A 57,671-nucleotide genomic window follows, 5' to 3' on the forward strand; every position below is an offset into this window, starting at 1 on the left:
AGGGGTGGTGTGTGCATCAACGTGTCGCTACGCCACGCCCTCGTGTGCAGGGCTGGACGAGTCGGGCCAGCCGGAGCAACGAACGATGGGCCATGGGCAGGATGGCTGCGCACATCTCGCGACGGTGATCGATTGTCATGATCGGGAAGTGATCGGGTACGAGTTTGCGCTCCGCAGTCGAACAAAGGAGGCGGAACGGGCGGTCGAAGCCGCCTGTCTACAGCGTTTCAGGACGTTGCGTCCTGTGGAGGCGCCGATCCTCCGCAGCGACAATGGGCTGATCTTTCAGAGTCGGCGGTTCCGGCAAGCCTGTCGCGACTATCGACTCCAACAAGAATTCATTACACCGTACACGCCGGAGCAGAACGGGATCATCGAACGGTTCTTTCGGAGTCTCAAGGAGGAATGTGTCTGGCAACACGCGTTCCAGACATGTGAGGAGGCGCGGCGGGTCATTCGGGGACTGGATGCAGTGGTACAACCAGGAACGTCCGCATCAGGCGCTGGGCTATCGAAGTCCAGTCCAATACCGAGCCCAACAATTAACCCAGGTGGCTTGATTTCAGGGGAGCACTACAAGAGATCCCAAAGTTCAGCATGATGCTTTCACTAACTGGGAAAGTCTGTATAGAAACCCATCGGCGACGAATATGGCGGGTTTGTTAAGTAAACTCGATCCAGACAAAAGTGAATTTCCCACCAGACCAACTGATGATTCCGACTCTACTTGGGATGAATGGGTAAAAGACGTTGCTCGCTCTATCGGTCGTCTCGAGTCCGAAGCCCAATCATGTTCTCCACAGAAGCAAGCTGAGCTCACCCAGTATGCCCGCGAGCATGTAAGTGGTTTGCGAACAGAGATTCGAGCGTGCCTCGATACGGTGGCTGCGCTAGTGCAGTTTCAGACTCATCCTTCCATCTTGATTGACAAAGCACGAACAGGAGATTTCGATGCCGTGGAACAACTCCTCCAAATTAATCCTTCGCTGGAAGAACAACTCTGGGTCCGGGAGTGCTTGGCAGAATTGGTACGGCAACGAGGTTTTTCTGGATCCCAGAGATGGCAGCAGGCAATTTCCGAAGGACTACAAGTTCGGAAGAACAAGCACTTGGAGATAGGCTGCATTCTTACTTTATTGTGGTTCATGTTGTGCCGTCTCACTACAGATCAACGACGAGGATATTTGAAGGCATTGGGCTTAATCGGTGTACCCAAAAAGAAAGCGCTGCGCGAATTCGAGCGTCGCTTGGAACTCAAATCTACGACGGACAAACAGGTATCTCCCAAGATTTGAAAGGATTTATGAAGGCCAAAGGAAAGTATGGAAAGTGGGAGATTGTTCGATCATTACCCGAGGGTGGTCAGGCCCATACCTTTCTTGTTCGAAATTCGGAGGATTCTGACGACACTGGCTTGTACGTGCTCAAGAGATTAAAAAATCCTGAACGTCTTGGCCGATTCTGGAGAGAGATTGAAATTGGGCTTAAGCTTGCACATCCCAATCTTATTAAGGTGATCAATTTTGATATTGTTGCGCAGAGACCCTACCTGGTCTGCCAATATTGCGAAGGAGGAGATCTTAGAAGTAGAGGGGTGGGACAAGGATTAGGCGCGATAGCCGGACTCAAATTCTTTCATTCCATCTGCCAAGGTGTCGCTTACGCACACCAGAATGGCGTCGTTCATCGTGACCTAAATCCCAAGAATGTTTTTATAGACTTAAAGAGCAATTCCCCTGTCGTTGGAGATTTTGGAATTTGTTTTCTGGACCAACAAGGCGAACGACTTACAGTGACAGAAGAAGCTGTTGGGCCCCGTCTCTACATTGCACCCGAACTTGAAGATGGGCGTGTAGAAGAAGTATCCCAACGATCAGACGTATATTCACTAGGTAAGCTCTTGTATTGGATAATCACCGGAACCGAATTTTCCCGGAAAAAATACAGAGACGCTGAATTCGACTTATCCCAGAAACTTCACGACCCTCGCATGGAACATGTCAATAGACTCCTCGATAAAATGATTACCACAGATCCGAAAGCTCGTTTTCCATCAGCAGTGGAAGTGTTGAGCGAAATTGAGGAGACAATCAAAATGCTTGAACAGGGCTTTAACGTGGTTTCGGGCAACGTAGAGCAACGTTGCCTCTACTGCGGCAAAGGTTCATATCAACTCGTGGCAAATGGCAGACCGAGTACTGGTTTTGGAGACCTTGAGACTTTTGGCATAACAGTCCGTGGAAGAGGGGAAATGATATGGAGAGTCTGTATCTGTAACAATTGCGGTAACATGCAGTTTTTCCGACCTGATCGCACTCACAACCCGCAAATATGGGACTAATCGGCACTCTCATCTTAGAGGTGCAATGGGCAACAATCCCATCATTTTGTCGGTAAATATCGGTCTTGATTTTCCTCGGGTTATCGAACATTCTTTCGCAGTTCAAAACAAGCTCAGAGAACTATATGCTTGATCTAAGCTATGTTGGGTCCTTCCAGCGTGGAACGCTGATCAGCACAGAGAATCCTCAAGAGGAAGTATGGGCCCTAATCGGAAGACTCGGAACACCTGAATATGCAGGTTCATTGCTGCCGGACAGAAAAGATGTGAATTGGGAGCAGCACACCAAGTACGCATCTGTGCGATTTCGCCAGGCGATCGAACTTAGGCGATCGAGTTCAGGAACCACGCTTCTTACAAAACCAATTCTACTTTATTACTCATTCCTAAATCTTCTAAGGGCTTTCATGGCGCTTGGGCCGGAGATAATCGGGCATCGCAAACACGGATTAATATTCAGACCAAACGACAAATTTCTATTGAACGCAGCTGAACTAAGCGAAGGTACCTTTACAGAATTCCTGACTTCTAGTGGGATTGTATGGGAAGTTAAAACAAAAATATCTTTGGAAGAAGCTCTCCACAAAATTCCAGAAATTTGCTACGAATTTAAATCTCCAGAAAGAGGGGAATCAGACGTATGGCCTGCAACAGTTGCCGCGAAGATGGCATCTAAGACGGTTTTTCTCCATTTCGACCGAGCACTTATTGTCGAAGAAACATTTCGTACAACCTGGGAACAAGCATTACCAGGGATAAAGGATCTTTATGAGCTAGAGGGTGAGGGTCTAACTCTCCGACTCAAAGCAGAACACCAACGTAATGATTATGACCAGTTATGTGAGATGTGCGAGAAAACGATGCTGAATAGACTCGTTTTTGGGAGCGCACCGCTCTGGTATCTTCTTCGACATAAGGACGGCGAGCAAGAATTACCTAGAGCTGGATATTATTTCGTCTCTCTCTTCATTCTGGGCAGCCTCGCGCGCTATCAGCCAGAACTTTTGCACATGTCGCTTCCAGCAGGGTCAGAAATGGAATGGTTTTTTACTCGCTTTATGCAGCATGCAGAGCGATTTTTTTCCCCAGCTGATGTATAGTCTTGGCCACAAAAAGCAAGTGTATTTCACTAGACATTAGGAAAGGCCATCATAATCAGTTGTTTTTCACGTTAAGCTCTTTGGCCAAAATCCTTCCAGATTTTCACTGCAACGCCGCTTGATTTATTTGTAGTTATCGACCATCCTCTCGCAATTCCAAAAAGAAATGATTGTGAGCAAGTACCAACAGTGAGCATTGCCTTCATAATTTCACAAATTGGGAACCCAGAGTTGGATTCCGTGTGTTCTCATGCCATTGTGCCTGCATTGAAGACGTGTGGCCTAGATCCCAAGCGGGTGGATAAGCACAACACAGGAGGACTCTTAAAAAGTGAAATTATTCGGTTCATAGAGAATTCTGACATCATTGTCGCAGATCTGACGAATGAAAGACCTAACTGCTACCTTGAAGTTGGATATGCAATGGGGGTGGACAAATTTAACAACCTGATCTTAACCGCTCGGGAAGATCATTATCACGACAGTCCCAACCATCAACGCGGTGGCCCAAAGATTCACTTCGATCTGATTGGCTATGACGTCCTATTTTGGCACCCTGATCACCTTGATGAATTTAGGTCAGAACTTGAGAAGAGGATCAAAAGGAGGCTAGCAATCCTTTCTCCCTCTGTTGACGTCTTACAACCCGTTTGGGACAGCAATTGGATCGATCAGCACAGAAACGAAGCGATGCCAGGACTATTTGATGTCTTAAAAACTCCACATCCTGGTTACTGTGAAATCCAGTTTTCCTTATCGGACCCGAAACTCAATGTGATTCAACGAGTTTTGCTTGAAGCTGCCAGGGATGCTCAAATACATGCATTCGGATGGGCAATTGGTGCAGTCTTGGATAACAGCGAGAAAGGTAGGCCCCATCCCACTGTTGACGGAATTGTTGCCAAGCTCTCCTTTCCAGAACACCTGTCCTATGACTATTGGGCTCTTAGGCGCAACGGAGATTTCTTCTTATTGCAAAGCCTTTTTGAGGACGCACGCGATCCATGTTATAAGACATTATATTTCGATACCAGGATCGTTAGGGTCACAGAAGCTCTTCTGTATTGTGCCCGTCTATACTCTCGACTTGGAGTCTCGACCACAACAGATGTCCACGTTGCTCTTGTCCATAGCGGACTAAAAGATCGGACTATCAGAAGCGCTGACTCACTTCGTTTTATCGATACAAAACATTCAACCACCCAAGACAAGGTTTGGTCTGAAATTTCGACTTCCCTCACCAATATCGAATCACAGCTTGTCCAATTGGTAAAAGAGCTGACCCAGCCACTGTTTAGCATTTTTGATTATTTTGAAGTGTCTGATTCTGTTTATGCTGAAATAGTTAATGGCTTCGTCGGAAAGATTACCAGGTAAGCTTATTCAATATCAGTTGGCTTTAAACCAGCTGTTGCACCCAAGATAAACAGAGGGAAAATGTAATGTTGTGATGACCATAGAGGGAGAGGATTTTGATCATGGGAGTGGGTAATCCCGCAGCCTGCTCGACATGCAGATTAGACGAGCGTTGACAACCGATTGAACAAGCGCAAGAATCACGCACCGGTGTTCAGCCTTCGTGGCAATTCGGTCAGCATGTAGGCGCAGAACACGTGCACAGGTTAGATCTAACAATTTATGTCCGACCACCCTTCCATAAGGCCCGAAACCAAGCGCTTCGACCTTGCGGTTCAGATACGTAATTTTGAGATCGAATTATTCTGGAAAAGGTCGCTTTTCTTTTGGGGCTTTATTGCGTCTGCATTCGTTGGCTATGCGGCTCTTCGCAAAAGCAGTCCAGAGCTTGGTATTCTCATAGCGTGTTTCGGCATGGTCTGCTCTTTGGCCTGGACCCTTCTAAATCGCGGCTCAAAATACTGGCAAGAGAATTGGGAAACTAAGGTCGAGCGACTAGAGCCGGAGGTCACGGGTAAGCTCTTCGCGGAAGAGGAGGCAATCCAATTTCACAAGGGATGGTGGCTCCGTGCTAGGACATATTCGGTTAGTAAACTTGTCATCGCTTTGAGCGACTACGTCTTCCTCTTATGGTTTGTATTGGTCATAGCCGAACTTTTGCGAAAGTACGCACCTGCGTATGGCGAAAGTCTCAGGACCTATGGCCTTGCTCTATTTGTGACTTTCTCGATTATTTACACAATACTGCTGATGGTGTTTGGCCGCAAGAGTGTACGCCCATGAGAGCTAATCTCGGAGCATATTGAATGCCGATCAGCGTGATCTCGCTGCGCAGGCAAGGTTCGCGCGCTCCTGATGCTGATCATTGGCATGTATCCAACCAAAAAGGTCATCACATTGTGCTCATTTTGTGCTCAAGCCCACTCACTCTGCCCCACTCAGACCTATTCCCGCCAAAGTTTCAATCTGTCCAACTGTTGGATATGCTTGACTTGAGTGGGCCTGAGTAGGCTGGAGAACTGTGATAGAGAAGCATTCCTAAATCGCGGGTCGTACGTTCAATTCGTATCGGGGGCACCAAACCTTTCCTTTTGTTACTTTCTGGCGGTGAAAACCTGGTGGGTCACCTCACATCTTGTTGTGTGAAGCGGACTCATCTCCTCATAACAGACGATGCAAGAGACAAGATCCGCCACTCGATTTCTGTTCTGCTCCTAGACGGCAAGACGCAAGCGCGACTCAGCAAGTACATTCGAGAACGGATCATGGAGCTATGAGCAAGGACCGCCAGACAGTTGAACGGCAATGGAGTGTCAAATGGACGCTGCTTGTGCTCTGTATCCTGCTCTCCCTGAGTTGCGCGCACAAAGGAACCCACGTCGGAGCCGAACGAGCGCACGTCCAGACGGCTCCGAAAGCCATAGCTGATCGAACGGCGCCTGGATCTGAGGCCTATCTCGCGCTCGTGCAACAGCGAATCCGGGATGTCTGGAAGGCCCCGGCACTAGACTTTACGAACCATACCTATGTGACTGTCGTCCAATTTCGGCTTCATAAGAATGGATCGGTCAGCCGTGTGAAGATCGAGCAGTCATCAGGCAATGAGTCCTATGACGCGGCAGGGACACAGGCGGTGCTGAGTGCCAGCCCATTACCCACGTTTCCGCCCGATCTCTCACATGCGTATGTTGATGCCCACATCACGCTGACCGCTCCATCACATAAGGAATGACTATCCGTCCAATGAGTCTTCTCCGTAGAAGCCGATGAGCTCTGAACGCCCCAAGCGGGAAACCTGGCCCTGGAGAAACTCGCCATTTCAAGACGAGGAAACCTGGCCAAGAAATCGTATCCGGCCCTTTTACTTTGTCGTCAGCCTGAACAAGGCGTGGCGAGTTGATCTGGTTCCGCTTTCTTTTTGTTCGGCGTGCGCGGCATGCCTGCTCTCTGGTCGGGTCCCTGGGAATAGTGAGGTGAGGGCCGCAGCGTCCAGGAACGTCGCCGGTCAAGGGATCAGCTTGATCGTTGCCCTCGCTGAAATCGTAGCACGGACGGAAGGGCACCATGCAATGGGAAACGCACTGGACAAGAGGCTGGAGTCAAGACTGTGTCAGTCGAATAAGCCCCAGAGCGACGAGGAACATGGCGGCGACAAAACTTGCTGATGCCACTACGAGCAAGACTTCAGCAGCAATGCTTAGCCCCTTGAACAAGTAAGCCTTCGTTCGAATGGATGTCAGATTGGTCGGTTCAAAAAGTCTCTTGGCCTTCTTCTCGCTCATTCCGAGATGAGCACCGACCAGCACCGCCATCGATTCCTTGCCGTCGGCCTCGTGATGCTCCCATAACTCATACTGTCGTTTGTAGGAGTTGCGATACTCTGCTAAGGGGACCTGGTAGGCATGAAGGAAGCTGTAATCTAGGCCGAAATCATCCTGAAGCCGACGGACAATCTCTTGTTCGTCCCACTGATCTGATAAGGGTTCAACGTGGTCGAACCCATATCCTGTGACATATCCGGCCATGTGTGAGCCAAGATTGAACATCACTCCTCGGCCAAACCCTAGAGCCCACAGGGCTAGAAGACGACACAGGACACCTGAGGCAATTGTGGAAAGCAAAAGACCACAAAGCAGTACATAATGAGCCCCAGCAATCGTTTCAACTTTTTCCGGGTTGGCCACTGCAAGCACAAGCAACGTTGAAGCGAGCCCAACTAGCCATACCACCGCCTGCCCCAGATCTCCGTGGGCACGCTCGAATTGCTCTAGTATTTTGGGAGCTCCATCCCGATACAGTGCAGCAAGTACAAGGTGAACAGGCTGTCTGCGTACTTTCATTTCCGTTTCGAGCCCTTCGTGCTCCTAAGGCCTTGGTCTGCTCATGCATGTAGGCGTTGAACTTTCCATGAGACTCGTCTCACTCAGCCTTGAATCGACGCCTAATACTCAAAACTGTCATGACTAAAAGGATGTCAGAGAACAATCCTTGAAGAGTCAACAGCAGGCTCCCCCAGCCGGTGATTGGGACGATCAGCTTTCGTGTATCAAAGAAAACCCCAAACGGATTAGTGATCGAGTGCAGTGGAAGTAGAATAGATCGAGTACAGCGGCCTCCGTTTTCATCTAGCAGTGTGGAGTAGGCTCCAACATAAAAGTCACCTGACTGCACTAGCATTCCAGGATCAAAGTAGTAGCAGCCGATGACAGCGAGAAAGTAGGCACAGCACAACCACCAAATCGGCCTGCCCGGACTCATTCCATAGTTGGCGAATGTGCCATAAATCCAGTTTGTAAACCTCGAAAACCTATCATGTTCGTCAACTCGTTCAGCTCGAAGCTGAAGAGAGCGCATCTGATTTGCCATCAGCGCATTGTCTAGTTTCTTCAGATGGGCATAGAGGCTGCGATAGGCATGAGGGCCTTGAAATAGTCTGGTTTGGCCTGGAGAAGAAGGTAAGAAGACTTCCTTAAACGATACCGCCCCCGTAAAGGGGTTTTCGCTATCAGAAGAGGGGCATTTAATCTGAGCAATCCCTCCACCTGTTACACTCAGCCGTCCTACACTCTTAGATGGAAGTATCAGCGTGCCAATCCAACAATCATGCAGTTCCAAATTTGACTTGTTCTTGTAGGCCCTGTCTTCACCCCGCAGGTGTAAGTTCCCGATTAGACAATTAACCAAGCGTATGCGCGGCTCGTGGGTCTCAGGCCTGAGAGCACAAGACTGCACCCTTAGATTGGCGCACTCCAAGGACCTAAAAACTCCATGAACTTCTAACCTCAGTGCGTGTGTGTTCTCATTGCCTAATACCTTACTCCTGTCCTCCTCTGGGAAATCTAACTTGAGATCGCTTTTGATATAGTCGCCTTGCGGATCGATAATTACACTCTCCCAATGTGTGTGTGGTTCTGTAACCGAACTAATAAACGTACTGGCTACCTCCCCCCAATCATTCTGATAGCGGGTTTTTACAAAGTCCGAGAACTTCTCATGTTTAGAGAATCCATTAAGAGGGGGGCCTACTGCCGACTCGCACCACGCATCAAATCCAGGAGGGAACCGTTGTCCCTCCACCCATGGGAACATTCGGCTACCGATGTCAGCGAGCTTGGCTAGCATGTACCCTCATACATTAGCGAGTATGGAATGGGATGTGGATGAGGAGTCTAGCACAAAGATGGCGCCAGGAAAGCTATATGCTGGTGAATAACAGGAGTGAGGGGAATGCACAGGAAACATTGCGGAGGCCGGGTTTCGGGACTTACCGTTTCCGCCTGCGAGGCACAAGATCGAGGGGATCAGGCCTGAGAGCTATTCAAGGCCATGCCGAAGGCTGATGGGGCAAGCGGCAATAAAGTCACCGATTCCAAAAGGAACCATTGAAAGATCCAACACCCACACTGCCCAACAAGGCATAAGCAAAGACTCGATGCTCTGAAGCTCGCGGCGATTCCTTACAGACGCGACTTTTGATGATAGCCATCCACATCACGCAGGGTATCCAAGAGCGGGAACTTTGGCTTGTGGTAGCGAGCGGGAAGGAGAGCCAGTTCATGCCGTTGCCCACAATTCACGCAACGGCTCATTAGTAATTCGCCTTCGTCGATCATGGCCAGCTCCTGCACAAGCCAGCCAGCACATCGGTTACATCTCATCCAACACTCTTTCCATATACAGAAGGCAAAGCCCCTGCCACTTGTCAGAGACCTTGCCCGCTGCAGGGTGTGCGCACACGCCACACCGCCTTTACACGAATGCCGGTGAATTTGTCGGGGGCTTGTCGATGGCCGTTTTTGGAAGGCGCCGTCGTTTGGTCCTTCAGCCTCAAGTCTATCTCGCCGACAGGCTGAGCCTTAGCTACCGGCACTTGTCCGTAGTTGCTGAGCTGCATGTCAATAGCAGACCATAGAAGGGTTAGCCATTGCGCCGCCGGATACACCTCCAGTGCCTACCAGTTGTTCCTTCAGTTGACCCGTGCGCTTTATCGTCGTACTGCAACTGGCTCGTACCGACACCTCATCCCATATGGCTTTCTCGCCGAAGCTCTCTCGAAGACGCTTGCGCAGGGAACGGCGGAAAAATGTAAAATATGAAAAGTCATCTGGATCTGGAGGTCTTATGCGGTATGTGTTGCACCTGATAGTCATGGTTTTGGTCTGGGGAAACATGGAAGTGGTCCACGCGCTTGATACGGGGAGCCGAGAATCCTTGAGAGGCATTTTCGGAGTGGGATTGGTTGTGGAGGAGGTCGGCCCCGATGCCTCGGCGGATGGCCTCTCGCAAGACGCGATCCGAACAGCGGTCGAGCAGACGCTTCGCTCGAAGGGCATTCGAGTCCTTACCGAACGAACACGTTCAGGTTCAGCTCCCTATCTCTATGTCAATGTGAATACCCTCAAGGAACAGCTCGGGTTATACGTCTATGCCGTCAACGTGGATCTCAAGCAAATCGTGGGGCTATTAACGGGCAAGGGCAAGCAGGCATGGGGAGCCACCTGGTCCGCGAGTGTCATTGGGATGGCCAGAGAGGAGAATCTGAGCCAGGTTATCGCCGAGGGCGTCGAGCCTCTCGTCACGGACTTTGCCAACGATTTTCTGTCGGTCAACACACGGTTGGAGCCGGCACCGAGACGGAACCCAAATTGACAGTGCGAACGGCACGGCGTCCTCCCAATGGCACGGATATCCGTTTTGTTGGCAGTTCTATTCGTCGTCCTTACCTTCAATGTCTATGCCTGTGTCCTGCCGTTGCAGCAATCCAGCGAGATGGGCTGCGCATGAGGAACGGAAGAGCTGGTTCGGGGAACCTGTGACGCGTTTCTCGAAATTGGGCCACATTCACCATTGTCCTCTAGCCACCCCATTGCCACGTTCCAACTTGATAGTACGTTGACTGCTTCTCTCCTTCCCGAGACGCTGTGCGGAACGCTGCGAACAGGGCGCGAGTGACGATCCACTGCTGAAGCAGTGCGCCGAGTTGTGCCGACGCTGCGCAGGATCTTGTGACCAGATGGCGGCGGTCGCATAGCCGTCCAAGCCTGGGAAACAATCTAAAAGATCGGCATAGGCCGGCCGCCACTGTTGGCGGCCGGCTTCTTCAGAGGGATCATCCTTGGTCTCCTAACCGAACGACCGTGTCTCGATTTGCAATGTCCTATCGATCGAACCAATCGGCCTTTGTCCGTCAACAGTATCGCAACCCATTCACATAGTTCACTCTTCCGGTTGTGCACATAGCAAGAGTCCCATCCGCCGTCCTGCGCTCATATCGTGACTCCGGGCTCCACAGCACCAGGTCTCCCTCAAGCACACACGCGATCACGCCGATAGAGAGTCAGGCAGGATCGACAGACGGCTGATTGCAGGCCGCACACCGTGAGAACCATGGCTACTTGCCCCTCACCGAACGGACAGCATATCCTGGTCGTCGACGACGATCCCTCGATCCGCTTAATCTGTGCGACCACCCTCAGGAAGGTCGGATATCAGGTGCTGGAAGCCGAAGGCAGCTCCGAGGCCATGGCATTTTATACCAAACCGACAGCCGCCATTGATTTGCTGGTCACCGATCTGTTTCTGCCCCCGCCCGACTTCCAATTGACTTCTTCCAGGAATCAGTACCCCCGCGTCAACGGCCATGAGTTGGTCCGGCAAATCCTGTCACTCAAGCAAGAACTCCGCGTCCTCTTCATGTCGAGTCACTCGCTCGACAGCCTGGCGGCGCAAGGCATCACGATCGAACCGGATCGGTTCCTTCCCAAACCATTTACCGTCGAACAGCTGCTGAGACAGGTCACTGCCTCACTCAACGGGCCGGCCCTCGCCAATGTCCATTCCGCGTCGGCACCATCCAAAGACGTGCCGTGGTTCGGCTGAACCTTCACTGGATGGTCTTTTAGACTCCGACGGTCATGGCACAACCGCCGAAATTTGCTGTTTTCTTGTCATGCCTCACCCCCTCGGTTAGACTTTTTTCACACCACCATGGCACGAGCACGCGCAGCGGAACATCAACGGTCACGATCAAAAAACACGCTGATCGAAGAAGCCTCGCTTGGTATTACCAAGCTCCAGGAAGTTCTTGCGGCGATCAAGGATCTCAGCCAAGAAGGCTTCCCCTACAGGGATGCCGCACAAAGTAAAGCCGAGCTGCAGTTTCGCGAGTGCCTGCGTCTCGCCTTCGGGGAGCGATCTCAAGAATTCCAATCCTATCGAAACTTCAAACTTCGGACAGCGGACAAGACCGAACTCGCTCAAAGCCTCACGGTCATTAAGGGCCTCATCCAGACCCTGGAGGACCGTAAGCTGGAGCTTCAGGGACTCAAACCACCACCAAAACCCGATCCACCCATTGAGCAACATCCCGGCAATACAGCCCGCTTGGTACTGGTCTCGCCTACAACTCCAACCACTCTGCCGGGGCAGACCAGTTCGCCGATGACTGTCGCCGTGGCGATGACGACCAATGTGGGACCGGCGATGTCTCCCTTGGTTTCCACACCTCCATTACCTTCGCCTCCACCCGGGCCTCCGATCGTTGCGCCGGCACCGACATTGACTCCTACCGCTGCGCCGGCTCCAACAGCGACTCAGCCGCCCATGCCTGTTGTACCTCCCCCTCCTGTGGCGATCCCCCCTTCTTCTCCTCCTTCCACATCGGCAACCCAAGCCATATCGTCCACGAGTGCGCGCCCAGCGGAAATGCCGCAAGCGTCCCCATCTCCGGCGGCCACCACTACTCCTTCCTCGATGCAGCCGCACCCACCCATCGATCCCACGACCCCCGGAGCGAGCCTCCAGACGACGTCTCCTGAACTACCACCGACTGCTGCCCCTCCGCCGCGAGACCTCTCGTCGGACAAGCAGGCCATCGGCCTCAGTATCGCTCGAGTCGTCGAATCGACGCTCGACCAGGATCCGCTCCATCTCGTGCGAAAAGTTTGTCTTCGCTTCCACGCCGTAGTTCGCCAGCTCCGACTTCGGAAAGACTATCGCTCGACCCTGGAAGTCGACGACGACTACGACCTTCAGGACCTCTTGTGCGCGTTGCTCAAGGTGGAGTTCGACGAGGTCGCGACCGATGAATGGACTCCACCCTACACCGGAGGCGCGCCAAGGACGACGTTGCTGGTGCATCGGGATCACATCGCCGTGGTCGCGAAGAAGACCAAGCCAGGATTGACCGCGAAAGACCTCGCCGATCAGGTCACGGCAGACTCCGCCTATTATCGCGCTCAAGGGCGATGTTCCACGTTGTTTTGCTTCATCTACGATCCGGAAGGCCGTATCGGCAGCCCGAAGCGGCTGGAAACCACCCTAACCAGCGTCAGCGAGCACTGTCGGGTCGAAGTGCTTGTTGCGCCAAAGTGAGACCATGGCAAAACACAATGTAAAGAGGATTCCTTCTGATGCGTCGCCATCGAAGACCATCAAGCCGAAGCTTGAGTTGACAGGACGGAATGACTTTGCTATAACGCAGCCCACTTCCGGGGCAATTCCCTATACGATCCATGGCCCCGCTCCGGGAGACCAAGGTATGTCTGATCGGGCGTACGTGCTGATCAATGTGTTACCTGGACAGACGTCCGCCGTGGTCAAAGCACTGGGCGAAATTAAAGAGATCAAGACGATTGATCCCTGTTGGGGTAAGCCGGATATCATCGCCATAGCGGACATACCGGATCAAGACGCCTTAACCCAACTGGTCTTGAGTCGCATACATCGCATCGAAGGAGTGACGCAGACCGATACTCACCTCGTTTATCGTCTGAAGGAGGCCAGAACAAAATGATCCGAAAGGACTGTCTCGCCATCATCGCTCTCAGCGCATTTGCCTTTGGATGCTCCGGTGTTCAACACCCGGTTCAGCCGGACGTCGTCGACGTCACATTGCCTGTGCCGGCGGATCGAGTGAAGGCAGCCGTGACAAAAGTGTTGACGGAGGATGATTACGACGTGGACTGGAAGGATGGGTCTCAGGTTCAAACCGGCTACAGGGATGAACAGCCCAGTATCTGGGATTGGCTCGTGAAAGGACGGTTCGGTGTGGTCAGAAGCCGTGCAGAAGTCTCGGTCACATCGGAAACCGATCAGAGCTCCCGGCTCCGTCTGCAAGTATCCTCGGAAGGCAAGCAAACGATGTTCCAAGGGTGGGGCCCCACCGCACCTCAAGTCCCTCAAAGTGCTGAAAACAAGCTTCGCTTGATCAAGAACGAACTGAAAATCGTACAGAACACCTATACAACAGAGACCTTTTACGGACCGTACGGATTGAAGCCTTAGACAGGTTCTTTTTCCACTCCCTCAGCTTCTTCACCAAGCTCAAGGCCGAAACGCTCTGCCATACGGTAGAGCGTTCGCCTGTCTATCCCAAGAATCTTTGCAGCCTTCACCTTGTTCCCCTTTGTCTCCTTGAGCACACGAGTCAAATGGCGCTTCTCCACTTCCTCTAGGGTCAGATACACCTCATCGAGCTGATCGACTTGGGAGCCTCGTGCATCGGCTTCAGCGGTCGCACCCTGGCGAATCACTTCGGGCAAATCCTCCGGTGTCAGGAGGGGCCCATGGCTTAACGACACGGCGCGTTCGATCGCATTTTCAAGTTCTCGAACGTTGCCGGGCCATCGATACTGGCTCAAGAGCGCCATCGTTTCCGGCAGGACTCCCCGTACGGCATGCTCAGTGCCTATCGCGCACTTCTGTAAAAAATGATGCACCAGCATCGGAATGTCTTCCCGGCGCTCGACCAACGAGGGCAATGTGATCGGAACGACTTTCAACCGGTAGAACAGATCGTCTCGAAACTTTCCCTCCTTCACCAGTTGCTCAAGGTCTCGATTGGTCGCGGCGATGATTCGGACATCGACTCTCGTGGAGGTCGTGCCGCCGACCCGTCGGACTTCTTGATCCTGCATGACCCGCAGCAACTTCACCTGCAACGCCTGTCCGAGCTCGCCGATTTCGTCCAGGAACAGGGTGCCTCCGTTGGCGGATTCGAAGAGCCCCACTTTGGCCCCCACAGCGCCGGTGAAGGCCCCTTTCTCGTACCCGAACATCTCCGATTCAAGCAACGTGTCGGGCAACGCTCCGCAATTGACCGGAATGAAGGGCTTGTCCCGGCGAGGACCGTTCGTATGAATAGCCCGCGCGATGAGCTCTTTGCCGGTCCCGCTTTCCCCTTGAAGCAGCACCGTGCTCTTGCTTTCAGCCACGCGGGCGACCAATTTGTACACCTCCAACATCGCCGTGCTGCTTCCCACCAACGGAGACCACTCCCCCTTGCTCTTCAACTCTTCTCGGAACCGTGCGTTCTCTTGGAGCAATCGGCAATGATCCAGCCCGCGTTTGACCACCAGCTTGATATCTTCTTTTTTGAACGGCTTCGCCAGATAATCGTAGGCGCCCTGCTTGATCGCTTCGATCGCGCCTTCCAGAGAGCCGAACGCGGTGAGCACCACGACGGCCGTATTCGGACTCGCCCGTTTGAACTCTCGCAAGACCGTGAGCCCGTCCACCGCGCCCATTCGGATGTCCGTCAGCACCAAATCGACTCGGCCCTGGCGTCCTCGCGCGATCACCTCTTCACCGCTGGCAAAGGCCTCGACATGATACCCTTCTTTTCTGAGGGCCTCCGCCAACAGCTCTCGTGCGACGGCATCGTCATCGGCCACCAGAATCGTCGCTGGTTGCATCACGCCTCCTCTCTCCTCTGAGCAGGTTCAGGTTGCATCGCCGGTAATGTCATCGTCACGGTCGTGCCGCGCCCGATCTCACTCGTCAGGGTGAGACTCCCGCCGTGAGCCATCACCGATTCGCGGCTCAAGAATAGCCCCAAGCCGGTCCCCTTGCCAACCGCCTTGGTCGTGAAAAACGGTTCAAAGGCTTTCTTGACGTCTTCCTCCGGTATACCGCATCCGGTGTCCCGCACCTCGAGCGTGATGACCAATGGCGACATCCCGTCGGCGACCAGCCGGCCACGATCCAATTCGTCTGCCGACGCTTCACGGTTTCCTGCCGTGATGGCAACTTTCCCCTGCGCGGGAGTCGCGGCCAGTGCATTGGCGAGGACATTCACCAAGACTTGATGAATTTTTTCTTTGTCCGCCCACACCAGGGGAAGGTCCTGTGGAAGGTCGACGGTCAACGTGATTCCTTTCTCGTGGAAGGCCGGTTCCATCAGCATCGCCGAAGGGCTGACGACTTCTTCAACAGAAAGCCATCGTGGCTCGGGCTGGCGCGGTCGAGTAGAAGACAGCAAGTCCTGAATGATGCGCACCACTCTTGTCAGCTGATCATCGATGATGGCCACCCGCTTCTTCATCTCAGGCGTCACGCCGGGCTCTTCAGCCAACGCCTGGACGTGCCACGCGATCGAGTGAAGCGGCGTCCCCACCTCATGGGCCACGGACGCTACGAGCTGTCCCACCGCCGCCAGCCGTTCCGACCGGTTCAGTTGATCTTTCGCCTGGACCAGTTGGGTATTGGCTTTGAGCAGATTTTCAGTCTCTCGGGCGAGCGCCGTCCTTGCCGCCTCCTCCCGCGCCTTTCGCTCTTCCCAACTCACCCCCAAGTACGCCACCAAGAGCAACACGCCGACGACGACGCTCCGATTGATGACTGCGGCTTGAAACCGGCCCGGCTTGGTCGGTTGGAGCAAACCTGAATAGGTCGCCACGACGCAGGCCAGCACCGTCACCAATACGATGGTTCGATTCCGAAGGGTCGTCACCAACAAGATCGGCAACACATACCCGTAGGCCCCCACCACGTTGGCCGGGGCAAATTCTTCAATGACGACGATGATAAGAAAGCACGCGGCCGCGATGGCCAGCACGAGGCGATCACGATGCGTCATGGCAGTCATCGACTCGTTCCGCCTGGCCGGGGATTCCCGCCTTCTGAAGGATGTGCATCGATAACGTAGGATTCCTTCACGGAAGTACTTACACAAGAGGGCGGGTCAAACGCAACAGCGCCGCGAGTCGGTCACATCGAGCGTCTTGGACCAGGTCCTCCACCGCCAGACTCAACTTCCGACTCCAGTTCGGGTGCTGGTCCACGGTCCCCGGTAGATTGGTCTGACATCGGGTACCGATGACGTCTTCGATATTGGCTAAGACAATCCAGGCAGGAGTACGGGCCAGATACTGATGAATACTCTCCACCAATTCGGTCGTCATCGTCGGCACATGCGTCGGATCATCCGACACGCCGGAGGGAAGGAGTCCTTCCGACTTCAATGCCGCGAGAATCCCCGCTTTTTCTCGATGCCGTTCCGCCCACATTGCCTTCCGGGCATCCTCCGAAGGAAAGAGGCCCAGTGCGGATCGAGTTTCGATATCCGTGCCCTCCCAATACCCGACCAACGTCGGAAGATCGTGGGTTGTGACGACGGCAAGGGCTTGCGCGGGATACTGAACCGGGGGCTTCCATCCCCCCCAATGTTCCCGCTCAAAATAGAAAACTCGATACGACAAGACGCCGGCCGGTCCCAATCGGTCGCGCACCCAATCGGGCACGGTTCCCAAGTCTTCGCCGATCACGAGCGCCTTTGCCCGCACACTTTCCAACGCCAAGATGGCCAACAGTTCATCATCCCGGTAATGCACGTACGTCCCCATCGCCGGGGGGAGCCCCCGGGGGATCCAGAAGAGCCGAAAGAGCGCCATGACATGATCAATCCGGATCGCACCTCCATAACGGAGATTATTGCGGAGCAACTCGATAAAGTAGCGATACCCGCTTGCGCGCAGGCGTAGGGGATCGAGCGGAGAAATTCCCCAATTCTGTCCCTCAGGGGCAAACGCATCGGGAGGCGCACCACAGTCGGCCTTGAACGCCAGGACATCTTGATTCAGCCATCCATCGGCGCCATAGCGATCGCTTCCCAGAGCAAAGTCATGGTACAAGCCGATCGGCATACCGGCCTCCTGCGTCTTCTTCACCGCCTCACACAGCTGTTCTGCGGCCAACCATTGCAGATACTGGAAGAAGCGCACCCGCGGCATCTGCCGACGCCGGAACTCCTCCAGGGCGTCCGGCATCCGAGTTCGGTATGGCTCGGGCCAGTGCTCCCAGATCGTCGAAGTCGGGGATGCGGACTGCCGCCATTCCTCCAGCGCTTGAAACAATGCATACTGCGTAAGGGATTCTCCTTCCCGTTCCGCGAAGCGATGGAAGCTTCTCCCCCGATCGGTCCTTGGTTTCAAGTCAGGTTCAGCACCTTCGAAATTGTCCTGCAGAAATGTCCGATAGCAGAGCTCGAGCACCTCGCGCTTCGTCGACCGCACCGCGTCGTAATCCACCAACTCGCATCGCCGAGCCGCGTCGATCCGGGAGCGAAATGAAGGGTCGGCCAGCCGACGCCGCACATCCTGATCCGTCCGGCACTCGGAAACCTGAGTGACATCGATGTACAGGTCGTTCAAAAACAGGCGGCTAGAAGGCGAATAGGGACTAACGTGATAGGGCTTGGTATTTTTAAGAGCATGGAGCGGATTGAGTCCGATCACCGCAGCACCCAAACGTTTTCCGGCCCAGTCAACGAAGGTACCGAGATCCCGAAAATCGCCGACTCCCCAATTGTGCCGGCTCCGCAATGAATAGAGTTGCAAGGCAACACCCCACCATCGCACACCCTGTTGCAACTGATAGGGGATGTAACAGCGCTCCGGTGCGACGATGAGACAAAACGTCGATTCCGTATTCGTGCCGCCTCCCTTTGCATGGGCCTTGACAGAGTAATAGCCAAGCGGTAGCTCTGGTGGAAACGCCAACACGACACGAACAAACCGGCGTCCCTGAATGGTGCGAGTCTCTTCGATCTTGAGGTTCGGCCCATCTGCTCGCTCACAATATCTTTCTCCGTTCTCCGCATTGAGCGACCACTGAACGTGCAGCGCAGCCTCATCCGAGCTATCACAAGGCACATACAACGACCAACTACCAGGCGCTCCTCCTAATCGAAGCACATGAACCGGTTCACAACCCCGCAACCACCAACGATGATCCCACGCCTCGAGTTCCTCAACGAGGTCCTCTCGATTGGCAACCCGTAGATCCATGGCCGCCAAAATGGCCCGTCGCGTCTCGTCCGATGTCACATGGTGCGTGCCGGCGATGTCGTAGTAGTCGGCCGCAATCCCTGCCCGCTCGGCCAACATCCGCAAAAGGTCGCTGTCAGATTGGTCGTACATGCTGTGAGTCTGAGTGAAGGGTGAGATCATGTCAAGATAATGCATTCCTAGTTTTGTAGCTGAATTCGGCAGGGAAACCGCGAGGAGAGCAGCACCAGAACAATGGACGACTGGATGATCAGCGCCCTTAGCTTAACGCATGCAAGCTCCCCGTCGAACGAGCCAGATTGACACGGGCGGCATTGAGCTGAAAGAGCGCGCCGACGAGGTTTTCCCTGGCGCGGGCTACTGCGGAAAGCCCATTGGTCAGCTCAAAATGGCTGGCGGAGGTGATGACGGCATAGCGTTCTCGCGCAAGATCCAGTTCCTTCACCGCCATTTGTAGACCGGTTTGTGCGATCCGCACCTGCTCTTGCGCCGCTGCGAGTGACGCGAGCGCATCGTGCACTTCCATTTTGACCTGGTTCGTCACTGATTTCATCCGCAACGCCTCTTGTCGTACCTGACTGCGTGCCTGGGCGATGCGGCCCTCACGTTGGCCTCCGTCGAAGATCGGAACTTGAAGAATCAGCGCCATGTTGTAGGTATCGAGCGTGTTGTTCCAACGATTGCCGACAAGCCCATACTCACCCTGCGCCACTAACGACGGCAGCCGCTCTCCGGTAATGGACGAATAGGTCAACTCCGACGCTTTCACCCGCGTGTACCGCGCCTGAACCTCGGGCCTGTCCCGTAAGGCCGTTTCCACCGCCGCCTGTGCCGCCGGCATCTCATACACATCGGTCAACCAGTCAGCGGTTAAGACAGAGAAATCCCCACGGGCAGTGCAAGCAGATGAATGAGACTGAGTTGGACATGTTCGAGGTCATACCGCGCCGATATTTCCCGTTGCCGCTCCGCAGCCAACTGCGCTTCCAGTCGCGCGACATCCAATCCCGTGGCCAACCCTCCCCGCTGCCGTTGCTTCACGGTCCCGAGCAACTCGTTCATCACATGTAGATTCGCCTCATGCATGCCGATCATTGCCATGGCCTTTACCCCTTCCATGTAGGCGAGAGCCACGTCGGCCATCGTATCGAATTTTCTGGCTTCCGCCTCCTGCTCCGTCATATGCAAAGACTCGCGGGAGGCCCGCCAGCGCTGAATCAAGCTCAGACTGAACAGGTGTTGCGTTGCGCTGATCCGAGTATCGAAAATGCTGAAGGGATCGGTACGGACCGGAGCGCGGCCAAAGCCGCCTTCAACGTGAGTGTGAGAGGCGCGAGGACAATCGGTGGAGAACTAGGCTTTGCGGCTGAAGGTCCAGCCAGCGCCACGCCTGCCCCCAATACTCCCGCGGCAAACAGACAGAGCCCCGGAGGAGCCAATGAGTTGGCCATCCGATTACCGCTCCTTTAGGCTTTCTTTCACCGATTTGAACAGAGGACTGAGCAGGTATTCGATGACGCGCCGCTGTCCGATCTTGATTTCGACCATGACGACCATCCCAGGCGAAAGATTCACGGGCTGACCATCAACGAGGATCGTAGACCGTTCCATGCTGACCCTCGTCTGGTACATGAGCCCCACTTTTTCGATGGGAGCCGCATCGTCGGACACCGTCATCACATGACCCGGAATCGTGCCATACAACGTAAACGGAAACGTTTCGACCTTGATTTCGACCGGAAGCCCTTCCTTCACAAATCCCGCATCTTTATTGTCGACCTGCGCCTCAACTTCCACCGGATGATCTTGCGGTACGACAATGAGCAACTGCTGCGCCGGAGTCACGACACCGCCGACGGTATGTACCGCTAGCTGCTGCACCACGCCGTCGATCGGTGAGGTCAGCCGCTGCAAGCCGGCCTTTTGACCCGCCTTCGTGACATCGTGCGCAAGAGAGGCAGCTTTGGTTTCGAGCGCCGACAGTTCAGCCTCTTTGCTCTGCAGAAATTCCGATACCATGGCCCGGTAGTGCTTCTCAGCCTCCGCAAGCGCCGCCAGATCTTGTTGCAGTTTCTTCTTCTGCCCGGCCAGTTCCTGGGTCTTGTCGATCCGCTGTCCTTCGGCCTGCAAGAAATCCATTCTCGATACCGCTTCATCTTCAAGCAGTCGTTTGAAAGTCTCCGCGCGTTCCACCTCCATCGGCACCGTGGCTTCCAGGCGGAGAACGTTCTCTTTGGTTTGTTCGAGCGCGGCCTGGCGTTGATCGACCAGATGCTGCGCGGCCGACACCTTGGCCTGATACTCAGCCAGTTGGTCGCGCAACAACTGTTGTTGCAGTAGAACATAAGCTCGATCCGCATCGGGTGGCACTTCGAATGAGGTGTGGCCCTTGAGGAGTGCCCGCAACCTCGCCGCCTCTACTTTTGCCGCTTGATATTCATTGGACGCCCGATCCCGGTCGGCGCGATGAAGCGTGGCATCCAATTCGATCAGGGCATCGCCTTGCTTGACCGTTTGCCCATCCTGTACGTGAATGGATGCAATCACGCCGCTTTCGTATGGCTGAACGATCTTCGAGTAGCCGCTGGGGATGATCTTCCCTTGCGCTGTCGCAACGATGTCGATCCAGCCGAACGTGGCCCACAACACGGCCGCCGTAACAGCGCTTACGATCGTCCAGAGGATCGCGCGACCGATCGGTGATGGAGGGGCTTGCTGGATTTCCAGCACCGCGGGCAGAAACTCCGTCGCCTGTTCGCTGAAACCCACAGTACCGGCAGACCGCCTCGATTCGGCCCGCCAAGCCACTTTCCACACCGTCCAATGCCTGCAAAACGCCTCCAACCCCATCAGAGCGCCCTCGCTTCCTTGCCTCGTTCATACACCTGTAACCGGGCATAGACTCCATCAAGACGCAGGAGATCTTCATGCGAGCCTTCCTCAATGATCTCTCCTTTGTCGATGACATAGATACGGTGCGCGGGCCGCACGGTGCTCAGCCGGTGCGCGATGATAAACACTGTCCGCCCCTTGGCGATCTGTGCCATATTCTGTTGGATGACCGACTCGGACTCGTAATCCAGCGCGCTGGTTGCCTCATCGAAGATCAGAATGCGCGGGTTCCCGACCAACGCCCGCGCAATCGCGATCCGCTGGCGCTGTCCGCCCGAAAGCGTACATCCCTGCTCACCGATCACCGTGTCGTAGCCCTCGGCCAATTCCAGGATAAACTCGTGGGCACCGGCCAACTTCGCCGCCTGGATCACCTGCTCCATCGCCAACCCGGGATCGGCCAGCGCAATATTGCTCCGCACTGAGCCGTTGAAGAGAACGTTCTCCTGTAGCACCACTCCCACTTGCCTTCTGAGCCATGCCGGATCAACCTGGGCCACGTCCACGCCATCGACCAGAATACGTCCGTGCTCCGGCACATAGAGACGTTGCAACAGCTTGGCGATCGTGCTTTTCCCGGACCCGGAGCGTCCGACGATGCCGATCATGCGGCCCGGCTCAACGGCAAGCGACAACCGGCGGACCACCTCCGGACCGTCCGGCCGATACCGAAACGTCACCTCTTCGAATCGCACCTGTCCCGCCACGTGTGGCAGCGTTGTCCGGGTCGCATTGTACGAAGGCTCGGGCCGCGTATTGAGCACATCCCCTAACCGCTCGACTGAAATACCGACTTGTTGAAATTCCTGCCAGAGGTTCACCAACCTCAGAAGCGGCCCGGTCACCTGTGCCGAGAGCATGTTGAATGCGATCAGCTGCCCGATACTCAGGTCTCCATCGATCACGCGATAGGCCCCCAGCCAGAGCACCGCAACCGTGGTCAGCTTTTGGACGCAACTCGCGGATTGACCGGCGATCGTCATCACGCTCGTGGCCCGAAAGCTCGCCCGCACGTAGCCGGCCAGTTGTTCTTCCCATCTCCGCATAAGCGGCGGCTCGACCGCCATGGCCTTCACGGTTTGAATGCCGCTGACGATTTCCACCAAGAAGGCCTGGTTTTCCGCGCCTCGATTGAATTTCTCATGCAGACGGGCTCGAATCGCCGGCGTAATGGCAAGCGAGAGCGCAGCATAGAGCGGAAGCGAGGCCATGATCACGAGTGTCAGTGCGGAACTGTAGAACCACATGACGGTCAGGAAGACGACGGTAAAGACGACGTCCAATGCCACCGTGATCGAATGGCTGGTCAAGAATTGGCGGATCTGTTCCAGCTCCCGGACGCGGGCGATCGTATCACCGACGCGCCGGGCTTCAAAATACGCGATGGGAAGCGCGAGGATATGTCGAAAGAGTTGGCCGCCGAGGCTGACATCGATTCTATTCGTGGTATGGGCGAACAGATAGGTGCGAAGTCCCCCCAATATTGTCTCAAGAATAATGAGCGCAATCATGCCGATGGCCAATACCTGAAGCGTGGTAAACCCCTTGTGGACGAGCACCTTGTCGATGACCACTTGCGTGAAAAGCGGCGTCATCAGGGCAAAGAGCTGGAGAAAAAACGACGCCGCCAACACTTCGCCGAAGAACTGACGGTATTTGACGATGGCAGGGATAAACCAAGTGAAGTCGAACTTTAAATCTTGCACACGAACAGGGGCTCGCTTCGTAAAGAGCAGGAGTTCCCCCGTCCATGTCGCTTCGTACTGCTCACGAGAGAGGACAATCGGCCGTGCTTCCACCGGGTCTTGGATCAGTACTTTCTCTTCTTCGACCTTTGCCAGGACGACATAGCGGCCGTCGGTCCGCGTTGCCATGGCTGGCATCGGCATCCCAGCGAGTTTGTCCCACCGCGTCTTGACCAGACCGGCTTTCAGCCCCACATGCTTGGCGGCATGGAGGAGTTCGTTATGGGAAAAGACTTCACCGGACCGGGCAAACCGATGCCTCAGTTGCGACCCATCCGCCGGAAGATCATGGAACCGAGAGATGATGAGAAAACAGATTAACCCGCTGTCGACCAGTGACCCGTTTTCAGAAGCAGCGGAAGTACTAGACATCTGTTGCGGTCCTCGATTCTTCATGGGAGCCGCTGTTGTGCCGGCTCAGCAACCACGCAAGCAAGCCTTGTCATGATCGTTACGTAACGGCTCGTCGCCGATTGTATCAACGGATGGGCCTGCCCTCGCTTCTCTTAGAGGGGGGACCATCCCACTGAAGTGGTGGTTGGCTGGCAACAGAGAGTCGGCTAGCTGGGACAGTAGAACCAAGGAGTGTGATAACGCTGGTCAACATGCGCATGATTGCGCATGTGCCCGACTGACCGATACAAGAAGGGTCATGTTGGACTTCCCAGACTTTTGTGGACACATCGTTAAGCCTGGTTGGACACGCACTCGAACGGTGATCGATCGGGATATGATTATTGGGACCTGAAACCAGCTGAAGAACACTGAGTGACGAGCAACTCCGCTAATGCGCCATGCACAGTCACCTGCTATCTCGGAAGGTATTACTCCCTTCACTGCTATCCGAGGTACCGTCCATACAGAAAGGCGACAAATTGTTTCGCCCCGCGCATACGATTTTTCACGTTTTCTTCCGTGACGCCGGCTTGTCGCAGTTGTTGTTCAAACCGACTCAACGCATCCTTCAACTCCTTCCTCAGTTCTCTCTCAATCACTCGGTCCAGCACGCTTGGCATAATCTTCCTCCCCGATTGATAAACCAGTTCCAACAGCCCATGTTCCTACATGCGAAAAGTGCCCGCAATGGCCATGCGGGATTCTACAGAACTTTCAAGAGACAAACCAGTTTCAGTCCCGCTAACGGCTTTCGGCGATCGTCCAACCTCCGCGCAAACCTACGATCGACCGACATGGAACAATGTCAGACCTGGTCTCACCCTGGCTTTCGGCAAGATGGTCTTATGCATCAGAACGGTCGGGAGAGATGACACTGCTTGATCCCAACGCACCCCCATCCCTTCCTGCATCAACAGCTCCTTCAGACCTGTGGGGCCGATAACAAAGGCGACACCACCCTGCCGTAACATCTGATTCAACCCGGCCACCATCGTTTTCATGGCCGCCGACGAATTGAACGAGCCATACGGCACCCATTGATAGATCAAATCATAAGGCCCTCGGCTTCCCAGAATTTCTTCACGTGGATCCATAGTGACCATTCGGATCCGCTGCAGCCAATCCCATCGCTGTACCTCGGCACATTGCATCCAAAGCTGTTGTGCCTGTCGCTGGGCATAGGCGACGTATCGGACATTCACGGTATAGTCACGCGGTCGGTCGAAAAGCACGCAGGTGGAAATAACAGCATCTCCATTGTCAATGAGCACCCGCTCTGCCAGCGATCGCGCCCTTCCAATCTCGCGGTCTTGCTCCCCGAGATCGTCCAGGTAATCCGCGACGAAGGGTTGCGTGGCGAGTTCACTGATTTCCGTATCGTCTTCAGGATACAGCGGCACCGCCCCAAAGGCATCGGCAGGGGAGACCCTTGGCACTGCTTGTACGAATACCCGGCGCCAATCGAACGGACTGATCGGACGATTGTCAGCCGGCGACGGTCTCATTCGAAGATCGGAAGTCAAGGGCCAGGTGGATTCGGTTTCGCGGTCGGTCAAAATCAATGCACGTCCTTCGACACGGAGGCCGCGATCCAGAGGAAGCATTCGACGCCCGACCGGATTGACATAGGGAAGACCGGCCGGATCTTCGGCAAGCATAGCCTTTTGAACGATCCCGTTTCTCACGGTCACACACAACCCTTGGTAATCGTCAAAATATCGGACGGGAGGATGTTGGGCAGGTAACCATGCGATGGTATGGGATCTCGAGGGATTCATGAAAACAGCGAATGGATCCTCACCTCCCGACGGCTGAGGCGTGAAAAAGGCGCTGAATAGTTGAAACGCCGCCTCCGATGGATACGTAGGAATCCCCCGATATCGCAGTGGTCTCGGGGGCGCTTGTTCTCTATTCTGATCGTCATACAATCCTCGAATCAGCTCGAACACGGCGGAGCCCGTCCCCGGCAACAACGACTTGAACAATTCGACCACCGGGAGAAAGTCAATCTGGTCCCAATGCATGGCTCCCATGCAGGCCATGAAGCGCGCCGTTTCGAATCCTCCGTCGTCCAACACACACAAGGCATCCTTTCGCTGCCGGATGGTCGCCATGCCTGTAGGATCGATCGCCAGATCTTCGTCTCGATAAAACCACCGCACTTCCTCGATCGGCACTCGCAGCGCTCCGGAAGCGAGCGCGCGAAGATCATCCGGAGTGATCCGTCGCCAATTGACCCTCGAGGCAAGATTCAGCTTGGTTTCATTGACCAACCCACCGGGCTTGATCCCGACCCACTGTCCCCAGTCGAGTCGGACGCGCGCTCGCTTGAGAGAGACAATCCCTTCGCCGATCGACTCCCATTCGCACTCATGCAGGGGATGGCCTGCAGGATCCGTCGCGAGAACGCGACGCCCGTCGGGCCGATAAAAGATGAGGTGTCCGCTTGGAAGGGTGTCAATATATCCGCCGGTCTTGTGAAAAGACTCGGCAAGTGCACGTGTGGCAGGAAACCGAAGGTGGCCGGGAGTGTTCAGAGCAAATGCAATGGCGTCCGAAGACATTCACTCGCGGAGTTGGCCGCTCCCCAAGACGATGAATTTCGAGCAGGTGAGCTCTTCCAACCCCATGGGACCTCGTGCATGAATGCGCGAGGTGCTGATCCCGATTTCGGCGCCCAGGCCGAACTGATACCCGTCATTGAGTCGGGTGGAGGCATTCACCAGCACGGCACTGGCATCGACTTCCTTCAGAAACCGCATCGCGTGTCCGTAATCCGACGTGATGATCGCTTCCGTGTGTCGTGACCCATACCGTGCGATGTGTTCCATCGCTTCCTCCATGTTCTTCACGATTTTCACGGCGAGAATGAGATCCAGAAACTCTTTGCCGTAATCCTGCTCGCTTGCCGGCTTCGCTTCGGAAATCAGTTGGCAGGTCTTCGGACAACCGCGAATTTCGACGTTGACCGCGCCAAGACTTCGGGCCAGTTTGGGCAACAGAGTCCGTGCGACCGACTGGTGGACCAACAGGGTTTCCATGGCATTGCACGTGGACGGCCTTTGCGCTTTGGCATTGACGCACACGGCCTCCGCCATTGCGGAATCGGACTCAGCATCGACATAGATGTGGCACACACCTGCATCATGTTTCACGACCGGAATCGTCGAATGTTCCGCGATAAGCTTCATCAATGACTCGCCGCCACGCGGAATGATCAAGTCGATGGACCGATCTTGCTTGAGCAACACCGGAACGACATCACGGTCCGGACGGTCGACGAACGTGATCGCACCTGGAGGAACGCCGACTTTTTCCGATGCCTCGGCCAGAATGGCGGCGATGGCCCTATTGGAGTGAATCGCCTCACTACCGCCCCGCAACACACAGACGTTCCCTGATTTAAGGCAGAGAGCGGCAGAATCCGCCGTCACATTGGGACGCGACTCATAAATGATTCCGATCACTCCAATGGGAACTCGCACGCGCCCGACCTGCATTCCGTTCGGCCTGGTCCACATCGCGGACATCATGCCGACAGGGTCGGGTAACTTCGCCACTTCCCGAATCCCAGCGGCCATCTCGCCAATTCGCTTCTCGGTCAATCGCAAACGATCGGCCATCGCCTTCTTTGCGGTCGTCGTTCCGAACGCCTTGAGATCTTGCTCATTGGCCGCAAGGAGCTCGTCCGATTTGGACTCAAGCGCCTCCGCCATCGTAAGGAGTGCGTGATCCTTGGCCGCTGTCGAAAGAGACGCCAAGTTCCTCGAGGCCTGTTTGGCCTTGGAGACGAGCTCTGAAACATACTCCAACACAGGCAACGGCTTGGACTCGTCGATATTCAGATCTGGGGTGGTCTTACCAGGAGTGTCCACGCTTCCCGCCGATTGATTCAATAACTGGATAATGGCATTGACAATACCGTGTGGGTCAGAGATGGGTCAAGTGTGTCTGCATGTTGCAGGGAATCTGTGATCCAAGCCAGCGCATGCAGGTGCCGGAACCCCAAGGCTTCCTGTAAGCGCTATGACACTCCTCAACGACGCGAAGCGAACAATGAGTAATCGCAACCCGACAGGATCTACGGTGTTGCTTCTGGCAGAGGAGGACCCGCTGGCGGTTCTTCAGGCAGTGTCATGGGCTCTATGGGGGAGGAACCAGTTGGATTCGTGGCGTTGTCTGAAGAATCGATCTCGTCTGGAACCGTCGACTGGCCCGGTGGAATTGAATTCCCTGGAATTCCCGGCTGATCCGGCACGATTGGTTGGGCTGGAACCGTAGCCGGCCTAGCGATAGCCCCCATTGGGACCATGGAGGGGTTCGGATGTTGGAACACCCAATCATAGTGGGTCGGCTTTCCATCGAAATGACGCACGGCGATCGGGAAATTACCCTGCTTGATCGGTTTCTGTTTGCTCTTGCTTCGAACTCCCATGATGCCTCCCGTGGGAGCGCGCAGCAATTCCCACTCGCCATGTCCCACGGGATCGAGATAGACTTTCCGGAGAAAAGGCTTTGGTGGCCTCGTAAGTTCAGCCAGTGTTTGTGGGTACACCTCGCCAGGCATAACCCTTCCCGCCTTCGCACTGGCTGAGTAGAGAGCCAAGGCCGCTTGAATTTCGATCCCCTTGGCCAGCAAATCGGCCTCCAGCTCCCGTTGCACCATCGTTTTCCATTGCCGGGCAGCCACCGTCATGGCAAGTCCCATAAGCGTGATGGCTATCATCACCATGAGGTATGAAAATCCTGCCTCGTGTCGCCTCATGGGAGAAAGCGGCTTCTCAATCTCCATCACTCTTGCCCTTGTCCCGCTGATTGTTCGGATGATTCTTCCGACAACGTCACCGTATGATCCACATGGGTGTCGATGTCCCGGATGGTCACGCTTTCATGAGTGATCGCCTTGAGAATCCGACGGTCATCGATCTGATCTCCAGCTTTGAGCACCAGCACCTCATCGTCTTTCTTGATGACCGCAATATCGTTGTTTTTCCGGGTCGCGGCGCCCACGCGGAGAAATCCCAGATATCGATACTGCTCTGATTCCAAGATATCCTCTTGCTGCGTCTGGATCTCGGCGGAAGTCGAATGCTGGTTCACAGATGTGGCGGCATCTCCGGTGGTAACCGAGCCATCGGGGCTGAGTGTGGAAAAAATATTTCTCGGCTCCGTGAAATTCGTCTGACGTTGGAGACCCATTGACGTAAGCAGATCGAGTCTTACCTGCAAGCTTGGTCTCTTCATCTCCCCGGATCGCACTCCGGATAGGGGACCTGTCACATTCGTCAGAGGAACACGAACGGGCTCTTGCACCTCCCGCCATTGCCATACCGCCAGTCCAACCCATAGAAAGAGCAGCGACGCAGCAAGAATGGTCTTCTTTTGAACATCCATGGTTACTGCGCCGCCACCGGTGCGCCACTGTCGCCGACATCGCTGCGGAGGTACGTCACAATCTTGACATTGAAGGTCAACTGCGCCTCCTGCGTGCTGGACCGAGTCAGTTCAAGATCCTCGATGTACAGCAGCTCTTTCGTCATCTCAAGACTGTAGATGAATCGACGGAGGTCCTCGTACCTCCCTGTCATCGGCCCCTGTAACAGCCCTTTGCTCGTATTCGTAAGGAGCGTCGGCTCCGTCTTATAAGACAATGCCGGCAAGGTGACGCGGTCATGCTTCGCGTCGTCTGAGATCCTCAGCGCGAACGGAGTAAAGTCCCGCTCAGTCGGAAGTATCGCCCACACCCGATTCAAGTCTAGCTTCGCTTTTTTGGCCTCTCGGTGATACATCAACGCCTGTCGGGCCGCGGCCCATTCGCCCTCTAGGCGCTCACGAGAGACTTGAGCGCCCATCATCCACAGATCATGGACGAGGAAGAAAAGGGACAGAAGACTCAACCCGACTCCAACCCATGGGAACAAGGGTGCGAAGGGATGTTGCCACAAATAGAGCAGGCGATCTTTCATCCTTCACGTTCCTTCGCGCCGGTATTGGACGGTCACGTCGAATTCCACCAAACCACCCGGCCCGACACGATGCTGAGCCAACACCGGATCCTTAAACAGGGCGTGCCCCTGAAGTCCGACAGTGAATGCCGTGATGTCTTCGAGGCTCATGGCGGCCCCAGTGAGCCGAACCATCGTGCCGGCTTGCTCCAGTCGAACACTGTTGAGCGTGAGTTGTGAAGGAAGTACTTGTTCTAATTCAGTCAGAAACCGGGTCCACGAAAAGGTTTTCTTTTCAAGCCACTGATTGGCTAACTCGACCTCGAGGGGTAGTCGCTTCAGCGCTTCTTCAGATAACTCAATGCCTTCCTGTCTGGCCTGCGCTATCAAGTCAAGATCCTGCTCCCGTACTCGTTCCAACTCTGCTTGGATGGTCCGCGACTCTTGATACGTCACGATCGCTTGCCGGACATTCCAACAGATCGCGAACCCAAGCAAAGCACAGCTTCCTATCAGGAGCATGCGGAGCGGAACGATCATCGGTCGATAGCGGCGACTGAGGTTTATCCGGAACTGATCATCGGCGCCGCGTAGCAACGAAATGGACTTGAGTGAACCAACGAGTCGCGCGGTCGCGGAACTTACGGTCGCCATGCTAAAGCACCCCCGCCATCGCCGCCAGCGACGTTATCCCTCGAGGACTGCTTTTCGTCATACCACCAAGTACCTCGACCGAATGCCAACCCAACTGTTTGACGGACAGCCCGAGTTCTACCTCCAGCAAATCCTGAAAGGCCGACATATCGCCGTCCATACAGACAACGGCTTCTTTCAAGACCGCCGAGGGATGCTGTTGCCGACAGATCTCCAGCGAGGCGTTGCACTCCTCAAGAATCTTGTCCTGCATTTCTTTCTTTGTAAGCGCTTCTACCGCTTCGGCGCCCAACAACTTGCACCGGAAAAACAGCAAGCGCCCCTGTTGGAAAATGATGGTCGTCAAGGCTTGATCCGATACATTCACCCACAGACAGTTTCGCCGTCGCCAATGAGATCCGTTGGAAGTCTTCCTCCAGAGATCAACGATCCGGAGGCTCGTGATTCCTACCTCTTGAGGAATTAACCCGACCGATTCACATAGAGATTCGTACTGCATCAGCACCGATTCTTGGGCTGCCACCGTCAGTACCGTATAGGCCGGGCATGTTCCCCCGGATGGATCATGAAACACTTGGGACACAATCTTGGCCCCGCTCAGTGGAAACAACCGTTCCTGACCAAGGCGCCATCGAATCAACGCCTCGCGCTCCTCGCGTCTGGCGGGAAGCCGATCCAGATGCAGTACTGTCGCTCTGACCGCTGTATCGGGCAATAACACGGCGACCCGTCGTGGAAGATCGGAGAGTAGGGTTGCACCCACGGCAGAGTGAGCCGAGCCTGAACCGATCAGGTCTCGAATATGGCTCGCTAATGCGGATGGGTCGGATATATTGTCCTCCGTCGGAGAGGCTTTGATCATCCCGTCTGCAAGCGGGGCCATGACGCACGTGTGCCGTCGTTGTCCGCGCCAATTTCGATGGGTTTCCGCCCATGCGATCGAACCGGTGCCGAATTTCAAACAGCACCGCGGCCGGCTACTGGCCCATTCCCACATGGACTCACCCCTCTTCGCTGAATGTCACACGATTGATCTCTCTGAGCGTGGTCTCGCCCTCCAACACTTTTTTCAACGCCGATTGTCGCAGCGTGATCATTCCATCAGTCACGGCACGATACCGGATTTCCGAGAGCGGCCGCTCGGCAAGAATCATTTCCTTGATTTCATCCGTTAAATCGAGGAATTCCGTAATGCATTTTCTCCCTCTGTACCCGCTGCCATGACACTGCGGACATCCCTTTCCCTCGTAAAATGGCGTATCCTTGTATTGTTCGTAGTCCAATCCCGATTCTTCAATAAGGGCCTGTTGTACTTTGACCAGGACACGACAGGTGGGACAAAGGATTCGGACCAGTCGTTGCGCCAACACACAGTTGAGCGCGGCCAGAAAATTATAGGGATCGATTCCCATCGATGCGAATCGTCCTATGACATCAAACACATTGTTTGCATGCACCGTCGTCAATACAAGATGTCCGGTGAGAGCCGATTGAATCGCGATCTGTGCCGTCTCAGCATCTCGAATTTCGCCGACCATAATCTTGTCCGGATCATGACGGAGTACGGACCGCAGGCCCCGGGCAAACGTGACTCCTTTTTTTTCATTGACGGGAATCTGCACCACTCCCGAGAGTTGGTATTCGACGGGGTCTTCGATGGTAATCAACTTGTCTTCGACTGTGTTCATCTCGCATATCGCCGCGTACAGCGTCGTGGTCTTCCCGCTTCCAGTTGGCCCCGTGACCAACACCATGCCGTGGGGGCGAGTTATCGCTCTCCGGAATCGCTTGAGATCTTCCGGATTAAAACCGAGGCGCTCAAGCTTAAGCGCCGACACCCCGGTTGCGATCGAGTCTCGATCCAAGATTCGAATCACGACCGATTCCCCGAAAACACTGGGTAGGATCGAGACGCGAAAATCCACGGTCTTCCGGCTCAATCTCATGCGAAAACTTCCGTCTTGCGGGACCCGACGTTCGGCAATATCCAGTTCCGACATGACCTTCAAGCGGGACACTAAGGGAGCGTGCAACCGAATATCCAACGGCTCCATGGCCGGAATCAGGATGCCATCGACACGAAACTTGACTTTTGTTCCGCGATCAGCGGCTTCGATGTGGATGTCACTCGCGCGACGCTGCATCGCACTCAGCAGGATAGAATCCAGCAACTTCACGGCCGGGCTCTGCTCTTCTCCCGCGTGGTCGAGACTGAGAATTTCTTCTCCTCGATCATCTTCTTTCACCAAGATGGATCGATATTCCGCTTCAAGCTCGCGGAGCGTTTGGTTCGACCCTTCACTACGCTCCAGCGCCGCCAGAATGGCACTCCTGGAGCTGACGACTCGATCCAGCGGCTTTCCGATGAGAAGCTCCAACTCGTCGAGTCCCAGCAGGTTGTGGGGATCGGCGACGGCGATCGTCAGTGCTCCGGGACCGTCAGCGATCGGCACAAAAGGAAATCGCTGCATCCATTTGATCGGGATGGTCTCGTAGTATCGGGGATCGACTCGAAAATCCTTTAACGGGTCATAGGGAAGATCGTATTGAACCGCTAAGGCATGCGCCAATTGATCCTCGGAAATGAGCCCTTCATCAATCAGTGCCTGGTCTAAAGCGGTAGACACGCCCTTCAATCGATGGAGGACATCTTCGACCGTGTGTTTCTGAATCATTCCCTGGCCGATTAAGACGTCCGCCAGCGATGGCCTGGTAAGGCTACGCGGCATGCGAACCTTCTCTCCTTATCATTCTCCTTCCCCTTTTCTTTAACCGCCAACCGTTCCTGCCAGCTGAAAGACCGGCAGATACATGGCAATGACGATCCCACCGACCATCACACCCATAACAAGCAACAGAACCGGCTCTATCCAGGTGGTAAGTTGTGTAAGCCTCGTATCGAGATCCGCCTCATAAAACTCCGCGACATCCCGCAACATCGTATCAAGCGAACCCGTTTCCTCTCCGACAGACAACATTTCGATTGCGAGTTTTGGGATCACTCTAGGACGGCCTAACGCATCCGCCAGCGTTGCCCCTTCGCGAATCTCATTGACGGCTCCGATCATTTCGTGCGAGATCCACCGGTTTGAAACCGCTCCTCGTGCGCCTTGTAAGGCCTCCACTAGCGGAGTTCCTCCGGCGAGAATAGTTCCGAGCGTTCGCGTCAGCTGGATGGTATTGTGTTTGACTGCCATCTGCCCCAGAAGGGGAAGTTTCAATACAAGACGATCCAACGCGAGCTGTCCCCCCGGAGTGACATAGTAGGCATAGGTCCCGAGCATGACGGCGATCATGATGGTTGCGGCTGGTGCTATCCGGGACTCCGCGTGCATGATCGTATCAAGCAAGACCTGAGTCGCCCATGGCAAGGTTTGCGCAGACTCGCCATAGACCGATACGAAAGTGGGCATGACATAAGTCAACAGAAAACCAATCACGGCCATGCCAATACCGATGAGCACAATGGGATAGGAGATCGCCTTCGTCACTTTATGACGAAGGCCGACCATCAGCTTCAGATAGGCAATGTATCGGTGCAATACGTCGGGAAGATTGCCCGATTGTTCTCCCGCACGTACCGTAGCGACATAGAGTTCCGGGAAATAAACGGGATGTTTGGCTAAGGCATCCGAGGCTGATGCTCCACCTCGAATCTCTTCCCGTACGTCGCGTAGGGTCCGCTGAAATCCAGCATGGCCGGCCCGTTCGATCAGGAGATCCCAGATACGCAAAATGGGCAGCCCGGATTTCACCAAAGCGAGCAATTCTTGATTGAAAATCAAGAATTGGGCAAGCGGAAGCTTTCCCCATGACCACACGGGCTTCGTCTTAACTGAGGTGCCGCGACGCTGAAGGGTGAAAACCAGTAACCCTTCCGACTCCAGTTTCGTACGAACCGCCGGTTCATTCTCTCCTTCTGTATGCCCATGAACTGTGGATCCATCAGGCCGCGCGACTCGATACGCAAATACCGCCATAGACGTACCCCTCAAGACCGCGGCTTATCCCGCATGCCACTACATTCGTTCGTGCACGAGATCATCATTAAATGACTCAGTAAGCCAAAGGGTCTGCCCCACTTGGATACGATCACTCGAAAGTCCGTTGAGAACCATGAGGTATTTGACAGACATATGATGTCGGCGTGCGATGCTCCACAATGTGTCTCCGGGTTTGACCAACATATGTATCCTGGATGGGGCAGCGGGCGCTTGGCCAACCACCGATACTTCCCGAACCGAAGATGCTCTCGGCACCTGATGCGCGGCATCCGGGCGAATTCGGTTTTCTTCCTCCAGAGCGGTCGACGAAACATCCTGCAGAGCGCTGATCATCGTTGACTCGGATTGACCATCAGTTGAAGAAGCCATCGTTGAGGGAGCAGTGTTCTGTCCCTGTCTTCCTACTTTTGATAATTGCTGTTGAAGCTGTTTCAATTGATTTCGAAGTGGGGCTCCAGTCCGCCCAACTCGTTCACGTCCGGAACGGGAGTCGGCTAATTCTTCCCGCTGAAGGTCAATCACATGGCGAGCTTCCGTCAACCGCCGTTCCGCTTCCCGAATGCGCCCTTCCAACTGCGCCCGAGCGATCTGCACATCGGCCAAATCTTGCCGCCGTGCCTCGACCTCTGCCCTCAACTCGGCAACCGTTTTTTGAGCCTGTTGGAGTGAGATCTTGAGCGTATCCACCGTGAGTTGGAGATCTGATATTTCCGGTTCTATGACGATGGGTTCGAACGGACTACAAGCAGCTATCCCGAGCAGAAAGATTCCCATGAGCGCACCTCTCCATTCACCATTCAGGCGAAGCTCGGTGCGCCAATGGCAACATCTGATCCGAGTCAATCTTACATGTCCATTTACCATCGGTTATATGGAATCCCGTTCGTCCCTACGAGGTCCGATCCAGAATACACGTCAAAGATACCACCCTCCGTCGGTTCCAGGATCTGTTGCCACGAGTTCGGTGAATTCGTAAAAGGGTCCTTGGGAAGGGTTCGCAGATATCCCCCCGCTACGAGCCCATCTAAGGACGGAGGATACTTCCCTTTGTCTGCCCGATGGTGATCCAGCAATTCTCGCAGCGTAAACAGATCTTGCCGCAATACCGTCTCTCTTGCTTTGATTAATGATGATTGATAGGACGGCACGGCGATCGTCGCCAAAATACCGACAATGGATACAACGATCATGAGTTCGATCAGTGTAAACCCCTTCGCATTCCATCCACCCGTCCTACCAATCCTGGTACTTGGTGCCATCCAGTGCAGACTCCCCGTTTTGCGTCATTACGTCATAGAGATCTTCACCGCACCAACTAGAGGGCTTCGGAGGATCCTTATAACAACGCAGAGCCCAATCGGATTTACCCGTCATCGGATCAATCGGCATCACCCGTAAATAACGCCGTATCGCCGTGCCTCGAACCGTCGCCTCCTCCCCTGTCAATTTCACTCCCAACAGTACATCAAGAGACTTAGGATAGCCGTACGGTCCGGTAACTTCCTTGCACGTCAACCTATTCTTCACACAAACAGCTCCGAGCAAGACATCTCCATCGCGATTCCATTCCATCTTGAAGAGATCAATCGCGCCGCGAATCGTCCGAAGCTGTTGGCGCAACTCGATCTCCTGCGTTCGTTTTGTCGATACTTTGCTCAGAGGCATGGCGACCGACGCCAAGATTGTGATAATGGCCATCGTGACGAGAAGCTCGATGAGTGTGAGTCCATCCTCTTTCACCGTACTCTCACCACCCCATTCCCAATTACACCGGCCGATTCCTGCGTCGCACGACCAGCACCGGTCAGTTCGACGCGAATCGGCGACACCCCTGGCGCCTTTGCCACGAAAATGACATTCATAACTCGTGGTGGACGCTGAGCGCCTGAACGAGCGACGTGAAATGTGATTGTTCCTCCTTGCGCCTCATCGCTTCCTGCCGAGGCTTCGCCCGTGTCGATCACCTCCGCGTTATCGAGTCGTTTGAATTGCAGAATATCGGGGTCATAGTTCAGTTTGACCACACTCTCATCTGATGAATTGATTCGCCCGTCTAGAACCGAAAGCCGTACTTCTTTACCGGATTGCACGACCGAATCTTCCGGCTTAACCTTCAACAGAGGATCCGCCGCCGCCATATGGGCCAATGGCCTTACCGTGCTTGTTTGTCCTGCATCTTTCGCCGGCCCACCGCTATGAGCCGTTCCCTTCCCAAATTCGTTGGTCCCCACAGCCGACACTTTTTTGGATCGACCGGAAAATACCGGGCTTGTCGCATAGTTGAATTCGGTACCGGACCAGAACGCGTGATTGCTGGATCCATGAGGAAGCGCCGGTTGCGCAATATGAGGAGTGATCGTGAGAATGACTTCCGTCGTTACTCGGTCCGTCTTAAAAGAGCTCAGCAGTTTTCCGATCAATGGCCAATCTCCGACCCAGGGGATGGTGACCCGTGTTCGGCGATCCTCCTCCTGGAGCAGCCCCCCGAGAACCACCGTTTCTCCATCCCGCATGTTGAGAGTGGTCTCAGCTGAGCGATTGCCGAATTTGAACTGTTCAATTTTTGGAGAAGCCTGAAGCAGTACCGGATCTCCGACACGAATCACCTCTACCTTCATCTTCAACGACAATTCATTGCCCAATCGGATGGAAGGCTCGACAGTCAACTTGACGCCCGTATCTCGAAATTCGATCGACGTGACGGTTGAGGTGGTCGGCACGGCTCCAGTAGCCGCCTGTCCGGGCAGGACGTTCGTGGTAGAGAGCAGAATCGGCTGTTTATCTCCTATGTTGATCTCGGCTTTCTTATTGTTCATCACGCGGACTTTCGGTGAGGCGAGCGTCTTCGCATCGGATTGCTGTCTAAAAAAATCCAGCAACACCGTCGTCGGCAGTTTAAAAAGATAGTTATTTGGGCCTAAATCAGTCAGTTGGCGGTAGGTCATTTGCACGGCATCAGCAGCCAAGGTTCCCGTGAAACCGGAAGCGATCAGTCCGGCACCGGCTTGTTTTGGATAGTTCAGCCCATACGTTTGACTCTTCGTTCGATTGACCTCCAACACCTCAAGGTCAAAGAGCACCTCCGGTTCTTGGCGATCATTGGTCAGGATGATTTTTTCGGCAAGTTCCAACTTCTCCGGCTGGTCGCGAATGACAATCGCATTGAGCTGTTCATTGGCGTGCATTCGCTTGGAGTCCAACATGTTCTTCAGCAGAAGCAGCATGTCTTTGGCTTTTGCCGTTGACAGGTAAAATGTCCGAATCATCAGATCCTGATACTGCTCCTGCTTCTGCTTGGTGTCGGGACTGATAATCAAGACAACCGGTGATATTTTTCGAGAAAACAAACTGTTACTATTGAGAATCAGTTGCAACGCCTCCTCGAAAGGCGTGTCTTGGATCGAAATCGAAATAGGATCGTTCCGGACATCCTTGTCGAAAATCAGGGTAAATCCGCCAGCCGCTGCCACTCCCTCCAAAACTTCTTTAATGCCGGCGTTCTTGAACTTTAACGTTACTGACTGCATCGAACGTTCGTCTCTTGTGAGCCGCTGTTGCTCTTCACTAAGCCGGGTGATGCTCTCCAGTGCTTCCTGGTACGACGGATCGAGCTCCGCAGCCCGCACAAACCCTGTCATCGCTTCCTCGACTCGTCCCAGTTGAGCAAACCGTTCTCCCTCGTGGTACTGAGATCGAGCCTCTTTCAAGCGAGTTGCTTCCTGAAAACCTGCGTGGTACTCCCCGCTAGACGGCTCGATAGCGAGCGCTCGCTTATATTCTTCGAGTGCCAGGTCAAATTGTTTATCTTTCAGAAACGTCCGACCGCGCTCGGCATACATCGTCGCGGTACGCTCCCGGGCGAGCATATACTTACCTTGTAGCGAAGTATTGAACGGATCTTCTTTTAATGCCTGTTTGTAGGCAAGAATCGCCTCTTCCCAACGTTCCGCAGCCAAGTGCTGATCTCCTCGCTTGACGTCAGGAGAAGCCACCAGGGCGCACCCTGACATCGCGAGGATTCCCAGAACCTCGAGAATGCCTTTCGATCGGTTATGAATACGCACTTTCAGCCCGGGGACCACGTGTAGTTCCCATAGATATCTCGTATGGCCTGGAAGCATTGCCCAAGCCAACCATCATTTTTCTTATACTACGGATCAAGACGGGCTCAAAGGAAAAGCCCAGAACGTGAGGGCGTGACTTCTCTGCCGAAGCCACGACGGCTCTCAACAATGTCCGATGGCGTTAGCGGCGGCCTCAACAAGAGAAGCGGTCCTATAAAGTGATTGGAAATCTCGGAAGAGTAAACTTGTAAGCTTCCCCTAGATCGAGACAGTGATACGGAGAACTTTCTGGCACAATTGTTTCCCTAGCCAGGAGGTTTTCATGCGCCAATCGAAGTTCACCGAAACCCAGCTTGTGTCCATTTTGAAAGAAGCTGATGCGGGCCGCCCAGTCAACGAGCTCTGGCGGCCCTATGGGATCAGTTCCGCCACGTCCGACAAGTGGAAGGCGAAGTATGGCGGACTGGGCCTCGGATGTGAAGCGGCTCAAGGAGTTGGAGCACGAGAACCACCGGCTGAAGCGGATGTATGCCGATCTCTCCTTAGAGAACGCCGCGCTGAAAGACGTCATCGCAAAAAAGCTGTAAGGCCTGCTGAGCGGCGGGAGATCGTGACACATCTGGTCCTGGTGAACGGTCTTCCGGTACAGCGGGCCTGTCAGGTCGTGGGGCTTGGGCGCGCGACATGCTATCGGCCTCGTGTGGAGGGGGCCCAGCGGGATGCGCCCGTGATCGTCGCACTGACGGCAGTTGTGGCCGCACACCCGCGCTGGGGTTTTTCTGGAAGTGTGATCGGCGACTCCGGCTCGATGGGCATCCGTGGAACGCGAAACGCGTCGGGCGGGTCTATTGTCAGCTGCGCTTGAATCTGCCCCAACGCACGAAGAAACGCCTGCCACTGCGGCTCCGTCCGCCTCTCACGGTGAGCCCGCAGCCCCATGCGCTGTGGGCCGTGGACTTCATGAGTGACACGCTGGACGGCGGACGCCGGTTCGGCCGTTTGAATATTCTCGATGAAGGGGTCCGCGAAGGACTGGCGATCGAAGTCGACACGGCATGGCCTGCCGAGCGCGTGATGCGGACCCTGGAGCAGGTGGTCGCGTGGCGCGGCTATCCCCAGGCGATTCGGCTCGACAATGGCCCCGAACTGCTCGCCGATCGATTCGTCACCTGGTGGGCGGACCGAGGCATGGAGTTGCGTGACATCCAGCCAGGCAAACCTGCGCAGAACGGCTGTATCGAACGGTTCAATCGGACGTATCGGACCGAAGTGCTGAGTGCCTATGTGTTTGAGTCCCTGGATCAAGTGCGGGAGATCGGTGCAGAGTGGTTACTGACCTATAACGAAGTGCGGCCCCATGATGCTCTAGCTGGTTTCCCGCCAGCCACGTATCGGGCTCAGCTGAACGCTGGACGTTCTCCATTGCCAGTGTCTCGTTGACAGGGAAGCTTACAAACTCACCGTGCCATCCGGCAGCCGAATTTCATACTCCGATTGGCAATGTGTGTCTGCGATACAGCAGTGTTGAGCAAACGTTCTCTACTTGGGAAAAGCAATTCAATCTCTGGCGGCTCCACCGAAAGCGACGGCAATTAGGAAATAGAGTAGGATGATTAATTTGGAGTCTCTTGCGAAAGGAGCAGACCCATGAAGCTATCATCGTTTTCTGCGGAGCAGATTATCTAAGCTCCTACATCAAACTCAGAGCGGCATCTCACCCCCATCTGGGATGTCTGTCGACAACCCTGCATCGCAGAGTTAACCCTCTGTGCGAGGAGGAAGCAGTCTGCCCACGTGGGGGCATAAGCGAACTGCTACGGCTGCAGCGATTAGGAAAAGAAGTGACCGGCTCAAACGGCTAGTGGCGGATTTTCTTTCGACAAGCTCGCAGACCTTACGAAACGAGCCGAGCACGCTGGCCGCCGAGTGCTCGTAGCTTGTTTATTACAATCGCCAGTATCTAATCGACGCAGGAATGTAGCGTGGATCAAGGATGCTCTTGACATCGATCACGACGCCTTGCTTCTGATCTCGAAGAGGCCTCAAGAGATCGACCACGTTCATATCCGAAAACCTCTTATGCGCCACAGCGATGATGAACCCATCAAGATCTTTCAACTCCTTCCATTGAACCAGATGAATTCCATATTCTGCCACGGCTTCTTCACTCTCCGCGATAGGATCATGCACGAGCACTTCAACTCCATATTCGCGAAGCTCAGAAATGATATCGGGTACTTTGCTGTTGCGAAGATCCGGTACATTTTCTTTGAACGTCAGGCCGAGCACTCCCACGCGAAGTTCATTGGCGGGGCGCGATAACTGGCTGAGCAGCTTCATCGTGTGTTCTGCTACGAACTTTCCCATTCCATTGTTAATGCGCCGACCGGAAAGAATCACTTGCGGGTGATACCCCACCGATTCTGCCTTGGACGTTAAGTAATATGGATCCACTCCGATACAATGACCGCCGACAAGACCGGGAGAGAACTTCAGAAAGTTCCACTTCGTCCCTGCAGCTTCAAGAACGGATCTGGTATCTATTCCTAAGCGGTGAAAAATCAAGGCAAGCTCGTTCATCAACGCAATATTCAGATCACGTTGAGTATTTTCGATGACCTTGGCCGCTTCTGCGACTTTAATACTGGACGCTCGATGGATACCCGCCTTCACGACCAACGCATATGTGTCCGCCACGATGTCCAGAGATTCAGAATCTTGTGCAGATACTACTTTGACAATCTTTTCGAGCGTATGTTCCTTATCGCCAGGATTGATCCGTTCCGGTGAGTAGCCTAATTTGAAGTCTACACCTGCTTTCATGCCCGACGTTCGTTCCAAGATCGGCAGACACACCTCTTCGGTGGCACCTGGATATACAGTCGATTCATAGACTACGATCGTTCCAGAAGAAAGATTCTTCCCAATCAGTTCTGATGCTTTTTGGAGCGCGGTAAGATCCGGTTGTAACGCCTCATTAATAGGGGTCGGAACTGCAACAATAATGAATGTAGCTATTTTAAGGTCTGACGGTTCAGACGTATACCTTATTTGAGCAGCGGCCAAATCGTTATTTGATACCTCTCCAGTCCGATCGATTCCCTTTTGTAACTCTTCGATCTTCCGTCTATTGATATCAAAACCGATAACTGGAGCAATCTTCCCAAATGCCACGGCAATCGGGAGGCCAACATAGCCCAATCCTACAACGGCAATCGAACGTGATCCTCGCTTATCCATACCTCCCCCCGGTGAGCAATAATGTAAATGACGTTAACAATGGCAGAAGATGTCCTGGGCGTCAAGGAAAGGGCCCCTCCTTTGCTGATTTACTCGACTTATCGTATTACCTTCTTTGTATTACCTTCTTTTTGCATTTCGAGCCATCCCAAGATAGCTTCTCATCAATGAGGCTCAATAATATCAAAGAGATCCTTACATGTAAGCATCTATTACATATAGACAAAAGAAATCGTTTCAATGAAGAACCTCACAAACATGAACCATCACTTCATGTGTACGTCTACGAAATCATCGCACCCCCCATCTCCAGTCAAGGGTCTTCTCCTTTGAAAAATATTTTAACGTACTGTCCTCGCAAATTCAGGGGGAATGCTCGTCGTTGGAATCCCCATTTTCAAAAACTGTTCCGCATCACAAAAGGCACTTAACTTGCTCATGACCTGTAGCTTCGCGTGGACCTAGCGGTTCGCAATCTCCTTTTTTCCATGGGGGGCTTCGACGATGCGTCAAAAGATTCAACGATTGTTGCTCGTCTCAGTGGGTATGGGCACGCTCTTGTTTGTTTTTGAACTGGGGATATTAATAGCGCCAATTTTCGCGGCGGGGTCAGATACGATCGTGGTTCCACGAAATCGACAATTGGCTGCTCCTATACGAAAACTCATGTCTGAAGTGCCTGAATTGACACAACTTGCGACATCGCCCAGTCCAATTCCACCTCCGACAATTCCCCAACCCCTGCCACCACCGATTCCTGTTATAGGAGTGAACACCTCTAGCCTTTCGTTTACGGCTCAGCAAGGAGACAGTGCTCCAATAATACAGACTCTCACTGTTACCAACAGGGGTGGAGGAACATTGAAGTGGTACGCCACTGCCCCCGCAGCATGGTTAACCATGAGCCCCGCCTCCGGCATGGGAAACAGTACGATTACGTTAGCCGCCAGTACCAGTTCTTTCTCAGCCGGTATCTACAATACAATGATCACGTTAAACGCCACTGATGCGACAGCTGTCACCATTCCGGTCAGTCTCACCGTAGTGGCTCCACCTCCTGTAATTCAACCAAACCCGGCAAGCCTCTCCTTCACAACCGAGCAGAGCGGTAACCCCGGTCCACAAACCATCATCATTTCTAATGCAGGTGGAGGACTTCTTACCTGGTCTGCCACTGACAACGTCTCTTGGCTGAGCCTCTCCCCGCCCTCCGGAACCGGCACTGGGACGCTCACGGCGACGGCCACCACCGGTGCCCTCGCGACCGGGACTTACCAGGCGCTAGTTACCGTCAGTGCACCCGGTGCCACTCCCATTTCTATTCCGGTCTCCTTTACGGTTACGGCGCCCGCCCCCACCCTTACCGTCAGCCCCACCGCATTGACTCTCTCGGCCATTCAAGGTGGGACAAATCCGGCCAGCCAAACCATAACGGTGAATTCGAACAGTACGTGGACCGCCAGCAGCAATGCTCCCTGGCTCTCTCTTACACCAACGTCAGCCACCGGCACGGGACCGATCACCACCAGTGTCACCCTGACCTCCGCTGTGGTCGGTACCAACACCGCTACAATCACTCTGACTAGCGGGGGCATCGCTCGTACCATTCCCGTCACCCTGACGGTCACTGCCGCTTCCCTGGCGGCTTCCCCCACCCGGTTGACTTACACCGCGACGCAGGGAGCCGCTAACCCTTCTGCTCAAACCCTCTCCATCAGTTCCAATAGCACCTGGTCTGCCACTGACAACGTCTCTTGGCTGAGCCTCTCCCCGCCCTCCGGCTCAGGCGATGGAACCATTACGGTAAGTGTGAATACGGCGACTGCTGCTCAGGGAAGTAACTCGGCAGCCATCACTTTGATCAGCGGAGGAATAACCAGGATCGTAAGTGTGGCTCTGACATTGAACCCGGCATCAAGCTCATCTGCGACATTGTCGTGGGTGGCAAATACCGAGCGCGATCTTGCAGGATACAGAGTATATCGAGCAACTTCATCAGGAAACTATGGGGCCCCCATTGCCACCATCCAAGGCAATATTACCCAATATATTGCCTCAGGACTCCAATTCGGAACGACATATTTCTTTGTCGTGACGGCATTTGATATCGCTGGAAATGAAAGCACCTATTCGAACGAGGTCAGTAAGAGCATTTTTTGATTGCCGTTAAAAATGGGAATGGCAGCGCTACAAATATTGACATGTCTATAGCTTCAAACTCCACGGATACAAAGGTATAGGACTGGACTTGGTCTATGCAGATGGTTGATCAATGTGTTGCCACCGTCAGCTTCTGAGGTTAAGACAGATCCCAGTGTAGAGGAAAATTCTATTGCCATATAGCCCCCTGAGGGACGCCAGAGCATCAACTCCAACGGTTTAATTTGACAGCCTGCATTAACGCTTCACCGAACAAATAGGGCAAATCGGGTGGCCCTGAATCAAAGGGAAATGTTCCGAATATCTTTTCCCGAGGAGAGGGAACTTCAATCTGCGGCAACTTCCTTCGATGGGCGACCGAGTTCTCCGCAACTAAATCGCTTGCTATGGTTGGTCGATGAGATTGCTAGACAGCCACTCGGCTTTCGCTGACAGCATACTCGACCATATAACTTGGAAGGGAATTTCCTGCCACACCATTGAGGATTACATGGATGGGGCGGTGCGCTCGCAGCGATCCAATTGCCTGCGTAACAGCTTGTTTGGCAGTTAGGTTAGCTCTCACCACAAGGAGGAGATGATCACAATGACTTTCCAGCACGTTCATTGTGGCCACAGGGAGGATTGGCGGGGCGTTCAAGAGGATATAATCGAACTCCTCCCGTAGTTGCGACAGCACACGATCAAGTTGACCAGCACGCAATAGTTCGGTGGAAGCGGCCACCGCTTCTCCAGCCGGCATGATCCAACATGGAACATCTGCTAACGGACTCATGGCTTGTTGTAAGGGGATGTCGCTTCGCAGGCAATCAATGAGCCCATACTTTATTGGGGTCTCAAGGAACGCCGCCATTTCGGGAAAGACAAAATCACAATCCAGGATGAGGACACGCCTTCCAAAGTCTCGCGAAAGCGTATAGCCAAGATTGACCACTGTGGTTGTTTTCCCTTCCCCCTTGATGGCACTCGTCACAGCGGCGACCATCGGCGCACCCGTGGTGTTCAGTAGCTGTAATCTCGCAGCCGCGACGCGATACTGCTCTGCAGCCATAGAACGTGGGAATATCTTCGCAACAAATCTTCTGTCGATCTCGTGTGCACTTGGCCTGGCAGCCAAGGGCTGCTTGTTCAGTTCAGCCTCTGGTCTTGACCGCATAGTTATACCCAGCGAAGGTCTGGGCAACGCGGCGCTCTGGAAATACCCCGAATCACCAGCCGTACGCCATAGCAGAGAAAAATCAGGAATAGCCGCCAATAATCGAGGGCCTGAGAGAAGAAGTTCAACATCCTCCGGGCCTCGGAACTGGGGAGTAAGCCGCTCGCGTATGACTGACAACCCTGCCCCCAAGACGCACCCGAACAAGAGCCCTATCACCATAACCCTGGGACTATTTGGAATGGCTGGTGAACTTGGAAAAGAGGCACGGTCCACGATGCGGAATTTTCCATTTTTCTGACGTTTCTCAATATTTTCCTCGACCCGCGTGTGCAGCCGCTTATCAAGGAGCATCGCGTAGTTGGTCTTTAGGTTATTGTAGTCACGCTCAAGGACAAGTAATTCCTGTTCAACTGAAGGGGACCTATCGAGACGCCTTTCAAGATCTCTCTTCGTGGTGCGCAGTTGGTCGAGCCGCTGTCTGAGAAGCGCGATCTCGGTGCGTTCTTCATTCTGCTGCTTCATCAGATCCTGGAGATACGGATCAAGTGGCGGAGGCGTCTTGTCGGGCTTGATCGCATCTTGACCATACAGATTGGTTAGCTCCTCTTCCGTCTGTCGGATTTCTTCCTTCGTTAAGATGACCTCTGGATATCCATCATAAAACTCCGCTCTGAGCTTGACGAGCCTTTCTCGGAGCTCCTTCAGGTGTCGAAACAACGGATCTGGCTCCATTCCCCGCGGTGCAGCCCCGATACCCAAACTCTGCTGCCCGGACGTACGGTACTGCTGCACCGCTTGGTGTAGAGTGCCAAGTTTATCGGAATGACGTTGAAGATTTTCAGTTGCGGCGGTGATCTCTACTTCTACGCGATCCAAGGCAAGAAGGTTAGCTTGAGCCTGCTGAGGAAGGTCGCCGAGGTGCGCTTTCTTGAACTGACTGATGCTTTCTTCTCTCTTTTCCAGTTCTCGTTTGAGCGCTCGCAGTTCTTCATCTAGAAATTCTCCCGTGCCTTCAACATCCTTCTCACGCTCCCGGGTATTCTCCTCAATGAATTTGTCCGCGATTTTGGCCGTCACCAGCATGGCCGTTTTGGGATCCTGATGGAGAAAGGAGATCACAAACCCGTCAACCAAGTTCTGAGAGCTTTTCCCCCCAGCCGGGTCAATCATGGCTCGCTCAATCTTCGTCCTGCTCGCCAACGCGCCCCAGCCGCCTATCTGCCCTGGTTCGTCAGAGGATCCATCCCCCTGCGCGTGTAATTCTTTTGCTATCGGCTCTAGGAACTCCTCGCTGATAATTTGCTTCTGTATAAGAAAGAGACGTTTCTCAAAATGCTTTTCCGAGCCTTCCCCACTATTGATAACGTCATCGATTCCCTTGCGATCTTCCGCCACAATCAACGTCTGTGACTGATAGTATTTTGTGGCAATCAACAAGTAGCCCCAGGCCAGAGCCAACGATAGTGCGATCGCCCCCACGATGACCCATTTATTGCGGGAAGCGATGAGGGCGTACTCGCGAACTGTGGCCGTTCCAGTTTGATCTACTGAGACAACCGACTCGGAATATTGCATGTATGCCCTCCGAACGACTTACACTAGGGTATATCGAGACTTAGGTCTTGTAAAGATACATCAAACGGACCTTACAACGATCCGGTCGGCACGGTCGGAATCTCCGTATCAGGAACGCAGGATTGGAACATCGGGACGATCTCTTTGAGCCGTTCGAGCAACACGACGGTTTCATCACGGTAACTCGCCGCTTCCAACGCAGACAGCTTTTCCCGAAATTCTTCGAAGTCAAGATGGTTGATCGTCCGAATCTGCAGAATCTTGTCCAAGGACGAAGCGACTGCAACCTCTCCCTCACCGACCAACTCTTCATACAGTTTTTCCCCAGGGCGAAGACCAACGAATCGAATAGGAATATCCTTTCCAGGAATAAGCCCGGACAGCCGAATGAGACTCCGAGCCATATCGAGCACCTTGATTTGCCCCCCCATGTCGAGAATGTAAATATGGCCTTGTTCACCAATCGTTGCCGCCTGGAGAACCAATTGAACGGCCTCTGGGATCAGCATGAAGTAGCGTCGGATCTCCGGATGTGTAACGGTTACCGGTCCGCCCGCCCTGATCTGTTCCTGGAAGCGCAACAATACGCTCCCACTACTGCCAAGAACATTGCCGAACCGTACAAGAAGGAAGCGGGTCCGACTCGTCCTTGCAATATCCTGAATAATGAGTTCCGCCACTCGCTTGGTAGCTCCCATCACGCTCGACGGGTTGACCGCCTTATCGGTCGAGATATGGACGAACTGCTCTACACCATAAAGACTCGCGGCTTCAGCGGCGACACGTGTACCGATGCAGTTGTTCTTTACGGCTTCGAGGGGATTCAGCTCCACAAGGGGAACATGCTTGTGGGCTGCCGCATGGAACAAGATCTGAGGTTTATACTGCTCCAGTACAGCACAAAGTCGCTGCGCGTCCGTGACATCCCCAATCAGCGGAACAATGGGGAACGCAAACCTCCGATCATCTAATTCCTTGTGGATGTTATAGAGACTATTCTCATGACGCTCGTAGAGCAATAGCGTGTGTGGTTCGAACAGGGTAATTTGACGAGCCAATTCAGAACCAATCGACCCACCAGCTCCAGTAATCAGGACACATTTCCCTCTCACCATCTGTCTCGTCGCTTCATTGTTAAGGTCGATGGGCGCACGGGACAATAAGTCCGGGATCGAAACGTTACGTATCTGACTGACCGTGCTTTGGTCTGCAAGCAGTTCTTCTTTGGCCGGCAATGTTTTGATCGAAATGTTGTACGGCTCCAATTTGATAACAAGATCTCGGAGAAACTCGGGAGCCGCCTTCGGCACCGCGACCACAACCACTTCGGGTTTGAGTGCCTCTATAAGTTTAGGAAGGTCCTGCACCGTACCCAACACGCGGACTCCGTGGATACGTTGATTGAGAAGCCCAATATTATCATCCACAAATCCGATCGGCTGGCAGTTAAACACTGTGCGAGTTTTCATCTCCCGAACGACACGTTCTCCTGAATCTCCGGCTCCGACGACCAGCACCTTCCGTCTTTTCTGAAAAAGCGGCCTATCACGAAGGATTCTGGAGGACAATCTCACTCCGGCAAGAAACCCGATGAGCAGAATAGCATCGATGGCAAATATGGAGCGTGGGTAGCTAGAGATCCCCATCACCCAATGGACCCAACCATAAAATGCGACTGTGCTGGTTAAGACGCCGCCGATAATGTTTTGGAGATCCCAAATACTCGTATATCTCCACAAACCTTCGTTCAAACCAAACAAGGCAAATGCCACCCCTCTTATCGCAACCAAGGCAAGTATGGTTTGTTCGAAGGTGCGGATCTCACCGGCAGGTATACTGCCGTCGTACCTCAGGCCAAAAGCCAGATAGTTTGCGAGGATGATCAAGCCTACATCGAGCATCACGATGATGGGCTTGCGCCACCGCAGAACAAAAGACGACAGGCCCGTCCATGGAGAGCCCGAGGGAGGTTCGACGGCAGCTTGTAGTTCAGGAAGTGTGAATATCACAACCGGAATCCTGACAATATGCAACAACGTTTGTACGATAATGGCAATATCGAGCCGCAAAGACATATGGCGGATATACAACTTTGCCAGTCTGATCTTTTCAGGAAGGACTTTGAGTTGATACTCTTCCTCAGGATTGGAGGAATACGCGAGCAGCGCCGCTTCATCGATGTACCTTAACGAGGCCAAGTCAGTAATCCCCGGGCGAACCGTGAGCACCTCGGAGAACTCAGAACGCAGGCGTTCAACATACCGAGGAACTTCCGGCCTTGGCCCCACAAAACTCATGTCGCCTTTGAGAACATTCAACAGCTGAGGCAACTCATCGAGCTTCAATTTCCGTAGAAATCGACCTACTCTGGTGATACGGGGATCTTGACCGACTGTAAGAGGCAAGCAGGTTGTCGACGTTCCCGGTACCATGGTTCGGAACTTCTGTATCGCGAACGGACGGAATCCTTGCCCCACACGGATTTGACGAAAGATCACCGGCCCTCGCGAGTCGAGCTTGATCAAAACGGAGATGATTACAAGGAGAGGCGCCGTGAGAACCAGCCCCATTACGGCCAAGCAGACATCCAATGTACGTTTCATCACCGCCGATTCCTCTCGACCAGATCACGCACGGTCTCGATCACACGATTCACCTCGTCCTCCGTCATCTTGGAGTACAGCGGTAAGGAAACAATCCGTTGGAATGCCCTGCTGGCAGCCGGGAAATCTTCGGGCTGGTACCCTCCCTTGTCTCGATGGTAGGGATGTAAATGGAGGGGGATAAAATGCACGCTGCAACCGATACCGGCTTGCTGCAGTTGATGAATAAATTCATCGCGACTAACCCGCAGACGATCCACGTCCAATTGGATGACATACAAATGCCACGCGTGCTGGGCATGAGAAGCGGTTGGGGGGCATAGTATCTCAGGAAGATCTCGGAAGCCATCATGGTACATGGCGGCATACCGTTCCCGCCCTTTCCAAAAACGTTCACACTTCTTCAGCTGGGCCAAACCAAGCGCCGCAGCGATATCAGTCAGATTGTACTTAAAACCAGGTGAGAGTATTTCATAATACCAGGAGCCTTGCGCGGAGTAGCGATTCCAGGCATCCCGACTGAGACCGTGCAGACTCATCATCCGCATGCGAGCGGCCCACTCACCATTATTCGTGGTGACCATTCCGCCTTCGCCGGTAGTGATATTCTTTGTGGCATAGAATGAAAAACACGTCGCGTCAGAAATTCCACCGATCATTTTGCCATGATATCGAGCCGGCAAGGCATGTGCCGCGTCTTCGATCACATGGAGATTATGTGCCTGTGCGATCGCATGGATAGGCTTCAAGTCGCATGGGTGCCCGGCAAAATGAACGGGAATGATCGCTTTCGTTTTATCAGTGATGGCCTGTCGGAGGCGACCTGTATCCAGATTCAACGTGTCTTGTTCGCAATCGATCAGAACAGGGCGTGCCTTGAAGTAGGTGACCACCTCGGCCGTGGCAGCAAAGGTCATCGTCGGAACCAAGACCTCATCTCCCTCACTCACACCAGCCGCTTCAAGGGCAAGATGAAGAGCGGCGGTACAGGAATTAACCGCGACGGCATGTTCCGCCCCCACCATTGCGGCAAATTCACGCTCAAATTCCCGCACCTTGGGACCCGTCGTCAACCAGCCGGAACGGAGAACTTCCAACACTTCCGATACCTCTTCCTCGCCAACATCAGACCTATGAAAAGGTAAAAAGTCTTTCATTCACAGATCTCCTCTTTGGCTAATGAACATGTCCCTATCAGGGCTACACTTTCCCATAATCCCTGGAAAGCACAACCCATCTTTGGAGGGGCTAAGGAAGCTCTATCTGTTCAGAAATACCTCAGAAATCAGACGGATATCTATCCTACACTATTGAAAAGACTTTAGGCTATTGGAGAATATTGAAATTAGAATTTTATAATTTCCCGCATGAGGGAGGAGCGAAACTGGGGATCTCCCTATTATAGACTTGTGATATCAGCCCTTGCCAAAAGTCTGTCCGATAATTCCCTGCGACCGGTGATGGGCCAGCATCTGTTCAGGGTCACCATCAAGGCTACAGTATGGACTTTTTCCAATATAGGCTGTAAAAAATATAGGCTGTAAAAAACGCTATGCGTATATCTTTGGTTCATCGATTTTTCCAGCAGTGCCGCGGCCAAGACAGCCTCACGATTATTCAATCCACATTGCGATTTATGGAATTCTTGTTCAGCGAATGACTAAAGACCGCTTTGGTCGTATTTTATTCACCCTTTCACATTCGATCATTATCTATTTATCTGTCTCGAACCTATCTTCTTAAAATAGTTGACGGCACGGAATTCCATCTCTATAAATCCGGTCATGCTTCGCCTGCGTGACGACCAATGGGAACGGATTCGGGAGCACTTCCCTGAAGAGCACATTCCGGACAGCCGCCGCGGTGTCCACGCGAGGGTCTGCAGGACGTCCTCACGCAGCTGGCGAATACGCTGTGGGACGAAGGGCATCGACGAACGCGCGTTTCATCGATGCCATCTGTGCCGCCGCGAAAGGCGGTGACGATGCCGCAGGCTCTCGAAACGCGGGAAGGCGTGAAGATTCTTGCGATCGTAGATCGCCATGAGCTCCTCCTCTCCGTCAGTACGCATACGGCGAATCATCAATGAAGTCACCTTGGTGCAACTCAGTTTCGACTTTACATGTTAGAGGCCAAGTCGGATTCCCATTGGGGAGCTCGTCTACTGACTGCGACAGCCTCAATGACACGCTCAAGCAGGAAGGGGTCACCCTAATCGCACCGCACAGGTGTACGATAAAACTGAAGGCCCAAGATGGCCGCTACGTGCGTCGCTATGAGCGCCGCTTGCTCGTGGAGCGCTTCTTTGCCTGGCACCAATGGAAGAGGCGTTGCTGATTCGCTGGAGTACTATGCCACCAATTTTCTGGGCTTTGTGCAGCTCGCCTGCATTACGATGCTCCTCAAGCAATTTTGAAATAGGTTCCAGTATCATTACGTCGTGAATGCTCTGAACGGCAGTCGGTGAAATAGCTGAAATGCCACTGATAGATAGATGACCTCGGCACGCATGATGGATCCGCCAGTGCGTTCGACCACACTATTGTTCCTTGGGGTAGGCATGAGTCAGACTGTGTCGGATATGGGCATCAGCAGCGCTACTGCATGCGAAGAGGGCGCATGCTTCTTGCCAATCGCTTGCGTAGATACACCGTCGTGCGGGTATTCTTAGTGATAGCTTCTGGAGGCTCTTTGAAGGTGAGTACTCCGGTTGACCTATAAAGAGACAGATTCATCATCATGTCTGTTCACAGTGTCATGAAAGTAGCCGGCCGGCATTAAACGAGGAGATCGGCATGGGAGTTCCACTGCTTGACTTGAAAGGACACCACGAACCGCTTCACAAGGAGATCATGGCGGCGCTGGAACAGACGTTTCAAAGCCAGACGTTTATTCTCGGCCCGGACGTAGGCAAGCTGGAGGAACGTGTGGCTGCCTATTGCCAGACTAAGTATGGTGTCGGTGTGACCTCTGGAACGGATGCGCTTCTGGTCGCCCTCATGGCCCTCGGTATCGGCCCCGGTGATGAGGTCATCACAACGCCCTATTCGTTCTTTGCCACGGCCGGTGCAGTCGTGAGGGTGGGAGCGAAGCCGGTGCTCGTGGACATCGATCCAGTGACTTATAATATCGACCCCGCCGGAATTCAATCAACGCTGACGGCCAGAAGCAAGGCCATTATCCCGGTACACCTCTACGGACAATGCGCCGACATGGCCCCTATCATGGATGTCGCGAAGCAGCACAATTTGAGCGTCATTGAGGACGCCGCCCAAGCCATCGGTTCCGAATATCATGACGGGCGGCGCGCTTGCAGCATTGGGACCATCGGCTGTCTATCGTTTTTCCCGAGTAAGAATCTCGGATGCTTGGGCGATGGCGGGATGGCGGTGACCAATGATCCTGATCTCGCAGAGCGGATGCGGGTTCTGCGGGTCCATGGGAGCAAGCCGAAGTACTATCACAAGTGGATTGGAGGGAACTTTCGTCTCGATACCATACAGGCAGCGGTTCTGAACGTTAAGCTCAACTATCTTGATGGGTGGACCAAAAGACGACAGGAGAATGCCACCCGATATGAAACTCTGTTCAAGCAGAGCGGCCTTGTGCAGAACAAAAACGTGACATTGCCGGAACCAGCATACCGAGACTCCGGCGTGAAGCATTATCACATTTATAATCAGTTTGTGATAAGGGTTGAGCAACGAGATGCCCTCATGGGGCATTTGAAGCAGCGAGGAATCGGGGCGGAAATTTACTATCCGATCCCATTCCACCTCCAGGAATGTTTTCTCTATTTAGGATACCGTGAAGGAGACTTTCCTGAATCGGAGCGTGCAGCCAAGGAGACCATCGCAATTCCCATATATCCCGAGTTGACTATGGAACAACAGACTGCAGTGGTTGAAGGGATCGCCGCGTTCTACAGATAACTAGAGTTGTCCTTGGTGATAAGGTATGTTTGGAGATACAGTGTCGCCGGTAGCTTCCTTAAGGCGGACTGCTCAGCACCTTTCCGGAAGCTTACAGTGCATCTCGACTCGAGGTATGCTGAGTACGGCTCGTCACGCCAAGCAGCAGGTGATGCAGCCGCCTGGCGATTTCCTTTCGATTGTACAGTTTCTCCGCTGCACAGCGACCGGCTTGTCCCAGTTCTCGGCGTAATTCGGAGGTGGAAGCCAGCCGACGGACAGCCTGTTCGAGGCCTCGAATGTCTTCGTAGGGAACCGCCAAACCAGCTCTGGCATCAAGCACGCGTCGCGCACCTTCCCCTCCTCCGGCGAAGAGGATTGGCATCCCGCTGGCCATCGCTTCATAGATTTTGCTGGGCACCGCGCCGGGAATTGAAAACTTAAGCACGTGAAACCCCACCTGCGATGCCGCCAGTAAGGCGGGAATTCTCTCCTTCGGTTGTGCCGGCAGGAGTCGCACATTGTTCAAATTTTCATCCTCGATTCGCCGTCGTAAGGATTCGCGCTCCGCCCCATCCCCCACCAGCACGAACTGAACATGGTTCAAATCGCGAACGGCCGCGGCAACATCCAGAACCACACCCAGTCCTTGGGCCATTCCCATAACGCCCGCATAGGTGAAGGTGATACGATCCCGTCCCCCCAGCAGAGATCGTGCCTCATCATCCGCGAATTGGGAACCGAACCTTTCAACATCGACACCATTGGTAATCACTTCCGCATCGGTCGAGGAACATCGACGCCGCACGGATTCAACGATTTCATTCGAGGTACCGGTCACCAAGGCCGCCCGTCGGTAATACGACAGTTCAAGAGCCTCAGCCGCGGCAAGGACGAATCGATTCTTGACCACTCCCATGTATTTAGCCGATTCGGGCCAGAGATCGGAAACATTGAAGACCATCGGCACACCCCAATGTCGGGCCAAGCGAATACCGGCATGTCCGAGAAACAACGGAGGTGACTCGATAAACAACACATCCGGCTTGGCGCATAGCGCCGGGCCCCAACGGACGGCGGATCTGACAAATGAGAAGTAACACATCAGCCGATCGATGAAACCGCTTTGAGCCGGACGCAGAGGTACTCTCACGACTGAAAGCCGACCCAATGCTTCCGTCACGGGACGCCCGGGATCGTACCCTGCCAAGATTCGTCCTGTGGGGTAATTCGGTAGAGCAGTGAGAACTTCCACTTCCCACCCCAATCCAGAAAGCTCCTGCCCCAGTTCAAAGAGACGTGTCTGAGCAGCGCCAATTTCAGGGGGAAAATATTGAGTCAGCAAAAGGATACGCGCCATAATCCTACACGAAGAAGTTAAGGCTGAGATGCAGCAGGTAAGCCTGCCGAACCTGACTCAGGGAACTTAATCATGGATTTGCGAATGAACAGCCCTCCTAGGACCCTGAGGCCCTTTAATTGCGCAATCAATTCAAAGCCACCCTTCTCGACGGCTCGCATGGAAGCACTATTCGTTGGAGAGACAATCGTATAGGCCTTACGACTGATATTGCGTTCTATCATGTCATTGAGAAGATAGCTTAAGGCGTAAGGGCAAACACCCTTTCCTCTATATTGGGGGGTAGTAAATCCATACCCTACGACTGGGATACGAGCATCAAACCCAAACCGTGAAGGCAACAGCGTATCAAAGGTGAGCCAATTCTCATGAATCACTTCTCCATCATTGAAGACAACGTATGCAAGCCTTTGTTCTGTCAGCCTCTTATCGATTCCATCTATCCCCGATGGGTGCTCCACGGAAAAACATTTGATTGATACAGAAGATGACAGACGGTGAGGGGAGATCTTAGGCGACTCTCTACTGAGATAAAGAAGCTCGTTCACATGATGAGGCCGAAGCGCTTCCAAAAGTTGTCGAGCCGACAACATTCGCAAACGACGTAGAATTAAACTCGCATTCATCTTGAGGCAGGAATCTGAGCTATTGCTTGTTCTTCAACTTCTGAATAATGCACCGTCTCCTTGCTCCATTGCCGGGCTGGTCCGGAGAACGATAAGGCCTGGTGGCTACCCACCACAGCCTTCTCGCAGGTTATTTCCCAGCCATCTGCGGTACGCACGAGCGATGCGGTGGCAAAATTAGTCAGCGCCTCTCGCAATGCGGCAAAGGATAACGTTACCAAGTCCTTCCGGCGTTGTTTCTCCGAAATATACTCAACATTTTCCACAAACTCCGGGATCAACGTCACGCCGGCATTTTCGCGAATAAAACAATTCATCGTCCCACCGTTCTCCTTTTGGTGACCAAAGTAACAATGGGCCAATAACAACCCATTCTGCTTACAGAGCAAGTCAACGTTTGAAGGCCTCAGTTGGAACCCCAAATGATTGCATAAGATCGTATCAAAGACCCACATCTTATCCTTGCTCATAAAACTACACTGTCCATTCATGTCATACAGAACCATCGGATTTTCATGGCAGTATTTTAGCCCCCGCACTTGAGCAGCAACGGACTCCCATGCCTTCATCTTCCAAGGCGCATGCATGATGGGACGCAGGTGGTATTGACCGAGCAAGTTTTTCAGAACAGAACTGCCGTAGTAAAATAGTTGAGGGATTCTTACTCGCTTTTTGTCCCACAGAAAGTAAAGCACATTGGAGAAGGCGAGGAATAATTGCCTTTGCGCCCAGATATCTACATTCCGTGCAGGATTTTCCCAAACATCAGTATAGGACCAGTAGTTCTCAATTCCAACCTGGCTTAACATATCCACCAAAGAGGCCCCTTCTTTAAGGGTCGCGCCTCTCGAAAAGAGATACTCTCCGGTCCCATGATCGATCCAAGTCCTTGGGGAGTACTGACTCATCATGTCAATTCTGCGCAAACACTCTGAAAGCGGAGGAGCGTCTCTCCCAGGGCTGAAACCATGGTAGGCTATTTCCGAGCCGCCCTCATATAACAGGTCAACAGACTTTTTGTATTCGAGCACATCTAGACCGGGTTCCGGTCTACCTATTTCAGGGTCGCTGCTTGGGAACACCCCTTTTGTAATACGAATATCGTTTTTAGAGAACACTTCAGACAAGAGGCTCAGCTTCACGACAGAATCATAATCCGGATGATCGGTTAAACAAATGGCAGAACGGGCGCCATGAGGATATGGCTCAAGCCAAACAGCATCATCCGTCGAGCCGAGCCTATTGACTCTCACGTAGATTTGCTCGTTAGTCGGAGACTTCTTCAGCTTATGCGCACCCCACAGGATAAGCCCTGAACCATATCTATCTTGAACCACGAACTGCGCAACTACAGCATCGTCTTGCTTATACAGCCTCAAGTGAGGGTACTTGGGAAGATCCACTTGATGCAGAATATTCCCTTCCCTTATCCAAAGGACACAACCGACAGGATAAGGCGGGTGAGCCTCGCGTAACAAAGGAAGGATTTGCCGGTCATGGCTGAGGAAGTATGCTTCTTCTGCCCGGAAAAAGCATGTCACCTGAATACGATCTGTGCCCTGAGTGGAGGTTGATATAGCAAGAGAGTATCTCGCGGACCAGACAGTCTCTTCGAGTATGGATATTGCGACTTCTTTCCGTGTCAGCTTGCCGTCTGATACGCTTTCCGAGGTCGCCTTGACCGTCACCATGGCCATATCAGTTTCTCAGTGCCACTATCCCTACTGGCGATCAATTGGCGGAATTATCCGTCCTTTCGAAATATCAACCGCGCATAGCGAGAAAAAGTGCGTTTATACTTCTTGAGTATCGGATACATTTTCATGAAGGCGGTAAATCTCCAATGAGAAAGAATACAGTACCGGGGGCTGGTAAATTTTATATGGGTAGGACGAAAGCCCATCTTGAATTGCGCCACTCCGGAACTTCCCGTTGAGGTAAGGTCGTACCCTCGCAACCCCATGGCGCGTGCCGTTTTCATGACGTGCCAATGCAAGAACGCCCCGACATTATAATCTTTATCCGTCCTGACGGTTCCTCCCATTAAGTAACTCCACCTTCGGCCCGCCCAAACACCGTAATGGGCTGCCAAAGTCCGTCCTTCCCGGCAGACGACCAAGACAACAGCCTGCCCTTTATGCACTTGCTCAATCAGTGTAGGACCAAACTCTTCCCAAGATCGGGTACTATACCCTTGCTCTTGCCCGTTCAATTCAATGATGGAATAGGCTTCCTTTAATTCCGACTCCTTGGTCACCCGATGCAGGGACAATCCATTTTTCTCGGACATCCGAATGTCACGCCTCTTGCCGCTGCTAAACCTTTTGAACATGTGCGCTTCCCACTCCTCGTCGGAGGCGATATTCCCAAAGTCTATCCAAAGCATCTGATTGGGGATTGCCATCAAGGCAAAG

General features: G+C 53.6%; 48 protein-coding genes and 2 pseudogenes (1 of these 50 running past the window's edge). 17 read left to right on the forward strand and 33 right to left on the reverse strand.

The window, feature by feature from the left end; genetic code table 11:
- The first annotated feature begins 85 nt into the window (after positions 1–85).
- The 7 genes from A4E19_12200 (at position 86) to A4E19_12230 (ending at position 6,589) form a co-directional block, all read left to right on the forward strand.
- Entirely contained in the window at positions 86–601 is a 516-nt protein-coding gene (locus tag A4E19_12200; GenBank protein ID OQW37779.1) for a hypothetical protein, read from the forward strand.
- Positions 602–893: 292 nt separating this feature from the next.
- Positions 894–1,295 carry a hypothetical protein gene (locus A4E19_12205; protein OQW37780.1) on the forward strand — a complete coding sequence of 134 codons (402 nt, stop codon included), beginning with the start codon at positions 894–896 and terminating at the stop codon, positions 1,293–1,295.
- Between the two features lie 8 nt (positions 1,296–1,303).
- Positions 1,304–2,341 carry a hypothetical protein gene (locus A4E19_12210; protein OQW37781.1) on the forward strand — a complete coding sequence of 346 codons (1,038 nt, stop codon included), beginning with the start codon at positions 1,304–1,306 and terminating at the stop codon, positions 2,339–2,341.
- A gap of 125 nt (positions 2,342–2,466) precedes the next feature.
- Complete coding sequence (locus tag A4E19_12215; GenBank protein ID OQW37782.1) at positions 2,467–3,441, forward strand: hypothetical protein; 975 nt, start codon at positions 2,467–2,469, stop codon at positions 3,439–3,441.
- A 189-nt stretch (positions 3,442–3,630) separates the two neighbouring features.
- A complete protein-coding gene (locus A4E19_12220; protein ID OQW37783.1) occupies positions 3,631–4,818 on the forward strand; it encodes a hypothetical protein in 1,188 nt (395 codons plus the stop codon).
- Between the two features lie 261 nt (positions 4,819–5,079).
- Positions 5,080–5,640, forward strand: a complete 561-nt coding sequence (locus A4E19_12225; protein OQW37784.1) for a hypothetical protein — start codon at positions 5,080–5,082, stop codon at positions 5,638–5,640.
- Between the two features lie 490 nt (positions 5,641–6,130).
- Positions 6,131–6,589, forward strand: coding sequence for a hypothetical protein (locus tag A4E19_12230; protein OQW37785.1), 459 nt, complete (start codon positions 6,131–6,133; stop codon positions 6,587–6,589).
- 367 nt (positions 6,590–6,956) lie between these two features.
- Here the strand turns inward: A4E19_12230 and A4E19_12235 are convergent, their stop codons facing one another.
- The 3 genes from A4E19_12235 to A4E19_12245 all read right to left on the reverse strand — a co-directional run bounded on the left by A4E19_12235 (position 6,957) and on the right by A4E19_12245 (position 9,799).
- Complete coding sequence (locus tag A4E19_12235) at positions 6,957–7,697, reverse strand: hypothetical protein (protein ID OQW37786.1); 741 nt, start codon at positions 7,695–7,697, stop codon at positions 6,957–6,959.
- Between the two features lie 79 nt (positions 7,698–7,776).
- Positions 7,777–8,979 carry a hypothetical protein gene (locus A4E19_12240; protein ID OQW37787.1) on the reverse strand — a complete coding sequence of 401 codons (1,203 nt, stop codon included), beginning with the start codon at positions 8,977–8,979 and terminating at the stop codon, positions 7,777–7,779.
- Positions 8,980–9,559: 580 nt separating this feature from the next.
- Positions 9,560–9,799, reverse strand: coding sequence for a hypothetical protein (locus tag A4E19_12245; GenBank protein ID OQW37788.1), 240 nt, complete (start codon positions 9,797–9,799; stop codon positions 9,560–9,562).
- Between the two features lie 179 nt (positions 9,800–9,978).
- Between A4E19_12245 and A4E19_12250 the strand changes: the two genes are divergently transcribed.
- On the forward strand, positions 9,979–10,506 hold the full coding sequence (locus A4E19_12250; protein OQW37789.1) for a hypothetical protein: 528 nt from the start codon (positions 9,979–9,981) through the stop codon (positions 10,504–10,506).
- 738 nt (positions 10,507–11,244) lie between these two features.
- The gene (locus tag A4E19_12255) at positions 11,245–11,736 is read left to right on the forward strand and encodes a hypothetical protein (GenBank protein ID OQW37790.1); all 492 of its coding nucleotides are present in this window, start codon (positions 11,245–11,247) and stop codon (positions 11,734–11,736) included.
- Between the two features lie 147 nt (positions 11,737–11,883).
- On the opposite strand, the gene A4E19_12260 is transcribed toward A4E19_12255, so the two are convergent.
- Positions 11,884–12,222, reverse strand: coding sequence for a hypothetical protein (locus tag A4E19_12260; protein OQW37791.1), 339 nt, complete (start codon positions 12,220–12,222; stop codon positions 11,884–11,886).
- Between the two features lie 387 nt (positions 12,223–12,609).
- On the opposite strand from A4E19_12260, the gene A4E19_12265 reads away from it, so the two are divergent.
- The 3 genes from A4E19_12265 to A4E19_12275 all read left to right on the forward strand — a co-directional run bounded on the left by A4E19_12265 (position 12,610) and on the right by A4E19_12275 (position 14,142).
- Positions 12,610–13,230 carry a hypothetical protein gene (locus A4E19_12265; protein OQW37792.1) on the forward strand — a complete coding sequence of 207 codons (621 nt, stop codon included), beginning with the start codon at positions 12,610–12,612 and terminating at the stop codon, positions 13,228–13,230.
- 166 nt (positions 13,231–13,396) lie between these two features.
- A complete protein-coding gene (locus A4E19_12270) occupies positions 13,397–13,651 on the forward strand; it encodes an AsnC family transcriptional regulator (GenBank protein ID OQW37826.1) in 255 nt (84 codons plus the stop codon).
- Positions 13,648–14,142 carry a hypothetical protein gene (locus A4E19_12275; protein OQW37793.1) on the forward strand — a complete coding sequence of 165 codons (495 nt, stop codon included), beginning with the start codon at positions 13,648–13,650 and terminating at the stop codon, positions 14,140–14,142. The genes A4E19_12270 and A4E19_12275 overlap by 4 nt, the downstream gene beginning before the upstream one ends.
- On the opposite strand, the gene A4E19_12280 is transcribed toward A4E19_12275, so the two are convergent.
- The 5 genes from A4E19_12280 to A4E19_12300 all read right to left on the reverse strand — a co-directional run bounded on the left by A4E19_12280 (position 14,139) and on the right by A4E19_12300 (position 20,105).
- On the reverse strand, positions 14,139–15,551 hold the full coding sequence (locus A4E19_12280; GenBank protein ID OQW37794.1) for a transcriptional regulator: 1,413 nt from the start codon (positions 15,549–15,551) through the stop codon (positions 14,139–14,141). The genes A4E19_12275 and A4E19_12280 overlap by 4 nt on opposite strands.
- Entirely contained in the window at positions 15,551–16,723 is a 1,173-nt protein-coding gene (locus A4E19_12285; protein OQW37795.1) for a hypothetical protein, read from the reverse strand. Before A4E19_12285 ends, A4E19_12280 begins: the two co-directional genes overlap by 1 nt.
- A 79-nt stretch (positions 16,724–16,802) precedes the next feature.
- Positions 16,803–19,055, reverse strand: a complete 2,253-nt coding sequence (locus tag A4E19_12290) for a hypothetical protein (protein OQW37796.1) — start codon at positions 19,053–19,055, stop codon at positions 16,803–16,805.
- Between the two features lie 127 nt (positions 19,056–19,182).
- Positions 19,183–19,764, reverse strand: coding sequence for a hypothetical protein (locus A4E19_12295; GenBank protein ID OQW37797.1), 582 nt, complete (start codon positions 19,762–19,764; stop codon positions 19,183–19,185).
- Between the two features lie 29 nt (positions 19,765–19,793).
- Positions 19,794–20,105, reverse strand: a complete 312-nt coding sequence (locus A4E19_12300; protein OQW37798.1) for a hypothetical protein — start codon at positions 20,103–20,105, stop codon at positions 19,794–19,796.
- On the opposite strand from A4E19_12300, the gene A4E19_12305 reads away from it, so the two are divergent.
- On the forward strand, positions 20,106–20,393 hold the full coding sequence (locus A4E19_12305) for a hypothetical protein (GenBank protein ID OQW37799.1): 288 nt from the start codon (positions 20,106–20,108) through the stop codon (positions 20,391–20,393).
- On the opposite strand, the gene A4E19_12310 is transcribed toward A4E19_12305, so the two are convergent.
- The 15 genes from A4E19_12310 to A4E19_12380 all read right to left on the reverse strand — a co-directional run bounded on the left by A4E19_12310 (position 20,379) and on the right by A4E19_12380 (position 38,680).
- Positions 20,379–21,773, reverse strand: coding sequence for a hypothetical protein (locus A4E19_12310; protein OQW37800.1), 1,395 nt, complete (start codon positions 21,771–21,773; stop codon positions 20,379–20,381). The two genes, A4E19_12305 and A4E19_12310, sit on opposite strands and share 15 nt — an antisense overlap.
- Positions 21,773–23,932, reverse strand: coding sequence for a peptidase C39 (locus A4E19_12315; GenBank protein ID OQW37827.1), 2,160 nt, complete (start codon positions 23,930–23,932; stop codon positions 21,773–21,775). The genes A4E19_12310 and A4E19_12315 overlap by 1 nt, the downstream gene beginning before the upstream one ends.
- An 803-nt stretch (positions 23,933–24,735) precedes the next feature.
- Entirely contained in the window at positions 24,736–26,520 is a 1,785-nt protein-coding gene (locus A4E19_12320; protein ID OQW37801.1) for a hypothetical protein, read from the reverse strand.
- Positions 26,521–27,777, reverse strand: coding sequence for a gamma-glutamyl-phosphate reductase (gene proA / locus A4E19_12325; protein OQW37828.1), 1,257 nt, complete (start codon positions 27,775–27,777; stop codon positions 26,521–26,523). It abuts the gene before it with no gap.
- Positions 27,778–28,037: 260 nt separating this feature from the next.
- A complete protein-coding gene (locus A4E19_12330; protein OQW37802.1) occupies positions 28,038–28,748 on the reverse strand; it encodes a hypothetical protein in 711 nt (236 codons plus the stop codon).
- Positions 28,748–29,350: a hypothetical protein gene (locus A4E19_12335; protein OQW37803.1), complete on the reverse strand. Its 603-nt coding sequence runs from the start codon at positions 29,348–29,350 to the stop codon at positions 28,748–28,750. The genes A4E19_12330 and A4E19_12335 overlap by 1 nt, the downstream gene beginning before the upstream one ends.
- Positions 29,351–29,352: 2 nt before the next feature.
- Positions 29,353–29,922 (reverse strand): hypothetical protein, encoded by a 570-nt coding sequence (locus tag A4E19_12340; GenBank protein ID OQW37804.1) that lies wholly within the window; start codon positions 29,920–29,922, stop codon positions 29,353–29,355.
- Positions 29,923–29,925: 3 nt separating this feature from the next.
- Positions 29,926–30,555, reverse strand: coding sequence for a hypothetical protein (locus A4E19_12345; GenBank protein OQW37805.1), 630 nt, complete (start codon positions 30,553–30,555; stop codon positions 29,926–29,928).
- Between the two features lies 1 nt (position 30,556).
- A complete protein-coding gene (locus tag A4E19_12350; protein OQW37806.1) occupies positions 30,557–31,552 on the reverse strand; it encodes a hypothetical protein in 996 nt (331 codons plus the stop codon).
- A 4-nt stretch (positions 31,553–31,556) separates the two neighbouring features.
- On the reverse strand, positions 31,557–33,284 hold the full coding sequence (locus tag A4E19_12355; protein ID OQW37807.1) for a pilus assembly protein PilB: 1,728 nt from the start codon (positions 33,282–33,284) through the stop codon (positions 31,557–31,559).
- 39 nt (positions 33,285–33,323) lie between these two features.
- Positions 33,324–34,535: a hypothetical protein gene (locus A4E19_12360; GenBank protein ID OQW37808.1), complete on the reverse strand. Its 1,212-nt coding sequence runs from the start codon at positions 34,533–34,535 to the stop codon at positions 33,324–33,326.
- A gap of 39 nt (positions 34,536–34,574) precedes the next feature.
- Entirely contained in the window at positions 34,575–35,333 is a 759-nt protein-coding gene (locus A4E19_12365; GenBank protein OQW37809.1) for a hypothetical protein, read from the reverse strand.
- Between the two features lie 83 nt (positions 35,334–35,416).
- Complete coding sequence (locus A4E19_12370; protein ID OQW37810.1) at positions 35,417–35,818, reverse strand: general secretion pathway protein GspG; 402 nt, start codon at positions 35,816–35,818, stop codon at positions 35,417–35,419.
- A complete protein-coding gene (locus tag A4E19_12375) occupies positions 35,793–36,299 on the reverse strand; it encodes a hypothetical protein (GenBank protein ID OQW37811.1) in 507 nt (168 codons plus the stop codon). Before A4E19_12375 ends, A4E19_12370 begins: the two co-directional genes overlap by 26 nt.
- Complete coding sequence (locus tag A4E19_12380) at positions 36,296–38,680, reverse strand: hypothetical protein (GenBank protein OQW37812.1); 2,385 nt, start codon at positions 38,678–38,680, stop codon at positions 36,296–36,298. The genes A4E19_12375 and A4E19_12380 overlap by 4 nt, the downstream gene beginning before the upstream one ends.
- A gap of 265 nt (positions 38,681–38,945) precedes the next feature.
- On the opposite strand from A4E19_12380, the pseudogene A4E19_12385 reads away from it, so the two are divergent.
- Together A4E19_12385 and A4E19_12390 are read left to right on the forward strand one after the other, a co-directional pair.
- A pseudogene (locus A4E19_12385) lies at positions 38,946–39,210 on the forward strand (transposase).
- 38 nt (positions 39,211–39,248) lie between these two features.
- Positions 39,249–40,063 (forward strand): annotated as a pseudogene (locus A4E19_12390) (integrase).
- A gap of 504 nt (positions 40,064–40,567) precedes the next feature.
- Here A4E19_12390 and A4E19_12395 read toward each other — a convergent pair.
- The gene (locus tag A4E19_12395; protein ID OQW37813.1) at positions 40,568–41,863 is read right to left on the reverse strand and encodes a UDP-N-acetyl-D-galactosamine dehydrogenase; all 1,296 of its coding nucleotides are present in this window, start codon (positions 41,861–41,863) and stop codon (positions 40,568–40,570) included.
- Between the two features lie 1,397 nt (positions 41,864–43,260).
- Positions 43,261–43,491: a hypothetical protein gene (locus A4E19_12400; protein ID OQW37814.1), complete on the reverse strand. Its 231-nt coding sequence runs from the start codon at positions 43,489–43,491 to the stop codon at positions 43,261–43,263.
- Positions 43,492–43,753: 262 nt separating this feature from the next.
- On the opposite strand from A4E19_12400, the gene A4E19_12405 reads away from it, so the two are divergent.
- Positions 43,754–44,023 carry a hypothetical protein gene (locus tag A4E19_12405; protein OQW37815.1) on the forward strand — a complete coding sequence of 90 codons (270 nt, stop codon included), beginning with the start codon at positions 43,754–43,756 and terminating at the stop codon, positions 44,021–44,023.
- A 406-nt stretch (positions 44,024–44,429) separates the two neighbouring features.
- On the opposite strand, the gene A4E19_12410 is transcribed toward A4E19_12405, so the two are convergent.
- The 3 genes from A4E19_12410 to A4E19_12420 all read right to left on the reverse strand — a co-directional run bounded on the left by A4E19_12410 (position 44,430) and on the right by A4E19_12420 (position 50,517).
- Positions 44,430–46,757: a hypothetical protein gene (locus tag A4E19_12410; GenBank protein OQW37816.1), complete on the reverse strand. Its 2,328-nt coding sequence runs from the start codon at positions 46,755–46,757 to the stop codon at positions 44,430–44,432.
- Between the two features lie 71 nt (positions 46,758–46,828).
- Positions 46,829–49,360, reverse strand: a complete 2,532-nt coding sequence (locus tag A4E19_12415; protein ID OQW37817.1) for a hypothetical protein — start codon at positions 49,358–49,360, stop codon at positions 46,829–46,831.
- Positions 49,360–50,517, reverse strand: a complete 1,158-nt coding sequence (locus tag A4E19_12420) for a UDP-4-amino-4,6-dideoxy-N-acetyl-beta-L-altrosamine transaminase (protein OQW37818.1) — start codon at positions 50,515–50,517, stop codon at positions 49,360–49,362. Before A4E19_12420 ends, A4E19_12415 begins: the two co-directional genes overlap by 1 nt.
- A 1,638-nt stretch (positions 50,518–52,155) precedes the next feature.
- Here A4E19_12420 and A4E19_12425 point away from each other — a divergent pair.
- Entirely contained in the window at positions 52,156–53,292 is a 1,137-nt protein-coding gene (locus A4E19_12425; protein OQW37819.1) for a transcriptional regulator, read from the forward strand.
- A gap of 91 nt (positions 53,293–53,383) precedes the next feature.
- Here A4E19_12425 and A4E19_12430 read toward each other — a convergent pair whose 3' ends face one another.
- The 4 genes in view from A4E19_12430 to A4E19_12445 are tightly spaced (at most 47 nt apart) and all read right to left on the reverse strand, a layout consistent with a single transcriptional unit that may run on beyond the window.
- Positions 53,384–54,631 (reverse strand): hypothetical protein, encoded by a 1,248-nt coding sequence (locus A4E19_12430; GenBank protein OQW37820.1) that lies wholly within the window; start codon positions 54,629–54,631, stop codon positions 53,384–53,386.
- Between the two features lie 17 nt (positions 54,632–54,648).
- Positions 54,649–55,224 (reverse strand): hypothetical protein, encoded by a 576-nt coding sequence (locus tag A4E19_12435; GenBank protein OQW37821.1) that lies wholly within the window; start codon positions 55,222–55,224, stop codon positions 54,649–54,651.
- A 29-nt stretch (positions 55,225–55,253) separates the two neighbouring features.
- A complete protein-coding gene (locus A4E19_12440) occupies positions 55,254–56,954 on the reverse strand; it encodes a hypothetical protein (GenBank protein ID OQW37822.1) in 1,701 nt (566 codons plus the stop codon).
- A gap of 47 nt (positions 56,955–57,001) precedes the next feature.
- Positions 57,002–57,671 carry the 3' portion of a hypothetical protein gene (locus A4E19_12445; protein ID OQW37823.1) on the reverse strand. It continues 425 nt past the right edge of the window, so 670 of the gene's 1,095 nt are visible here — the last part of the coding sequence; the start codon falls outside the window, past its right edge; it ends in the stop codon at positions 57,002–57,004.

The organism is Nitrospira sp. SG-bin1 (assembly GCA_002083365.1).
In the GTDB taxonomy this organism is placed as follows: Bacteria; Nitrospirota; Nitrospiria; order Nitrospirales; family Nitrospiraceae; genus Nitrospira_D.

Excerpts from the sequence above, each read along its gene's own strand:
- A4E19_12240 (OQW37787.1), bottom strand. The coding sequence starts at position 8,979 with ATGCTAGCCAAGCTCGCTGACATCGGTAGCCGAATGTTCCCATGGGTG.
- A4E19_12415 (OQW37817.1), bottom strand. The coding sequence starts at position 49,360 with ATGAAACGTACATTGGATGTCTGCTTGGCCGTAATGGGGCTGGTTCTC.
- A4E19_12255 (OQW37790.1), top strand. The coding sequence starts at position 11,245 with ATGGCTACTTGCCCCTCACCGAACGGACAGCATATCCTGGTCGTCGAC.
- A4E19_12280 (OQW37794.1), bottom strand. The coding sequence starts at position 15,551 with ATGCAACCAGCGACGATTCTGGTGGCCGATGACGATGCCGTCGCACGA.
- A4E19_12270 (OQW37826.1), top strand. The coding sequence starts at position 13,397 with ATGTCTGATCGGGCGTACGTGCTGATCAATGTGTTACCTGGACAGACG.
- A4E19_12365 (OQW37809.1), bottom strand. The coding sequence starts at position 35,333 with ATGGGAATCTTTCTGCTCGGGATAGCTGCTTGTAGTCCGTTCGAACCC.
- A4E19_12285 (OQW37795.1), bottom strand. The coding sequence starts at position 16,723 with ATGACTGCCATGACGCATCGTGATCGCCTCGTGCTGGCCATCGCGGCC.
- A4E19_12345 (OQW37805.1), bottom strand. The coding sequence starts at position 30,555 with ATGGCGACCGTAAGTTCCGCGACCGCGCGACTCGTTGGTTCACTCAAG.
- A4E19_12305 (OQW37799.1), top strand. The coding sequence starts at position 20,106 with ATGCAAAGACTCGCGGGAGGCCCGCCAGCGCTGAATCAAGCTCAGACT.
- A4E19_12260 (OQW37791.1), bottom strand. The coding sequence starts at position 12,222 with ATGTTGCTCAATGGGTGGATCGGGTTTTGGTGGTGGTTTGAGTCCCTG.
- A4E19_12215 (OQW37782.1), top strand. The coding sequence starts at position 2,467 with ATGCTTGATCTAAGCTATGTTGGGTCCTTCCAGCGTGGAACGCTGATC.
- A4E19_12380 (OQW37812.1), bottom strand. The coding sequence starts at position 38,680 with ATGCTTCCAGGCCATACGAGATATCTATGGGAACTACACGTGGTCCCC.
- A4E19_12355 (OQW37807.1), bottom strand. The coding sequence starts at position 33,284 with ATGCCGCGTAGCCTTACCAGGCCATCGCTGGCGGACGTCTTAATCGGC.
- A4E19_12265 (OQW37792.1), top strand. The coding sequence starts at position 12,610 with ATGCAGCCGCACCCACCCATCGATCCCACGACCCCCGGAGCGAGCCTC.
- A4E19_12320 (OQW37801.1), bottom strand. The coding sequence starts at position 26,520 with ATGTCTTCGGACGCCATTGCATTTGCTCTGAACACTCCCGGCCACCTT.
- A4E19_12295 (OQW37797.1), bottom strand. The coding sequence starts at position 19,764 with ATGCCGGCGGCACAGGCGGCGGTGGAAACGGCCTTACGGGACAGGCCC.
- A4E19_12335 (OQW37803.1), bottom strand. The coding sequence starts at position 29,350 with ATGGATGTTCAAAAGAAGACCATTCTTGCTGCGTCGCTGCTCTTTCTA.
- A4E19_12230 (OQW37785.1), top strand. The coding sequence starts at position 6,131 with ATGAGCAAGGACCGCCAGACAGTTGAACGGCAATGGAGTGTCAAATGG.
- A4E19_12300 (OQW37798.1), bottom strand. The coding sequence starts at position 20,105 with ATGACGGAGCAGGAGGCGGAAGCCAGAAAATTCGATACGATGGCCGAC.
- A4E19_12275 (OQW37793.1), top strand. The coding sequence starts at position 13,648 with ATGATCCGAAAGGACTGTCTCGCCATCATCGCTCTCAGCGCATTTGCC.
- A4E19_12200 (OQW37779.1), top strand. The coding sequence starts at position 86 with ATGGGCCATGGGCAGGATGGCTGCGCACATCTCGCGACGGTGATCGAT.
- A4E19_12360 (OQW37808.1), bottom strand. The coding sequence starts at position 34,535 with ATGGCGGTATTTGCGTATCGAGTCGCGCGGCCTGATGGATCCACAGTT.
- A4E19_12395 (OQW37813.1), bottom strand. The coding sequence starts at position 41,863 with ATGGATAAGCGAGGATCACGTTCGATTGCCGTTGTAGGATTGGGCTAT.
- A4E19_12410 (OQW37816.1), bottom strand. The coding sequence starts at position 46,757 with ATGCAATATTCCGAGTCGGTTGTCTCAGTAGATCAAACTGGAACGGCC.
- A4E19_12430 (OQW37820.1), bottom strand. The coding sequence starts at position 54,631 with ATGGCGCGTATCCTTTTGCTGACTCAATATTTTCCCCCTGAAATTGGC.
- A4E19_12425 (OQW37819.1), top strand. The coding sequence starts at position 52,156 with ATGGGAGTTCCACTGCTTGACTTGAAAGGACACCACGAACCGCTTCAC.
- A4E19_12210 (OQW37781.1), top strand. The coding sequence starts at position 1,304 with ATGAAGGCCAAAGGAAAGTATGGAAAGTGGGAGATTGTTCGATCATTA.
- A4E19_12235 (OQW37786.1), bottom strand. The coding sequence starts at position 7,697 with ATGAAAGTACGCAGACAGCCTGTTCACCTTGTACTTGCTGCACTGTAT.
- A4E19_12310 (OQW37800.1), bottom strand. The coding sequence starts at position 21,773 with ATGGGGTTGGAGGCGTTTTGCAGGCATTGGACGGTGTGGAAAGTGGCT.
- A4E19_12250 (OQW37789.1), top strand. The coding sequence starts at position 9,979 with ATGCGGTATGTGTTGCACCTGATAGTCATGGTTTTGGTCTGGGGAAAC.
- A4E19_12440 (OQW37822.1), bottom strand. The coding sequence starts at position 56,954 with ATGGCCATGGTGACGGTCAAGGCGACCTCGGAAAGCGTATCAGACGGC.
- A4E19_12340 (OQW37804.1), bottom strand. The coding sequence starts at position 29,922 with ATGAAAGATCGCCTGCTCTATTTGTGGCAACATCCCTTCGCACCCTTG.
- A4E19_12330 (OQW37802.1), bottom strand. The coding sequence starts at position 28,748 with ATGGAGATTGAGAAGCCGCTTTCTCCCATGAGGCGACACGAGGCAGGA.
- A4E19_12370 (OQW37810.1), bottom strand. The coding sequence starts at position 35,818 with ATGGCACCAAGTACCAGGATTGGTAGGACGGGTGGATGGAATGCGAAG.
- A4E19_12225 (OQW37784.1), top strand. The coding sequence starts at position 5,080 with ATGTCCGACCACCCTTCCATAAGGCCCGAAACCAAGCGCTTCGACCTT.
- A4E19_12315 (OQW37827.1), bottom strand. The coding sequence starts at position 23,932 with ATGTCTAGTACTTCCGCTGCTTCTGAAAACGGGTCACTGGTCGACAGC.
- A4E19_12420 (OQW37818.1), bottom strand. The coding sequence starts at position 50,517 with ATGAAAGACTTTTTACCTTTTCATAGGTCTGATGTTGGCGAGGAAGAG.
- A4E19_12435 (OQW37821.1), bottom strand. The coding sequence starts at position 55,224 with ATGTTGTCGGCTCGACAACTTTTGGAAGCGCTTCGGCCTCATCATGTG.
- A4E19_12290 (OQW37796.1), bottom strand. The coding sequence starts at position 19,055 with ATGTACGACCAATCTGACAGCGACCTTTTGCGGATGTTGGCCGAGCGG.
- A4E19_12350 (OQW37806.1), bottom strand. The coding sequence starts at position 31,552 with ATGTGGGAATGGGCCAGTAGCCGGCCGCGGTGCTGTTTGAAATTCGGC.